Source organism: Chromobacterium sp. FG89, assembly GCF_057808735.1.
Map to the genome: position 1 here is coordinate 224752 of NZ_JBMDIQ010000005.1, position 47409 is coordinate 272160.

Sequence of the window (47409 nt, forward strand, 5' to 3'; positions counted from 1 at the left end):
GGCGCTGCCACAAGGCGCTCGGCCGCCAGTCCAGCTGCACGGACTCGATGTCCACGTCGCTGCCGGCGCTGCGCACGCGTACTTCGCTCAGTTTGAAGCCGTCCCACAGCGTGCCTTCGGCTTGCTTGACGCTGACGGCGTTGCCGCTGAGGCCGCCCAGCGACTGCATCAGCCAGGCGAAGCCGGCGCGGCTGCCGGTCAGCCAGGCGCTGGCGACCAGCAAGAACGCGATCAGCAGCAAAGGCAGCCACAGCAGCCAGCGCCAGCGGCGGCGCTTGGGCTTGGCCGGCGGCGGCGGCGCGGTGTCGGGAGTTTGGGGAGTGTCGGTTTCGCTCATGAATGCATTCGGGTCAGAAAGCCAGGCCCAGGCTGAGGTTCCAGCGGATCTTGCCGTCGCGCTCCGCCTTGGCGAAGTCGAAGGCCAGCGGAGCCACCGGGCTCATCCAGCGCACGCCGACGCCGTTGGCGCGCTCCACTTGGAAGCCTTTCCAGCTCTGGCTGGCGTTGCCGGCGTCGGTGAACAGCGCCAGATACCAGTCCGGTTTGATCGGGATTTGGTACTCCAGGCTGCCGGTGGCCACCACGCGGCCGCCCAGCACCGAGCCGTTGGGGCCCGGCAGGCCCAGGCTCTGGTAATCGTAGCCACGCACGCTGTTGGCGCCGCCGGCGCGGAACAGGATGGAGGACGGCACCGCGTCCTTGTCGTTGGCCCACACCTGGCCCAGTTCCAGCCGGCCGACGAAGGTGCCGTACTTGGGAAACGGCGACCAGTATCCGACGGTGCGGGCGTAGCCGCGCACATAGGAGGTGGAGGACAGGGCGCTGCCGACGGTGCCGGAGAGCTGGAAGTCCAGCAAAACGCCGGAGCGCGGCCGCATCAAATCGTCCACCGCGCGCTGGGTCCAACCGTAGACCAGCTGCAAGGCGCGGGTGTCCTTATTGGACACGCCGCCGGCCTCTTCGCTTTCCAGCAGGTATTGCAGGCCGAGACGGGCCTCGATATTGCCGCGGGTGCGGGTGCGCCAGCCGCCCACGTCGCTGCTGCGGGTTTTCAGGCCCTGCACGTCGTCGGTCTTGAAAGCGCTGGTGATGGAATGGGAATAGCCGTCGGACTGGCGCGGAAAGCCCAGGCCCAGCGACAGCGATTGCTGGTTTTTCTTCCAGTTGGTCACCAAGGAGCCGGTGTAGCCGCGGCGGAAAATATTGTAATGGTCGTAGCCGACGCGCAGGCCGGGGCCGTCGCCGGAGTCGTAGATCAAACCCAGCTCCAGCTTCTGGCGCGGCATCTCGGTGACGTCCACCTCCACCGGCACCCGATGGGTGTCCGGGTCGATATGGGCCATGTCGGGGCTGACCACCACATTGGAGAAATGCGGCGCCTGCTCCAGCGCCGACTGGTAATCGAAGATCTTCTGCAGCCGGTAGGCGGTGCCGGGGGAGAAGTCGGCCAGACCGGTGGCGATCTTCTCCGGATAACGCTTCATGCCTTTGACGGTGATCTCGCCGAACAGGATCACCGGCCCGCTGTCGATGTCCACCAGCAATTGCGCACGACGGGTGGCCGGATCGATTTCCGCCGCGCTCTTGCTGATCTGCGCCTTGGGAAAGCGATCGGCGGTGATGAGCCGCATCACCGCGCGCTTGCTGCCGTCCCAATCGGACTGCCGGTAAGGCGCGCCCATGGGCAGCGACCAGGCTTCCAGCACCGCGGCGAAGCGTTGCTGGAAGTCGCCTTCGTCGCGTATCGGCCCGTTAAGGCGGATGACCACGTCGTCTATCAGCGTGGGCTCGCCGGGCTTGACCTCGATCACGTACTGCCGGGCGCTTTCTTCGCGCACATTGACGCGCGCGTCGAAATAACCCTCGGTCTCCAGCAGCTTGCGCGCGTCCTCCGGGGTGCTGCGCACCAACTCGGTCAACAGCGTCTCGTCCATTTCTTCTTCCAGACGGCTGGTGACCAATTCCAGATTGTCTTGCAGCAAGCCGGCCAGGCCGGAAGGCGCGTCGACGCGCACGCTGTAATCGAGCTTGGCCCAGACGGGCGTCGCCGACAGCAATAAGATCAATGAAATAAGCAGGCGGGAGCTTGGCATGGTCCGATTCGTTTGGTGTCGAGGCCATGGTAACGAAACTTGCGGCGGCTGGCGAGAAGCGGCGGGGCGGCTTCAAAATCGCGGGAACAGACCGGCGTTTTCTTAAACCAAAAGCTTAATTTATATTCAACCGTAATTCAGATTCACACGCGACAGCCATACGTTTTCCTCATGGCGGCCGCTCACGCGCGCCGATTACGGGCGCAGGGCGGTGTGACAGGCGAAATCGGCAATAGTTTTGCCGCCCCGTCATTTAAGACGATGCGCATAAAAAAGGGCGGACCCGAAAGTCCGCCCCTCATCCTTACCGCGCCGCGCTTACTTCTTGCGCTGCGGCGGCAAATCGGTGCAAGTGCCGTGCGCCACTTCCGCCGCCATGCCGATGGACTCGCCCATGGTCGGGTGCGGGTGAATGGTCTTGCCGATGTCGGTGGCGTCGCAGCCCATTTCGATGGCCAGGCAGACTTCGCCTATCATGTCGCCCGCGTGCGGGCCGACAATGCCGCCGCCGATGATCTGGTGGCTTTCGGCGTCGAAGATCAGCTTGGTGAAGCCTTCGTCGCGGCCGTTGGCGATGGCGCGGCCGGAGGCGGCCCACGGGAACACGCCCTTCTCGATCTTCAGACCCTGCTTCTTGGCCTCGTCCTCGGTGACGCCGACCCAAGCCACTTCCGGATCGGTGTAAGCCACGCCCGGAATCACGCGCGCGTCGAAGTAGGACTTCTGGCCGGCGCAGTTTTCCGCCGCCACATGGCCTTCATGCACGCCCTTGTGCGCCAGCATCGGCTGGCCGACGATGTCGCCGATGGCGAAGATGTGCGGCACATTGGTGCGCTGCTGCTTGTCCACCGGGATGAAGCCGCGGTCGGTCACCGCGATGCCGGCGTTCTCGGCACCCAGCAGCTTGCCGTTGGGCGCGCGGCCGGTGGCGTACAGCACCAGGTCGTAGCGCTGCGGCTCTTTCGGCGCTTGATCGCCCTCGAAAGTCACCCACACGCCGTCGTCCTTGGGCTCCACGGCCACGGTCTTGGTGTTGAGCATGATGTTGTCGAAACGGTGGGCGTTCCACTTCTGCCACACTTTGACCAGGTCGCGGTCCGCGCCCTGCATCAGGCCGTCCATCATTTCCACCACGTCCAGGCGCGCGCCCAGCGTGGAGTAAACGGTGCCCATTTCCAGGCCGATGATGCCGCCGCCGATGATCAGCATGCGGTTGGCCACGCCCTTCAGCTCCAGCGCGCCGGTGGAATCCACCACGCGCGGATCGTCCGGGATGAAGGGCAGCTTCACCACGCGGGAACCGGCGGCGATGATGGCGTTCTTGAATTTGACGATCTTCTTCTCGCCGCTCTCTTCGCGTCCCTTGCCGGTAGTGGCGGACACTTCGATATGATGCGGATCGATGAAATGGCCGTTGCCGCGCACGACTTCCACCTTGCGCGCCTTGGCCATGCCGGCGAGGCCGCCGGTCAGCTTGGCGATTACTTTTTCCTTGTAACCGCGCAGCATGTCGATGTCCACTTCCGGCTTGCCGAACTTGATGCCGTTGGCGGCCAGATGGCTGACTTCGTCGATCACCGCCGCATTGTGCAGCAGCGCCTTGGACGGGATGCAGCCCACGTTCAGGCAGACGCCGCCCAGGGTGGCGTAGCGCTCGACGATGACTACTTTCAGGCCCAGGTCGGCCGCGCGGAAGGCGGCGGAATAACCGCCGGGACCGCCGCCCAACACCATCACGTCGCACTCGATGTCGGCGCCGCCGCTATGGCTGGCGGCCACCGGAGCGGCTTGCGGCGCGAAACCGGCCTGGGTGGTGGCGGAAGCGACGCCGGTGGTTTCCACCGGCTTGGGCGCGGCCGGAGCCGCGGCGGCGCCGGCGGCTTCAACGATCACGATCACATCGCCTTCGGACACTTTGCCGCCGACGGCGATCTTGACTTCTTTTACCACGCCGGCGGTTTCCGCCGGCACTTCCATCGTGGCCTTGTCGGTTTCCAGCGTGATAAGGCTGGCTTCTTTCTCGATCACGTCGCCCGGCTTGACGAAGACTTCGATCACGTCCACGTTGTTGTGGCCGCCGATGTCCGGGACTTTCAGTTCAATCAGATTGCTCATGGTTTTCCATCCGCAACGTAAGGCGGAAGCCCGGGGGCCCCCGCCGCTATTCAGCAGAGTCGTTCGCTTGGGCGGCGCGCTCCGGCCAGGCCGGGGCGTCCGCCCGGCTGGCGATTACAGAATCAGGCGGCGCACATCGGACAGCAGTTTGCCCAGATGCACGGTGAAGCGCGCGGCGGCGGCGCCGTCGATCACGCGGTGATCGAAGGACAGCGACAGCGGGCACATCAGGCGCGGCGCGAATTCCTTGCCGTTCCACACCGGCTTGATCTGCGATTTGCAGACGCCGAGGATGGCCACTTCCGGCGCGTTGACGATGGGCGTGAAGCTGGTGCCGCCAATGCCGCCCAGGCTGGAGATGGTGAAGGTGGCGCCCTGCATGTCGGTGGGCTTGAGCTTGCCTTCGCGCGCCAGCTTGGACAGATCGGTCAGTTCCTGGGCGATCTGGCGCAGGCCCTTCTTGTCCGCGTCCTTGATCACCGGCACCACCAGGCCGTTAGGCGTGTCGGCGGCGAAGCCGATGTGGTAGTACTGCTTCAGCACCAGATTGTCGCCGTCCAGCGAGCTGTTGAAGTTCGGGAAAGCTTTCAGCGCCTCGGCGGCGGCCTTGATGATGAAGGCCAGCGGGCTGATCTTCAGGCCGGACTTTTCCCATTCCTTGCCCACGGTCTTGCGGAAGTCTTCCAGCTCGGTGATGTCGCACTCGTCGTTGAAGGTTACGTGCGGGATCATCACCCAGTTGCGCGACAGATTGGCACCGGAAATCTTCTGGATGCGGGACAGCGGCTTGGTTTCGATCGGGCCGAACTTGGCGAAATCGACTTTCGGCCACGGCAGCAGATCCAGACCGCCGCCGGAGGAGGCCGCGGCGGCCGGGGCCAGCGCCGCCGGGTTCTGCATCACGCCCTTGACGAAGGCTTTGACGTCTTCTTCGGTAATGCGGCCCTTGCGGCCGTTGCCCTTGACCTTGCCCAGGTCCACGCCCAGTTCGCGCGCCAGACGGCGCACGGACGGACCGGCGTGGGCCTTGGAGAAGGAGGCTTCGTCGATGGCGGCGGCGGCCTTGGCAGGAGCGGCGGCGGGCGCGGCGGCCACCGGGGCAGGGGCAGCCGAGGCGGCGGCAGGAGCCGGGGCCGCAACGGCAGCAACCGGAGCGGCGGCGGCGGCAACGGCGCCTTCGACCACCACGATCAGATCGCCTTCGCTGACCTTGTCGCCCACTTTCACTTTGACTTCCACCACGCGGCCGGCGGCGGAGGCCGGCACTTCCATGGTGGCCTTGTCGGTTTCCAGCGTGATCAGGCTGTCGTCGACGGCGATCTCATCGCCGACCTTGACGGTCACTTCGATCACGTCGACGCCGTTGTGGCCGCCGATGTCCGGCACGCGGATTTCGCTGCGGCCGGAAGCCGCCGGCGCGGCAGCGGGAGCGGCTGCAACCGGAGCCGGAGCCGCGGCCGGGGCGGCGGCGGCCGGGGCCAGGGCCGGCGCGGACGCTGCGGCGCCCACTTCCAGGATGGCGATCACGTCGCCTTCGGAGATCTTGCCGCCGACGACGGCTTTGACTTCCTTGATCACGCCCGCCGTTTCCGCCGGCACTTCCATGGTGGCCTTGTCGGTTTCCAGCGTGATCAGGGAATCGTCCACGGACACGGTCTGGCCCGGGACGATGAATACTTCGATGATGTCTACATTGCTGTGACCGCCGATGTCGGGCACTTTCAATTCGATCAGATTGCTCATGAGCTTTCCATTCGTAAGGCGGAAGCCCCTGTCGGGGCTTGCCACCGGATATCCGCTACAGATTCGCTTGCCATGCAAAGGCGGAAGACCCCGGCCTGAACCGGGGCTTCCGCTCTGCGATTACACCTTCCAGCTAGGCAGCTTGTCGGTCTTGATGCCGTACTTGGCGATCGCCTCGGCCACCTTGGACGCTTCGATCTTGCCGTCGCGCGCCAGTGCGGACAAGGCCGCCAGCGCCACGTGGTAGCGATCCACCTCGAAGAAGGAACGCAGGTTGGCGCGGCTGTCGGAACGGCCGAAGCCGTCGGTGCCCAGCACCACGTAACGGCCCGGAACGTATTCGCGGATCTGGTCGGCGTAGTTGCGGATGTAGTCGGTCGCGGCCACCACCGGACCCTGACGGCCGGACAACTGCTGGGCCACGTAGGAGGCCCGCGCTTCGGCGGTCGGGTTCAGCAGGTTGTGACGCTCGGCTTCCATGCCGTCGCGGCGCAGCTGGTTGAAGGAGGTCACGCTCCAGATGTCGGCGCCGATGCCGAAGTCGGCCTTCAGCAGATCGGCCGCGGCCATCACTTCGCGCAGAATGGTGCCGGAGCCCATCAGCTGCACTTTCACCTGGGCGTCGCCGCCGTCCTGCAGCAGATACATGCCTTTCAGGATGCCCTCTTCCGCGCCCGCCGGCATCGCCGGGTGAACGTAGTTTTCGTTCATCAGGGTCAGGTAGTAGAAGACGTCTTCCTGCTCCGCGTACATGCGGCGCAGACCGTCCTGCACGATCACCGCCAGTTCGTAAGCGAAGGTCGGGTCGTAGCTGATGCAGTTCGGGATCAGGCCGGCCTGGATGTGGCTGTGGCCGTCTTCGTGCTGCAGGCCTTCGCCGTTCAGCGTGGTGCGGCCGGCGGTGCCGCCCAGCAGGAAGCCGCGGGCGCGCATGTCGCCGGCGGCCCAGGCCAGGTCGCCGATGCGCTGGAAGCCGAACATCGAGTAGTAGATGTAGAACGGAATCATCTGCTGGCTGCTGTTGGCGTAGCTGGTCGCCGCGGCGATCCAGTCAGCCATCGCGCCCGGCTCGTTGATGCCTTCCTGCAGGATCTGGCCGTCCTTGGATTCCTTGTAGAACATCAGCTGGTCATGATCCTGCGGCACGTAGTTCTGACCCTGGGTGGACCAGATGCCGTACTGGCGGAACATGCCTTCCATGCCGAAGGTGCGGGACTCGTCCGGCACGATGGGCACTACGCGCTGACCGATGTTCTTGTCCTTCATGATGGTGCCCAGCATGCGGACGAAGGCCATGGTGGTGGAGAACTCGCGGTCGCCGGACGCTTGCAGCTGCGCGTCGAACACGGACAGTTCCGGCGTTTGCAGCGCGGTGGTCACCGGCTTGCGGGCCGGCAGGTAGCCGCCCAGCGCGGCGCGGCGTTCGCGCATGTACTTCATTTCCGGGCTGTCTTCGGCCGGCAGGTAGTACGGCACGTTCGCCAGGTCCTCGTCGGACACCGGAATGCCGAAGCGGTCGCGGAATTTGCGCAGCGAATCCAGATCCATTTTCTTGGCCTGGTGCGCGATGTTCTTGGCTTCGCCGGACGCGCCCATGCCGTAACCCTTGATGGTCTTGGCCAGGATCACGGTCGGACGGCCGTTGGCGCTGTTGGACGCCTCGTGGTAGGCGGCGTACACCTTGTGCGGGTCATGGCCGCCGCGGTTCAGCGCCCAGATCTCGTCGTCGGACATATTGGCGACCATTTCGCGCAGCTCCGGGTACTTGCCGAAGAAGTGTTCGCGAACGTAAGCGCCGTCCTTGGATTTGAAGGTCTGGTAGTCGCCGTCCACGCACTCGTCCATGCGCTTCTTCAGCAGGCCCTTGCTGTCCATCGCCAGCAGCGGGTCCCAACGCGAGCCCCAGATCACTTTCAGCACGTTCCAGCCGGAACCGCGGAAGTCGCCTTCCAGCTCCTGAATGATCTTGCCGTTGCCGCGCACCGGGCCGTCCAGACGCTGCAGGTTGCAGTTGACCACGAAGATCAGGTTGTCCAGGCCTTCGCGGGCGGCCATGGAGATGGCGCCCAGGGACTCCGGCTCGTCCATCTCGCCATCGCCGCAGAAACACCAGACTTTGCGGCCGTGGGTCTTGGCCAGACCGCGGCTTTCCAGGTACTTGAGGAAGCGGGCTTGGTAGATGGCCATCAAGGGGCCCAGGCCCATCGACACGGTCGGGAACTGCCAGAAGTCCTTCATCAGCCACGGGTGCGGGTAGGAGGACAGGCCGTTGCCGTCCACTTCCTGGCGGAAGCTGTCCAGCTGCTCGGCGGACAGGCGGCCTTCCATGAAGGCGCGCGCGTACACGCCCGGGGAAATGTGGCCTTGGAAGTAGATCAGATCGCCGTCTTGCTCATCGTTCTGGGCGCGCCAGAAATGGTTGAAGCCCACGTCGTACAGGGTGGCGGAGGATTGGAAGGAGGCGATGTGGCCGCCCAGCTCCAGATCCTTCTTGCCGGCGCGCAGCACCAAAGCGGCGGCGTTCCAGCGGTTGATCGAGCGGATGCGATGCTCCATCTCGTGGTTGCCCGGCGACTTGACTTCTTTGCCGAGCGGAATGCTGTTCTGGTATGCGGTGGTGGCGTCAAACGGCAGATGGGCGCCGCGGCGGCGGGTGCGCTCGACCAGTTTCTCCAACAGGTAATGCGCGCGTTCCGGGCCTTCGGCATCCAGCACCGACTCCAGCGCTTCAGTCCATTCCTGGGTTTCCAACGGATCGATATCGTCAGGGAAAGTTGCAGCCATCTCTGGTCCTCACAGCAAGGTGGATCGGGGGCCGTATGTAGCACTGCGCGGCCCCGCGTTATTGCAATCGGCTCGAATTCGAACCTATTTATTAGCTTCAGATTATAAACGAACGCAATCGCAAATAAAAATGTTCATTTGCGAAAAGAGCGCCGTATCTTGAGCAAGTGTACGTCTTCCGGCTTTCACAAAGGAATAGGTCAAGCGTACTAACGCTTGTTTCGGGGCGGAAAACAGCGGTTATTGCGCCGCACCATGTTGTTTTTTTGCGATTTACTGTCGCAAATTGAAACATTCGTTTCAGTTGCGCGCTTACTTCTTTCTCTCGTCCCGGACGAGCCGGTCCAGTTCGCGGATGCGCGCTTCGATTGAGGAGCGCAGGTAGAAATCGTCGCCCTTGGCCTTGCCGGCCAGTTGGAACTGCTCCATCGCCGGCTGATAGCGCTGTTCATGATAGAAGGCGTTGCCCAAGGCCGCGTGGTAACGCAGCGGGTCGCGGTCGGCGTACAAGCTGGCCTGACGCCGATACAGCCCCGGATTGTCCGGATGGCGGTTCAGCTGGGTCTTGATCAGGGCCAGCGCGCCCTGGCTGTCGCCGCTGGCGATGGCGACGTCGATGTCCAGCAACTGCAGCGACAGGCTCTGCGGAAAACGGGCCAGCCCGGCGCGCGCCGCGTTGCGGGCGGCCGGCCAGTCCTTGCGTTCGCGCTCTATCGCCACGTCCAGGCCCCGCAGCATCGGGTGGTCCGGCAGCTTGGTCCGCGCCTTGGCCAGCGCCTGGCGCGCGCCGGCGATATCGCGCTGACGCAGCTTGACCTGGGCCAGACCATACCACTGCGCGCCCTCGTTCAGGTACAGGCCGCGGTCCAGCGCCGCCTCGTAATAGCGCTCCCCTTCGTCCGGCGTCAGCGTCGCGGCGCGCAGTTTCTCGCGCACCAGCAGGTAATCGACGCTGTCGGCGCGCATCTTCACCGGGTAGTCCAGCGCTCGGTTTTCCGCTTCGCTGATGCGCTCCAGCGTCACCGGGTGGGTGCGCAGGAAGGCCAGCGCCGCGTTGTCGCTGTAACGCTCGTTCAGCTGCAGCCGCTGAAAGAAAGCCGGCATGCTGCGCACGTCGAAGCCGGCCTGGCTCATGTATTGCATGCCGACGCGGTCGGCTTCGCGTTCGAAATCGCGCGAAAACGCCAGTTGGTTGGAAATCGACAGCCCCATGCCGGCGGACACCACGCCCATCGCGCCTTGGCCGCTGCCGGCCTTGGCCGCCAGCGCGGCGGCGATGATGGTGCCCAACAACAGCAAGGGGCTGGTGGCGCTGCTGGCCGCCTTCATCCGCGCGATGTGGCGCTGGGCGACGTGGGCGGTTTCATGCCCCAGCACCGAGGCGAGCTCGCCTTCGCTCTGGGTCGCCAGCAGCAGTCCGATATTGATGCCGATATAGCCGCCGGGCATGGCGAAGGCGTTGATGCCGCTGTCGTTGACGCAGAAATAGGTGAAACCGACGCCGGGCAGCTTGACGCCGCTGGACAGCCGGCCGCCGATATCGTTGAGGTAATCGTTGACCTCCTGATCGTCGACGATGTCTCCCGCCTCCAGCATGGCGCGCCAGGCCTGGCGGCCGATGCGGTTTTCATCCGCCAGCGTCAGCGAGGCGTCCGACACCTCGCCCAGATCGGGCAAATCGGCATAGCTGACGGACGGGTGCAACAAGCTCAGCGCCAGCACGCCGGCCAGCAGGGTCTGTTTGGTCATCCGGCTATGATAGCCAGGTTCGCCCACAAGTTGCATGAGGCGGCGCAACATCAACTGTCAAAGAGTATGAGCTTCCCCGCCATCCCGCCGCGGCGCGGTCAGCGCCTCCCACGCCGCTTGCGCGCTCAAGTGCACGCGGCCGTTGAAACCGGCCAGCAGGCCGCCGCCCTCCATCCGCTGCGCCACCGGCCCCTTGATCTCGGCCAGGTGCAGCGTCACGCCGCGCGCCGCCAGCTCCGCGTCCAGCCGCGCCAGCATCAGCAAGGCGCTGGTATCCACGCGATTGACCGCGCTCATGATCAGCACCAATCGCGTGCTTCCGGCCTGAGCGGCCAGCCGGCGCAGCGTCTCGCCGCGCACTTGGCGGGCGTTGCCGAAGAACAGGCTTTCGTCCACGCGCAGAAACAGCGCGCCGGGCAGGCGCTCCACCGCGAAACGCAGCCGATTGCGGAAATGATGACTGCCCGGCAGCCGGCCCAGTTCGGCGATATGCGGCCGGCTGCTGCGCCACAACATGGCCGCCAGCGACATCAGCACGCCGGCGACGATGCCGGAGTCCACCCCCAGCCACAGCACCAGAACAAAGGTCAGCGCGAACGCCGCCGCATCGGCGCGATCGACGCGCCAGGCCAGACGCAGGCTGTCGAAACGTATCATGGCGCTGACCGAGGCGATGATCATCGCCGCCAATACCGATAGCGGCAGCAAGGCCAGCGCCGCGGCGGCGAAGCCGGCCAGCAGCATGAGGCCCAGGGCGGCGATCACCGAGGCCAGTTGAGTCTGGGCCCCGGCCTCGGCGTTGACCATGGAGCGGGTCAGCCCGCCGGTGACCGGGAAGCCGCCGGACAGGCCGGCGCCGATATTGCACAGGCCCAGCGCCAACAGCTCCCGGTCCGGATCCACCTCGTCGCCGCGGCGCTGCGCCAGCGCCTGAGCCACCGCCAGGCTCTGCACGTAATTGATCAGCGCGATGAAAAAGGCCGGCAAGGCCAGCTGCGACCACTGCTCCAGGCTCAGCCCCGGCCAGGTCGGCGCCGGCAGGCCCGGCGGGATCTCGCCCACCACCGGCAAGGCGGAGCGCAAATCCAGACCGGCCACCAGCCCCATGCCCAGCAGCACCGCCAATAGCGGCGCCAGCCGCAGCCATAATTGCCGCGCCGGCGCGCTCAGGCCGCAGCGGCGCAGCAGCGGTTCGCCCAGCCAACGCGCCAGCAGCAGCAAGGCCAAGGCCGGAGCGCCGAGCAAGAGCGCGGCGGAATTGAACCCTTCGGCCGCTCGCCACAGCCCGGCCAGCAGCTGCGGCAAGGACGCGCCGCCGGCCTGCACGCCCAGCAAGGGCGCCAGCTGCGACAACACGATCAGCAAGGCCGACGCCGAAGTGAAGGCCGCCAGCACCGGCTCGGACAAGAGATCGGCGACGAAGCCCAGCCTCAGCAGGCCCAGCGCCGCCAGCATCGCGCCGGACAACAGCGCCAGGCCAATGGCCAGCGCCAGATAATCTCCCGAACCCGGCTCGGCCAGCCGCGACAGCGTAGCCGCCACCAATAAGGAAGTCATCGCCATCGGCCCCACCGACTGCGCGTGGCTGCGGCCGGCCAGCGCGTAAATCAGCAAGGGCGCAATGCTAGCGTACAAACCCGCCTGCGCCGGCAAGCCGGCCACCAGCGCGTAAGCCAGCCCTTGCGGCGCCAGCAACAGGGTCACCACCAGGCCCGCGCCCAGATCGCCCGGCAAGTAAGCGCGCCGGTAGCCGCGCAGCCAGGCAGGCAACCAAAGCCTCATCCGCGCCGCTCCCATCGTCCGGCCAGCCACAGGCCGGCCGCCATCGCCGGCAAAAACCAAGCGCTCTGCGGCGACAACATGCCGCCCAGCAACAAGGCCGGCCCCGGACAGATGCCGGCCAGGCCCCAGCCAATGCCGAACAAGAGGCTGCCGCCTATCAGCCGGCGCGTCAGCGGCGTCTTGGCCGGCCAAGACGCCGGCTCGCCCAAGAACGCGCGCGGGCGGCGCTCGGCCAGACGGAAAGCCGGCCAGGCCGCGACGACGGCGCCGGCCATCACCAACGCCAGGCTGGGGTCCCAAGCGCCGCCCAGATCCAGAAAGGCCAGCACCTTGGCCGGATTGGCCATGCCGGACAGCAACAGCCCCAGGCCGAACAACAGGCCCGCGCCCGCCATCGACAATAAGCGCTTCCACTCCGCCGCCATCTTCACGCCCCCCAATGTCTGAACACGGCCACCACCACGAAGCCGGCGAACATAAAGGCCGCCGTCGCCGCCAAGGAGCGCGGCGACATGCGCGCCAGCCCGCAAACGCCGTGGCCGCTGGTGCAGCCGGAACCCAGGCCCGCGCCGAGGCCCACCAGCAAGCCGGCGGCCAGCAAGCGCAAGCCACCGGCCTCGATCTTGACGACGGGCAATTCGCCCGCCGCCAGCCACCACAGCGCCGGCGCGGCCGTCAGGCCCAGAAGAAAGGCCAAGCGCGCGCGCCAGTCCGCCCGCCGTCCCAGCAGGCCGGCCACCATGCCGCTGATGCCGGCGACGCGGCCGTGCGACAGAGCCAACCAGCCCGCCGCCGCGCCTATCAACGCCCCGCCCGACAGGGCGGACCACGGCGTGAACACCGCCCAATCCACGACCATCACGCCGCCCCTGCCGGCTGGTCGGCGCAGAACAGCGCGTGCAAGGCGTTCAGCAAGGCCAGGGCGTCGGCGCTGGCCACGCTGTAATACACCCATTTGCCTTCGCGCCGCGTCGCCACCAGGCCCTCATTGCGCAATACGCCCAACTGCTGCGACAAAGAGGGCTGACGGATGCCGGTCAGACGCTCCAGCTCCGACACCGATTTCTCGCCGTCCACCAGCTGGCACAGCAGCAGCAGCCTGTCCTCGTTGGCCAGGCCCTTCAACAATAAGGCGGCGCGGCCGGCATTGGCGCGCAGCATGTTCAAATCCATATTTCGTTCTCCCGCCGCCGCGATCCGGCGTCGCAAACATTATGTTTTATAATATAATGTAAATCAACTAACTGTTACCGCCGCGCCACACTGTCCGCCCGTCGCCACATGGCCTATCAGTCACCATCGCACCGGGAAAAACTGTTGTAGACTCAAGGCCATGAACCTATTTCCAGCCGCGGCGCCGGCCCGGCCCAGCACCGCCATGGCCTCCACCCTCCTCCCGCCCGCCCCCAGGCAACTGGTGCACGAGCGCGGCATTCCCGCCTTCGGCGTGTACCAGGGCATCATCGAGCGGCTGGACTGGCGCGCGCTGAAAACCACGCCTTACCAAAGGCTGACGCGCCGGCTGCATCACAAGCGCTGGCAATACGCGGCCATCGCCCACCCGGCCTTTTTCATCGGCGTCGCCATCGTCGACGTCGGCTGGACCGGCACCGCCTTCGCCTATCTGTTCGACCGCAAGAGCGGCGAAGTCATCGCCGCCGCCAGCGCCAACGGCCTGCCCGGCCTGTCCACGCGAATCGAAGACCGCGCCTTTGGCGACGCCGCCTTCCAGGCCGGCCGCTGCCGGCTGAGCTTCCACCGCGACGGCGAGCGGCTGGAACTGGCGGTGGACTCGCCACAGTTGAAGCTGGCCGCGCACATTCAATTGACGGACATGCCGCCGGTGCTGGCGGTGATCGCGCCGGCCAACTGGCTGGCCCACTCCACCCATAAAAGCGGCGGCCTCAGGATCAGCGGCTTCGCCGACTGCCAGGACCGGCGCTACTCGCTGGACGGCGCGGTGGCGGCGCTCGACTATTCCAACGGCCTGCTGGCGCGGGAAACCCGCTGGCGCTGGGCCAGCGCGCATTCGCTGGAACTGGGCTTCAATCTGCAGCAAGGCTATATGGGCGACACCGAGAACGCCGCCTGGCTGCGCGGCAAACTGATCCGGCTGGGGCCGGTGCGCTTCGACTATCAGCCGGAGGATCCGCTGCTGGGCTGGCGCATGCAGAGCGACAACGGCTTGCTGGACCTGAGCTTCGCCCCTGAGGGGGCGCGCCGCGAAGACAAGAATCTGCTGATCGCCGCCAGCCGCTATGTGCAGCCTATCGGCCGCTTCAACGGCCAGATCCGCGACCCGGACGACGGCGCCGTCCATGTGGTCGACGACTTGCTCGGCGTGACCGAAGACCATCTGTCGCGTTGGTGAGCGTAGCCCGCTCGATGCGGCGCGCCAGCGCCCATTCGCCGCCATTGTCTGGAGTTCATCGAAATTCCCTGCTGTAGTCAGGGAAATCCCTGGTTTGCGAAAACACAAGACCGGCCGGAACAACAGTGGTAGGATGCGCCCGCAACCGAGTATTTTCTCTAAACGACCCAATGCAGCGTCAGAGCCTGTCCATGATCCTTTTGCGTCTCCGCGCCAGAACGCTCATGAACAGACTCTCAGTAGGAGATTGCCATCATGGATAGATTAAGCGCTCTGCTCGAACACAACCGCCACTTCGTGGAAAACCGCGAATACGAGCAGTTCAAGACCGACAAATTCCCCGGCAAAGGCCTGGCCGTCCTGGCCTGTATGGACGCCCGGCTGGTGGAACTGCTGCCCAAGGCCATGGGCCTGAAGAACGGCGACGCCAAGCTGATCAAGAACGCCGGCGCGCTGATCACCCACCCGTGGGGTTCGGTGATGCGCAGCCTGATCATGGCCGTGTACGAACTGCGCGCCGACGAGATCTGCGTGGTCGCTCACCGCGACTGCGGCATGCGCGCGGTCGATCCGCAGCGCGTGCTGGACCATGCGATGGAACGCGGCGTGTCGGAAGACACCATCGCCACGCTGCGCGCGGCCGGCATCGACCTGGACGGCTGGCTGAAGGGCTTCGACAACGTGTCCGACAGCGTGCGCCACACCGTGCACACCATCCGTAACCATCCGCTGATGCCCAAGGACGTTCCGGTGCACGGCATGGTGATCCATCCGTCCACCGGCCGGCTGGAAGTCATCGTCGACGGCTACCAGAACGACGACGCGCCGGAGTAAGCCGGTGCGTCTGGGCCTGTTCGGCGGCACCTTCGACCCCATCCACAACGCCCACCTGCGCATGGCCGACGCCTTCGCCGCGGAGCTGGCGCTGGACGAGGTCAGGCTGATTCCAGCCGGCCGGCCCTATCATCGCAGCCACGGCCCGTACGCCGCGCCGGCCCAGCGCCTCGCCATGGCGGAGCTGGCGGCGGCGGATCATCCGCGGCTGACGGTGGACGAGCGCGAAGTGCGCCGCCCCGGCGCGGCCTACACCATAGACACCCTGGAAGAACTGCGCGCCGAGCTGGGCCCCGCCGCCGAATTGTGGTTTTTGATCGGCGGCGACTCGTTGGCCGCGCTGCACACCTGGAAGCGCTGGGACGAACTGTTGCGTTTCGCCAACCTGGCCGTAGCCTTGCGCCCCGGCTTCGATCCCGCCTCGCTGCCCGCGCCGGTGCGGCCCTTGTGGCGCGCCCGGCAAGTCTCTGATTTTTCAAATCGAACCGCATCCGGTACAATCCGCCCCTTGGCCTTGCCGCCGGTGGACATCGCGGCCACCGACATCCGCCAGCGCCTGGCGCGCGGCGACGCGGTGGACGATGTGCTGCCGCCCGCGGTGCTGGCCTATATCCGCCAACACCGGCTATACCAGACAGTGTAGCCGCCGTGTCCGGCCACTTTCCGCCAGGCCGTCAGCAGACGGCCGGCAGCGATTCACTTTAAAAGCAATACGGCGGGTCTGCCGGCCGCTTGCGCGCGCCGGCCCGCCCGCCATTTTGCGGCCGCTTTGCGCCGGCTCTGGCCGACGCGGACCCCGCATAGGAAAAGGACATTATGGAAGTGCAAGACATTGCCAAGCTGGCGATCGAAGCCCTGGAAGACGTCAAGGGCAAGGACATCATCGAACTGGACACCAGCAAGCTGACCTCGCTGTTCCAGTGCATGATCGTGGCCACCGGCGACTCCAACCGCCAGGTCAAGGCGCTGGCCAACAGCGTGCACGTGAAGCTGAAGGAAGCCGGCGTGGACATCGTCGGCAGCGAAGGCCACGAAAGCGGCGAATGGGTGCTGGTGGACGCCGGCGACGTGGTGGTACACGTGATGCTGCCCGCGGTGCGCGACTACTACGACATCGAAGCGCTGTGGGGCGGTCAGAAGCCCAGCTTCCTGCCGGCCGGCGGCCGTCCGTGGTCGGCGACCTGATCCGGCTGCGCTAAGCCGCCATCAAGAACGGGGACGCAAGTCCCCGTTTGCGTTTTACTCCCTGGCTCACACACGATGAAAATCACTATTCTCGCCGTCGGCACCAAGATGCCGCGCTGGGTCGACGAGGCCTACGGCGATTACGCCAAGCGCTTTGGCCGCGACATCACGCTGGAACTGAAGGAAATCAAGCCGGAGAAACGCGGCGGCGGCGTCACCGCCGAAAAAGGCATCGCCGCCGAACACGAGCGGCTGCTCGCCGCCCTTCCGCCGCGCGCGCGGCTGGTGGTGATGGACGAGCGCGGCAAGAACTGGACCTCGGTGCGGCTGGCCGAAGGCCTGAAGGAATGGATGGCCGGCGGCGACGATGTGGCCTTCATCATCGGCGGCGCCGACGGCCTGGCCGCGGAATTGAAACAACGCGCCGACGTGCTGCTGCAACTGTCCGCGATGACGCTGCCGCACGGCATGGTCCGGGTGATGCTGGCCGAGCAGATCTACCGCGCCTATTCCATTCTCAACAACCACCCCTACCATCGCGAATAGACGGACGCTGGCGGATCAAGCCGGCGGCGAGGCCTGGGCCGCCAAGGGCGGAGGCAAGGGCGGCGGCGCCAATCCGGCCCATTCCACCGTGACGGAATCCTCGCGCAGCGGCAGCGCCGAGCCCTCGGCGCGCGCCAGGCTGTCCAACCAATTTTCATTGCCTGAAAAAATCATGGCAGCTTCCTCCAGCCCTCATATTGCAAACGCCGCTCCACCGCGGTGGCGGATCGGCGGCAGGCCACCACCGGAATGCCCAGCGCGTGGGCGCTGTCCCGGTAATTGCGCATCACATTGTGTCCCAGGAAATCGGTGAGCAGGATCAACAGATCCGGCTTGCCCGGCAGCGGCGCCTTGCGCTGATGCGCGACGTTGCGCCCGCAGATGTGGCGGGAAATCCGGATATCGTAGCTTTGCAGAACCGCCGGAATATTCCCCAAGCTGTCCGCGCCTATCAGCAGAGCGTTCATCAGCCACCTCCTTCTCGCGCGGCGCGGCACGCCGCCTTGACATGCCCTCACTCTAAGCCGATGTAATGGCGCAGTAAAGATATATAAAATTAGTTTTTTATTTCCAATAAATATATAAATGCCGCAGCGGTCCCATCGCGTCGCCCTCAGCGACGATGAATCGGCAAACCTTTGAAATCTCTAGGTAAAACAAGACGCCGCCCCCGCCGCCGCGGCTGGCCTCATCGCGCGCCCCTCCCCCCGTCCTTGCCAGCAAAACTATCGACAGAAAAACCGAAACCCGCTACGCTGCGCGCCCTCGGCCTATCCGCCCAACCTATTGATCTGTATATACAAATGAACGCAGTTCTTCTGGCCGTCATCGTCATGCTCGGGCTGGCGCTCTTGCGCACCCACGTCGTCATCAGCCTGCTGCTCGGCGCCTTGATCGGCGGCCTTAGCGGCGGCCTGTCCCTGTCCTGCACGCTGGAAGCCTTCAACAACGGCATCACCGGCGGCGCCGCGGTGGCCCTGTCCTACGCCCTGCTGGGCGCCTTCGCACTGGCCATCGCCAAATCCGGCCTGCCGCACGCGATGGCGGATCTGGCGATCAAGCGGCTGGAACGAGGCGGCGCGCAAGGCAAACTGAAATGGGCCTTGATCCTGTTGCTGGCCCTGGTCAGCGTCGCCAGTCAGAACCTGGTTCCCATCCACATCGCCTTCATCCCGCTGCTGGTGCCGCCGCTGCTCTATGTGATGGCGCGGCTGCATCTGGACCGCCGCCTGGTCGCCTGCGTGATCACCTTCGGCCTGGTCACGCCCTATATGGTGTTCCCGGTGGGCTTCGGCGATATCTTTCTGAAGCAGATCCTGCTCGGCAACATCGCCAAATCCGGCATGGACGTGCGCGGCGTCAATGTGATGCACGCGATGGCGATACCGGCGCTGGGCATGCTGGCCGGCCTGCTGTGGGCGGTGCTGGTCAGCTACCGCAAACCGCGCCAGTACGCGCTGGGCAAGATAGAAAACGCCGAGCGCACCCGCGCCAAGGTCAGCCGCAAATCGCTGGCCACCGCGCTGCTGGCGATCACGCTGGCCTTCGCGGTGCAGCTGTATACCGATTCGATGATCATGGGCGCGCTGGCGGGCTTTCTGCTCTTCCTCGCCACCGGCGTGGTGAAATGGAAGGACGCGGACGGTTTGTTCAACGAAGGCATGAAGATGATGGCGATGATAGGCTTCACCATGATCACTGCCCAGGGCTTCGCGGAAGTGCTGAAAGCCACCGGCCAGGTGGGCGCGCTGGTGACCGCCAGCGCCGGCCTGTTCGCCGGCAATCAGGGCGTGGCCGCCTTCGCCATGCTGCTAGTGGGCCTGGTGGTGACCCTGGGCATAGGCTCGTCCTTCTCCACCGTGCCCATTCTCACCGCCATCTACGTGCCCCTGTGCATGCACCTGGGCTTCTCGCCGCTGGCCACCGTGGCCATCATCGGCACCGCCGGCGCGCTGGGCGACGCCGGCTCGCCGGCTTCGGACTCCACGCTGGGCCCGACTTCGGGCCTGAACGTGGACGGCCAACACGACCATATCCGCGACACCGTGCTGCCCACCTTCCTGCACTACAACCTGCCTGTGCTGGCGGCCGGCTGGATCGCGGCCATGGTGTTGTAGAATGGCCGGCATGGATGATCAAATCGATGCCCGCCTGGCCGAAATGGAAGTGAAGCTCGCCTTCCAGGACGAACTATTGGACGCGCTGAACGCCACCGTGGCGCGCCAGCAAAAAGACATGGAGTTGCTGCAACAGCAGATGCGTCTGCTCTACCAGCAATTCCGTCAGGCCCAGCCGGACGACGCCGCGTCCGGCCTCAGCCTGCGCGACGAGGTTCCGCCGCATTATTGAGCCGGCGGCGGCTTAGAAGCGGTTCAACGTCTCGCGAGCTAAGGCGAGACCAGGCGAAAACCGCTGAGAAAGCGGAATGCACTCGTGGCGCATGAGCATTTCGAAGCGGTTTCAACACCCTGTATCTCATTATCCCGCCGATGCGCAGCAGGCTTGGAACAGGCGCTAGCGGTGGCCCTTGCGACGCGACACCGTCGCCTCGATATTCTTGCGGCCGATCAGCGGCGCCGGTTCCGGCATGTCCGGCGCGGCGTCGCCCAACCATTTGTACATCACCAGACAGTCCACCAGACCCAGCCGCGCGTGACGATAGGCGCGCGGCAAACGCCCCACCTGCTCGTAGCCCAGCTTGCGCCACAAGGCCACCGCCACCTCATTGCTGGCCACCACGGAATTGAACTGCATCGCCAGGAAGCCGCTGTCGCGCGCCAATTGCTGCGAATGCTCGCACATCAGCCGCGCCACGCCCTTGCCGCGCGCCGCCTCGGCCACCACATAGCCGCAGTTGCAGACATGGCCGCCCGGTCCGGCGGCGTTGGGCTTGAGAAAATACGAGCCCAGCAGCACGCCGCCCTCCTCCGCCACCAGCGTGTGCAAAGGCAGCCGCAACCACAGCTCGCGCGCCTGCTCCCGCGTCATCTCCGGATCGAAGGCGTAGGTTTCCCTGGCCGCCACCACCGCGTGGAACACCGGCCAGAAACGCTCGAAATCGTCGTCGTTCATCGGTCTGATCGTAATCATGCTGCCTCCTGTTTCAATTGCGCCGTCCCCGGCTTCCTGGTCATGCGTCCGGACAACAGGCTGGCGCTGGCGATCAAGGCGCCGCCCGCCCATTCGCGCGGCGTCATCGCCTCGCCGGCCAGCAAATAGGCCGACGCCGCCGCGAACAACAACTCCATCAGCATCAACGTCATCGTCTGCGTCGCCGGCAGAATGGAAACCCCGTGCTGCGATATCACGCTGGTGCACAGCAAGGTGACGCCCAGGATGCCCAGCACCAGCCAGCTTTGCGGCGGTATCTCCAGGATGCCGCCCAACTGCCCGGCCAGCGCCAGCTTGATCGCGCCGATGGACGCCACGCCGAACCAGATCGACGCCGATTTGACCGGCACCGGAATGGACTGGGCGCCGCGGCTGATCACATTGCCCAGCGCGAAGGCCATGCCGCCGGACAAGGCCAGCCATTCGTAGCGATGGCTGAGCGGCAGCTCCCCGGCGAACAGGCCGGGACGATAGATGAAAATGAAGCAGCCAAGCAGCGACAAGGCCACCACCAGCCAGCCGCTGCGGGTCAGGCGCTCCTTCAGGATCAGCCGCGACAGAAACACCGTCCACAGCGGCGACAGGTAGAACAGCAGCAAGACCCGCATCACTTGTCCCTCGGACACGGCCCAGGTATAGCTGTAGTTGCACCAGCCGAACACCGCGGTCAGCACCAGCAACACCGGCTGCAGCCGGAATTGGCGGCGGTAGACGTCGAAAAAGGTGATCACGCCCAGGGTGATGGCCACCAGATAGACCACCAGCGAGGTCATCGCCACGCTGACTCCGCTTTGATTGAGGCTGCGGAAGGGATACCACATCAGCCCCCACACCAGCGCGGTGGTCAGAATGCCGGTGGTGGCCAGAAACTTTTGTTTTACAGGTGTCATTGCTGTTCTTAAGATGTTCGCTGTTCGTTTGCTTGCGCCCGCTTTCCTGGAGATACCCGTGAACCCTCGCCTGGCCCAATTGCAGCCCTATCCGTTTCAACGCCTGCGCGCCCTGCTCGCCGGCGCGACGCCGCCCGCGGACAAGGCGCACATCAACCTGTCGATAGGCGAACCCAAGCACCCGACGCCGGCGCTGGTGGAACAGGCGCTGATAGCCAATCTGGGCGGCTTGTCGCAATACCCGGCCACGCTGGGCAGCGAAGCGCTGCGCCAGGCCTGCGCCGCCTGGATGCGGCGGCGTTATGATCTGAACCTGGATGCGCAAAGCGAGATACTGCCGGTCAACGGCAGCCGTGAAGCCTTGTTTGCTTTTGTGCAGACGGTGATCGACGCAAGCGCGGAGCCGGCGCCGGTAGTGATATCCCCGAATCCTTTTTACCAGATTTACGAAGGCGCGGCACTGTTGGCCGGCGCCGAGCCCCACTATGTCAACTGCCTGGCCGAACAGCGCTTCCAGCCGGACTGGAGCCAGGTGCCGGAATCGGTGTGGGCACGCACCCAGCTGGTGATCGTGTGCAGCCCCGGCAACCCCACCGGCGCGGTGATGTCGCTGGCCGATTGGGAAACCCTGTTTCAGCTGTCCGACCGCTACGGCTTCGTCATCGCCAGCGACGAGTGCTATTCCGAAATCCACTTCGGCCGGCCGCCGCTGGGCGGGCTGGAGGCGGCGAGCAAGCTGGGACGCGGCTTTGAGCGGCTGCTGATGTTCACCAGCCTGTCCAAGCGCTCCAATGTGCCGGGCATGCGCTCGGGCTTCGTCGCCGGCGACGCGGCGCTCCTGGCGAAATTCCTGCTCTACCGCACCTACCACGGCAGCGCGATGAGCCTGACGATACAGGCGGCCAGCGTGGCGGCCTGGAACGACGAGGATCACGTCGAGTCCAACCGGGCGCAATACATCGCCAAGTTCGACGCGGTCACCCCGCGGCTGGCGATGGGGCTGGAAGTGCGCCGCCCGGACGCCGGTTTCTACCTGTGGGCCAAGGTGCCGGACGGGAATGATGTAGACTTCGCCAAGGCGCTGTTCGCCGAAGAACACGTCACCGTGCTGCCCGGCAGCTACCTGGCGCGCGAGGCCCACGGCGTCAATCCCGGCGCCGGCTATGTCCGCGTCGCGCTGGTGGCCACGCTGGAGGAATGCGTGGCCGGCGTCGAGCGCATCGTCGCCTTCGCCGAGCGCCGGCAGCGCCAGACCCCCTGAATCCACGCGGCCCGCCTCCGGCGCGGCCGCTTGAAAGCGAATTGAATGACGACTTCCATCCACATTGCCAAAGGACTGAACACCATGCATCCGATCCAGACCCTGATCGAAGAAGCGTTTGAGAAGCGCGCCGAGATCACGCCCGCCACCGTCTCCGCCGAACTGAAGGCCGCCATCGGCCAGGTGATCGCCGAGCTGGACGCCGGCCGCCTGCGCGTGGCGGAAAAACAGGGCGCCGACTGGGTGGTGAACCAGTGGGTGAAGAAGGCGGTGCTGCTGTCTTTCCGCATCCGCGACAATGAAATCTCCGACGACGGCGTCAACCGCTACTTCGACAAGGTCGACACCAAGTTCGCCGACTGGAAGCCGGCCCGCTTCCAGGAAGCCGGTTTCCGCGTGGTGCCGGGCGCGGTGGCGCGCAAGGGCAGCTTCATCGCCAAGAACACCGTGCTGATGCCGTCCTACGTCAATATCGGCGCCTACGTCGACGAAGGCGCGATGGTGGACACCTGGGCCACCGTCGGCTCCTGCGCCCAGATCGGCAAGAACGTTCACCTGTCCGGCGGCGTCGGCATCGGCGGCGTGCTGGAACCGCTGCAGGCCAACCCCACCATCATCGAAGACAACTGCTTCATCGGCGCGCGTTCGGAAATCGTCGAAGGCGTGATCGTAGGCGAAGGCTCGGTGATCTCCATGGGCGTCTACATCGGCCAATCCACCAAGATCTACGACCGCGAAACCGGCGAAGTCAGCTACGGCCGCGTGCCGCCGGGCTCGGTGGTGGTGTCCGGCAACCTGCCCAGCAAGGACGGCAGCCACAGCCTTTACTGCGCGGTGATCGTCAAGAAAGTGGACGCTCAGACTCGCAGCAAGACCAGCATCAACGAGCTGCTGCGCGGCGTGTAAGGCCCCGCCGTCCGCCGGCTCGGGCGGACGGTCGGCTCGCCCGCCGTTCGCCTTTTCTCCCCTCCGTCGTCGCCTCTCGGCGTCTCCGGCCGCATTGCAATGCAGCATATTTGCATCGCGAATGCTGTTGAAATTTGGCTAGTCCACGACAAGTCTATAAAATCTCCAGTTCGAAAAGAATCGGCAAAAAAGCGGCCGCTCTCCAAGCACCACTCAGCCCAGGCCGCGAAGCGCCGCCAGCCAAGGCGCAGCGCAACGCCAAAGCTTGGGCGACGGGCTTCAAGAGCCGCTTTGCCTGAACGGCCCGCCATCGCACCGCTCCGGGTCCGCCGTTTCAACCGAAGCCGTCCGCGGCTTCACGCATGCTATCTGGAAAACTTGTGTCTTCTGACAATTTCATCGAGTTCAGAAACGTCAGCTTCGCCTATGGCGAACGGCCCATTCTGAAAAACCTCAACCTCGCGATTCCGCGCGGCAAGCTGGTGGCCGTCATGGGCGGCAGCGGCAGCGGCAAGACCACGCTGCTGCGGCTGATCTCGGGCCAGAACCGGCCGCAAAGCGGCGAGGTGCTGGTGGACGGCAAGAGCGTCGCCAAAATGAGCGCCGCCGAACTTTATCAACACCGCCGCCGCATGGGCATGTTGTTCCAGTTCGGCGCGCTGTTCACCGATCTGTCGGTGTTCGACAACGTCGCCTTTCCCATTCGCGAGCACACCAAGCTGCCGGACAGCATGATCCGCGACCTGGTGACCATGAAGCTGGAAGCGGTTGGTCTGCGCGGCACCCAGCAGCTGATGCCGGCCGAACTGTCCGGCGGCATGGCGCGTCGGGTGGCGTTGGCGCGCGCCATCGCGCTGGACCCGCAGCTGATGCTGTACGACGAACCCTTCACCGGCCTGGACCCGATCTCGCTGGGCGTGATCGCCCACCTGATCAAGAAGCTCAACCACGCGCTGGGCACCACCGCGGTGATGGTCACCCACGACGTGCACAAATCGCTGGAGATCGTGGACCACGTGCTCTTCGTCGCAGGCGGCGAAATCGTCGCCCAGGGCACGCCGGACCAGGTGCGCAATTCGGATTCGCCATGGGTGCACCAATTCATCTGGGGCGAGGCCGACGGCCCGGTGCGTTACGCCTATCCGGCGGAGCGCTCGCTCGCCGACGACCTGGGACTCAACGGAGGCCGCCATGCTTGACCTGATCGCCGCGCCCTTGCGCAGACTAGGCCATCTCGCCATCAACGCCGTCTGGCGGCTGGGCTTCGCCTGCCGCTTTCTGGTGGCCATCCTGCGGGGCAGCGGCCAAAGCCTGCTGCGGCCGCAGCTGACCATACGCGAGGTCTACTTCGCCGGCGTGATGTCCTTGATCATCATCCTGGTGTCCGGCCTCTTCGTCGGCATGGTGCTGGGCCTGCAGGGCTACAGCACCCTCGCCAAATTCGGCTCCTCCGACGCGCTGGGCGCGGTGGTGGCGCTGGCCCTGCTGCGCGAATTGGGCCCGGTGCTGGCCGCGCTCTTGTTCGCCAGCCGCGCCGGCAGTGCGATGACGGCCGAAATCGGCCTGATGAAAACCACGGAGCAACTGGACGCGATGAGCGTGATGGCGGTCGATCCGATCGCCCGCGTCGTGGCGCCGCGCTTCTGGGCCGGCGTGATCTCCATGCCCATCCTGGCCGCGCTGTTCAACGTGGTCGGCATCTTCGGCGGCTACCTGGTGGGCGTGGTGATGATAGGCCTGGACGTCGGCACCTTCTGGTCGCAGATGCAGGCCAACGTCGATCTGCATTTCGATGTGGTCAACGGACTGATCAAGAGCCTGTGCTTCGGCGTCGCCGTCACCCTGATCGCCGTGTTCGAAGGCTATGACGCCACTCCGACGGCCAGCGGCGTGTCCGCCGCCACCACCCGGACCGTGGTCACCTCCGCATTGGTCATCCTGGCGCTGGATTTCATCCTGACCGCCTTCATGTTCTAGGAAAAACCCGAATGAAACGCTCTACTATTGACTTGTGGGTAGGCATTTTCGTGGCGCTGGGCATTGCCGCCGTCACCTTTCTGTCGCTGAAAGTGGCCAATCTGGTCCCGCAAAGCGCCAACCAGACCTATGTGCTCTACGCCGACTTCGACAACGTCGGCGGACTGAAGGTCAAAGCGCCGGTCAAGGAAGCCGGCGTGGTGATCGGACGCGTGGCCGACATCCGGCTCAACCCGAAAACTTATCGCGCCCGCGTGACTCTGAATATTGACAAGACCTATCAGATCAGCGACGACGCCAGCGCGTCCATCCTGACCGCCGGCCTGCTGGGCGAACAATATATCGGCATGCTGCAAGGCGGCTCGGAAACCAATCTGGCCCCGGGCGGCACCATCACCATCACCTCCTCGGCCATGGTGCTGGAACAATTGATCGGCAAGTTCATAACGGGCTTTACCGATAGCAACAAGAGCGCTGACAAATAGCGCGGCACAAAGACGGGGCACCCCGCAACACACTGCCGGCCGGCGCGCTGCCCGCGCCGCCGGCTCATTCGCAATCGATTGGAAAAAAGATGAAAAAACTGCTCGCATTCTGCTGTCTGCTGTTCGGCCTGTCCGCCGCGGCCCAAGCCGCCGGCGACACCCCCACCGACGTGATCAAGGACGCTTCCCGCCAGGTGCTGGAAGTGCTGAAACAGGACAACGGCAAGAACACCAAGCAAATCCGCCTGCAGGCGGAAGCGGTGGCGGTGCCGATGTTCGACTTCCCGCGCATGACCGCGCTGGCCGTGGGCCTGGGCTGGCGTCAGGCCAGCGCCGAACAGCGCGCGCAACTGACCCAGCAATTCCAGACCCTGCTGGTGCGCACCTATTCCGCAACCATGACCCGCTTCAAGACCGCCCAGGTCGACGTCAAGCCCAACCCGCTGATGAGCAACGGCGACCGCGACGCCACCGTGAAAACCACGGTGACCCTGCCGGGCAACGCCAACCCGGTGGCGGTGGATTATTCGCTGAACAAGGGCGCGCAAGGCTGGAAGATCTATAACGTTAGCGTGGAAGGCGCCAGCCTGGTCACCGTCTATCGCAACTCCTTCAACGAAGAAGTGCGTAAAAGCGGCGTGGACGGCCTGATCAAGCTGCTGCAGAACAAGAACGCGGCGCCGGCCGCCGCCGCGCCCGCCAAGGGCAACGCCTGATGCTGGAACGCACCGCCCCCGGCCAGGCCCGGCTCAGCGGCCAACTGAACATGGATAGCTGCGGCCCCTTCGCCGCGCCGCTGGCCAAGCTCGCCGGCGAAGCGCCCTTGCGCCTGGATCTGTCCGGCGTGACCGGCGCCGACTCGGCCGCGCTGGCCCTGCTGCTCGGCGCGCGCCGCGCCGCCGACGCCGCCGGCCACGCCCTGTCGCTGGAAAACTGGCCGAGCGGGCTCAGCGCCTTGCTGGACCTTTACTCGCTGGCGGAGCTGCTGTCCGCCCCGGCGGCGGATTGATATGCGGAGAGGATTTATGTCGTCCCTGAAACCCGCGCTGACCGGCTTGGCGCTCTCGCTGCTGCTGGCCGGCTGCGCCAGCAACCCGACGGTGCCTTACGACCGCTTCGAGCCCTATAACCGCGCCATGTACCAGGTCAACGACACCGCCGACCGCTACGTGATCAAGCCGGTGGCCGAGGGCTACAAGGCCGTCACGCCGTCGCCGGTGCGCACCGGCGTCAGCAATTTCTTCGACAATCTCAAAGACGTCTACAGCGCGCTGTCCAACGCCTTGCGCGCCGAACCGGAAAAAGCGCTGAACGACGTGATGCGAGTGGCGATGAACACCGGCTTCGGCCTGTTCGGCCTGATCGACATCGCCAGCCAGGCCGGCCTGAAGAACAACAAGACCACGCTGGGCGACACCTTCGCCGCCTGGGGCTGGCACGACAGCAACTATCTGGTGCTGCCCTTCTTCGGCCCCTCCACCGTGCGCGACGGCGCCGGCCTGACCGCCTCGCTGGCCGGCCCGGGCCCGGAAAAAATGTTCTACGACACCACCTGGCAGGCGGTGGGCTTCTACGGCCTGTACGGCGTGAACACCCGCGCCCGCTACCTGGGCGTGGAAGCCATGCTCAGCACCGCGGCGCTGGATCCGTACAGCTACACCCGCGACGCCTATATGCAGTTGCGCGCGCAGCAGCTGGGCCTGCCCAACCCCACCCAGCCGGCGGACACCTTCAGCCTGGACGAACTGGTCGACTCGCCCGCCGCGACGGCGCCCGGCGACAAGACAGCGGCCTCCGCCGCGCAGTAAACCCACCTCTCCGCCGCCGGCCACTGGCCGGCGGCCTTCCTTTTTACTTATCAACAGGAAACGCCATGAGCAATCTGCCAGCCTGTCCGCAATGCAAATCCGAATACACCTATCAGGATGGCGCGATGTATGTCTGCCCGGAGTGCGCGCACGAATGGAACGAGCAGGCCGCGCCGTCCGAAGAGGCCCGCGTGATCAAGGACGCCAACGGCAATGTGCTGCAGGACGGCGACAGCGTCACCGTGATCAAGGATCTGAAAGTCAAAGGCTCCTCCCTGGTGGTGAAAGTGGGCACCAAGGTGAAGAACATCCGCCTGGTCGACGGCGACCACGACATCGATTGCAAGATCGACGGCATCGGCGCGATGAGCCTGAAGTCCGAATTCGTCAAGAAAGCGTAAATCCCGCGCACCAAAACAAAACGCCACGGCCTGAGCCGTGGCGTTTTTCATTGCAAAAGCAAGCTTATCGCTTAGAGCCTGTTTACGATCTCGCGAGCTAGAGCGAGACAAGGCGAAAGCGGCTGAGAAAGCGGAATGTACATTCGGTACATGAGCATTTCGAAGACGGTTTCAACGCCGTATCGCCGACGCGCAGCAGATCGTAAACAGACTCTTAGCTGATCCGTTCGATCAGCGCGCCTACCGCGCCCAGCTTCTTCTCGATATGCTCGTAGCCGCGGTCCAGGTGGTAGATGCGATCGACGATGGTCTCGCCCTCGGCCACCAGGCCGGCGATCACCAGGCTGGCCGACGCGCGCAGATCGGTGGCCATCACCGTGGCGCCGGACAGCTTCTCCACGCCCTTGATGATGGCGGTGTTGCCTTCCACTTCGATATTGGCGCCCATGCGGTTCAGCTCGGGCACGTGCATGAAGCGGTTTTCGAAAATGGTTTCAGTCACCACGCCGGCGCCCTCGGCCACGCAGTTCAGCGTCATCAGCTGGGCCTGCATGTCGGTGGGGAAAGCCGGGTAAGGCAAGGTGCGGAAGTTCACCGCCTGCGGACGGCGCTTCATGTCCAGCGAGATCCAGTCGTCGCCGCACTCCACCACCGCGCCGGTTTCGGCCAGCTTGTCCAGCACCGCTTCCATGCTCTTGGGCGCGGCGTTGCGCAGCACAATGTGGCCGCGCGTCATCGCGCCGGCCACCAGGAAGGTGCCCGCCTCGATGCGGTCCGGCATCACCGCGTAATCCGCGCCGTGCAGACGCTCCACGCCCTCGATCACCAGCCGGTCCGTGCCGATGCCGCTGATCTTGGCGCCCATGGCCACCAGACAGTTGGCCAGATCGGTCACTTCCGGTTCGCGCGCGGCGTTTTCCAGTACGGTGGTGCCCTCGGCCAGCGTCGCCGCCATCAACAGGTTCTCGGTGCCGCCCACGGTCACCATGTCCATGATGATGCGCGCGCCGCGCAGGCGGCGGGCCTTGGCCTTGACGTAGCCGTGCTCGATGCTGACCTCGGCGCCCATCGCCACCAGGCCCTTGATGTGCTGATCCACCGGCCGGCTGCCGATGGCGCAGCCGCCCGGCAGGGACACCGTGGCCTCGCCGAAGCGCGCCAGCGTCGGGCCCAGCACCAGGATGGACGCGCGCATGGTCTTCACCAGATCGTACGGCGCCACCAGGCTGTCCAGATGGCCGGCGGTGATTTCCATCTCGTGCACATTGTCCGTCATCACCCGCACCCCCATGCCTTGCAGCAGCTTCTGGGTGGTGGCGATGTCGCGCAACATCGGCACATTGGTGAAGCGCATGGTGTCGCCGGTCAACAGACTGGCGCACAGAATGGGCAGGGCGGCGTTCTTGGCGCCGGAAACGCGGATCTCGCCGTTGATCGGACCGTTGCCGATGATTTTCAATTTATCCATGACGGATCAGCCTTGCAGTTTTTGCCATTCGTCCGGCGTAGCGGCCTTGACGATGGACAGAGCGTGAATTTCATTGCTGGCCAAGCGGGTGGCGATCACCTCCTTGACCAGGCGGTGGCGGTCGATCAGGCGCTTGCCCTCGAAAGCCGCCGACACGATGGTGGCGTAGAAGTGGTGGCCGTCGCCTTCCACTTCCAGATGGGTACAGGCCAGGCCGGCCTCGATGTACTGTTTGACTTGTTGCGGAGTAATCATGAGAAATCCCGTGGATGCGCTCAATGGCGCAGTTTATAGCCAGATTTGATCAGCCAGAGCGTCAGGCCCGACAAGACGGCGAAGCTGCCGCCCACCACCCCGGCCGACAGCCAGGGGCTGACGTCGGCCTGGCCGAAGAAGCCGTAGCGGAAGCCGTCTATCATGTAGAACACCGGGTTGAGATGAGACGCGGCGTACCAGAACGGCGGCAGGCTGTTGATCGAATAGAACACGCCTGACAGGAAAGTCAGCGGCATGATCAGAAAGTTCTGGAAGGCGGCCAGTTGATCGAACTTTTCCGCCCAGATGCCGGCCAGGATGCCCAGCGCGCCCAGCACGCCGCAGCCCAGCACGGCAAAGGTCAACGCCCACAGCGGCTGAGCCGGCAGCGGCAGGCCGAACCAGCCGGTGATCAGCAAGACCCCGGCGCCGACGGCCAGGCCGCGCACGACGGAGGCCAGCAGATAGGCGCCGAAGAATTCCAGCGCGGTCAGCGGCGGCAGCAGCAGGAACACGATGTTGCCGGTGATCTTGGACTGGATCAGGCTGCTGGAGCTGTTGGCGAAGGCGTTCTGCGCCATCGACATCATCGCCAGGCCCGGAATCAGGAAGGCGGTGTAGCTGATGCCCGGATAGGCCTCGACATGGCGCGACAACACATGGGCGAAGATCAGTTGATACATCAACGCGGTCAACACCGGCGCGGCCACGGTCTGGAACGCCACCTTCCAGAAGCGCACCAGCTCTTTCTTGAACAGGGTCATGAAGCCGGTCATGGCTGCGGCCCTCCATTCATCATCTTGACGAACACGCTTTCCAGATCCGTCTCCACCACGTTCAGTTCACGCACTTCCACCGCCGCTTCGCGCAGCGCGGTCAGCACTGCTTCCAACTGGCCCAGGTGCTCCAGCTGCAACACCACGCGGCGGTCCTCGTCGCGCAGCTTCAAAGGCAGCAAGGCCGCCGGCAAATCGCCGGACAGCAGCAAGGCCACTTCGCGGCGCGCGCTGTGCGCCAGCAGCTTGTCCTTGTTCTCCAGCGCCACCAGCCGGCCCTTCTTCAGCATGGCGATGCGCGAGCACAAGGCCTCGGCCTCCTCCAGATAATGAGTGGTCAGCACAATGGTGTGGCCGGCGCGGTTCAGTTCCTGCACGAACACCCACAGGCTCTGGCGCAGCTCCACGTCCACGCCGGCGGTGGGCTCGTCCAACACGATGACCGGCGGGCGGTGCACCAGCGCCTGGGCCACCATCACCCGGCGCTTCATGCCGCCGGACAGGGCGCGCATATTGCTGTGCGCCTTGTCCGCCAAACCCAGCTTGAACAGCAACTCGTCGATCCAGTCGTCGTTGCGGCCCAGGCCGAAGTAGCCGGACTGGAAGCGCAGCGTTTCGCGCACCGACAGAAAGGGATCGAACACCAGTTCCTGCGGCACCACGCCCAGCGCCTTGCGCGCGGCGCGGAAATCGCCGACCACGTCGTGGCCCATGATGCGGATGCTGCCGCTGTCCGGCCGCGACAAACCTGCCATCGCGGAAATCAGCGTGGTCTTGCCGGCCCCGTTGGGGCCGAGCAGGGCGAAGAATTCGCCCGGTGCGACGGTAAAGCCGACCTGGTCCAGCGCCTGCAGCTGGCCATAGCGCTTGCTCACCGCCTGAATTTCAATAGCCTGGGGCATGAGAGAGGTAACACCGACAACGCCGCGCGGCTGAAGCCGCCGACGGCGCTAATGTTTTGACAAAAAAGGTCAATTATAGCGCTGGGCTACGCTTGAGGGGGAGAGTTCTTCCATCACTTCCGGCAGGAATATTCCACGGTAGACATATTGCAACAGTTGCGTGGCATTCTCGCCCAGATTGGTCTGGCTGCCGTCCGCCAGCCAGCGGTTGATCAGGCCGTGATGCATGGACTGCAACACCTCGGCCACCGTCTCCGGTGTCACATAGGGCAAGGTCTGGCCGGCATCCACCGCCATCTGCACCACCAGGGTCAATTGCTCGCGGGTTTCTTGCATATGCGCAACACACTCGTCGTGAATGGGAGCCAGTTCGCCGACATGCTCGCTACGCATAAACAGAATGAGTAATATACGACGAACCTGTTGGTTCTCCCCAATCATGGTCAGCAGCCGGTGGCTATGGTTCCACAAGGCCAGAGCCGGACTCGAGTGTGCCGTTCTCAACAATTGCTCGCAGATGTCATCAAACTGCCCGCCCATCCTGTCCAGCATCGCCCGGTACAAGTCCAGCTTGTTCTGGAAATGCCAATACACCGCGCCGCGCGTCAATCCCGCCGCGCTGGCGATGTCTGCCAGTGTCGTTTTAGAGACACCCTTCTCGCTAAAAAGCTGCTCCGCCGTATCCAGCAGCAGATGCCGCGTTTGTTCGGCTTCTTCCCGGGTTTTGCGTGCCATGTTGAACGTATCGCTGATCAAAGGGGTCTGTCGGAAGCCCGCACCATAACACAATGCGTCGCTGGAAGCATTTTACATACGTACACGCATGTATGTAAAATGTCGCGACTCAAGATCGATCAATTCCCACTATCAAAGAAAAATTGCAGTACCTTTTACTTATAACACTCATACCCCCACATTCCTGAGGACATCCCATGAAGATGCAAGGAAACACCTTCGCCCAGAAAGGCGGGCACTGGCTGTTGCTCACCGCTCTGGCCGCCAGCCTGATGGCCTGCGGTCAAAAAAACGACCAGCACGCCGGCGCCATGCCGCCGGTGCCGGTAGGCGTGATTGAAATCACCCCTAGCGATGTGCCGGTCTCCTTCGAATTCGTCGGCCAGGCGGCAGGCTCGCGAGAAGTGGAAGTACGCGCCCGTGTGGGCGGCATTCTGCTCAAGCGCGCCTATACCGAAGGCAAGCCGGTCAAACAGGGCGACTTGTTGTTCCAGATCGATCCGGAGCCGTTGAAGGCGACGCTGGACCAGGCCCAGGGCAATCTGCAAGTGCAACAGGCTCAGCTGGTGCGCACCAAGCAGGACTTCGACCGCATCAGCCCGCTGTTCAAAGAGAACGCGGTCAGCCAGAAAGACCGCGACGACGCGGTCAGCGCTTATGAAGCCGCCAAGGCTTCCGTCGCCGCCGCCCAGGCCCAGGTGCAGCAGGCCAAGATCAATCTTGGCTACGCCCGCGTCACCGCGCCGATTTCCGGCATGACCAGCCAGGAAACCCGTTCCGAAGGCAGCCTGGTGTCCACCAGCGCCGACGGCAGCCTGCTGACCAAGGTATCCCAGCTGGACCCGGTCTACGTCAATTTCAGCATGTCCGACAGCGACATGATGAATCTGCGCAAGATGCAGGACTCCGGCCAATTGAAGCTGGCCTCCAACGGCCACTTCAACGTGCAGCTGAAGCTGACCGACGGCTCCACCTACGGCAAGAGCGGCCGGCTGAACTTCACCGACAGCCTGGTGGACGCCAGCACCGGCACCATCCGTTCGCGGGCCACCTTCGCCAACCCGGACGGCAGCATTCTGCCCGGCCAGTTCGTGCGCGTGATCCTGCAAGGCGCCCAACGCAGCAACGCCATCGCCGTGCCGCAGCGCGCGGTGCTGACCTCGCAGCAGGGCAAGATGGTCTGGGTCGTCGGCGCCGACAACAAGGTGCAGCCGCGTCCCATCACCGTGTCCCAGGACGTGGGTCTGAACGTATTGGTGGAAAGCGGCCTGAAAGCCGGCGACAAAGTGGTGGTGGACAACATCATCAAGCTGCGCCCGGGCGCCGATGTGAAGCCGCATCCGTTCAAGGCCGACGCCAGCGCGCCCGCCGCCGCGCCCAAACAATAAGGCAAAGGGGTAACCATCCATGTTTTCCGCCTTTTTCATCAGGCGGCCCATCTTCGCCAGCGTGATCTCCATCGTGATCACGCTGGCCGGCTTGGCCGCCCTCAAGGCATTGCCCATTGAGCAGTACCCGGAAATCGTGCCGCCGATGATCTCGGTGAGCGCGAGCTACCCGGGAGCCTCCGCCGAGGTGATCGCCAACACCGTCGCTTCGCCGCTGGAACAGGCGATCAACGGCGTGGACGACATGCTCTATGTGCAGTCCACCAGCTCCTCCAGCGGCAAGCTGTCGTTGAGCGTGACCTTCAAGATCGGCACCGACGCCGACCAGGCCACCATCAACGTCAACAACCGCGTGCAGTCGGTGTTGTCGCAGCTGCCGGAAGAAGTGCGTCGGCAGGGCGTCAACGTGACCAAGAAATCCTCGGCCTTCCTGCAGGTGATTTCGCTGTTCTCGCCGGACAAGACCTACGACACCCTGTTCATCAGCAACTACGCGCTGTTGAACGTGGTGGACGAGCTCAAGCGGGTGCCGGGCGTGGGCGACGTGATCAACTTCGCCGGCCAGGACTACTCGATGCGCGTCTGGCTGAAGCCCGATCGCCTGGCCCAGCTCAAGCTGACGCCCAGCGACGTGGCCGCCGCCATCCGCGAGCAGAACGCTCAGTTCGCCGCCGGCAAGGTGGGCGCGGAGCCGGTCAAAGGCAAGCAGGACTTCACCTACACCGTGACCACCCAGGGCCGCCTGTCCGAACCGGAAGAGTTCGAGAACATCATCGTGCGCTCCAACCCGGACGGCTCCGCCGTGCGGCTGAAAGACGTGGCGCGCGTGGAACTGGGCGCCTTGTCCTATGACTTCACCGGCACGCACAACGGCCGGCCCACCATCCCGATCGGCATCTTCCTGGCGCCCGGCGCCAACCAGCTGGCCACCGCGCAAGCCGTGGAACAGACGATGCAGAAACTGGCGGTGAGCTTCCCCAAAGGCCTGAGCTACGCCATCCCTTACGACACCACCAAGTTCGTGGAAGTGTCGATCAAAGAGGTGTACTCCACGCTGGCCGAAGCCATGGTGCTGGTATTCCTGGTGGTGTTCCTGTTCCTGCAGAACTGGCGCGCAACCCTGATTCCCTGCCTGGCGGTGCCCGTCTCCATCATCGGCACCTTCGCCGGCATGTACGCCTTCGGCTTCACCATCAACACCCTGACGCTGTTCGGCCTGGTGCTGGCCATCGGCATCGTGGTGGACGACGCCATCGTGGTGCTGGAAAACGTCGAACGCCTGATGACCCAGGAAAAGCTGTCGCCGCTGCAAGCCAGCTTCAAGGCGATGGATGAAGTGTCCGGCGCGCTGGTGGCCATCGTGCTGGTGCTGTGCTCGGTGTTCATCCCGGTGGCCTTCCTCGGCGGCATCGCCGGCCAGATGTACAAGCAGTTCGCCATCACCATCGCGGTGTCGGTGTCGATTTCCGGCCTGGTGGCCCTGACCCTGACCCCGGCGCTGTGCGCGCTGCTGTTGAAGGAAGGCCATCAGCATCCGGCCCGCTTCTTCGTCTGGTTCAACAACTGGTTCGATCGCCTGACCCAGGGTTATTCCCGCGGCGTGGTGTTCCTGATCAAGCGCAGCGCGGTGGGCATCCTGCTGTTCGCCGGCCTGATCGCCATCTGCGTTGGCCTGTTCCGCATCATCCCGTCCAGCCTGGCCCCGGACGAGGACCAGGGCTACATCATCGCCGCCGCCTTCCTGCCGGACGGCGCGTCGATGCAGCGTACCTCGGCCACCATGACCAAACTGGACGCGATGACCAGCAAGAACCCGGCGGTCCAGGACGTGATGAGCTTCGCCGGCTTCGACATCCTGACCGGCGGCAACAAGACCAACGCCGGCGTGTCCTTCATCACCCTGAAACCGTGGGATGAGCGCAAAACGCCCAACCTGTCGTCTCAGGCCGTGGTGGGCGACACCTTCGCCAAGGGCATGATGGGCATCACCGACGGCATCGTGCTGGCCTTCAACCCGCCGCCGATCTCCGGCATGTCCAACACCGGCGGTTTCGAGGCCTATGTGCAAAGCCGCGGCGGCGCCAGCTCCGTGGAACTGGGCGAAGTCACCAAGAAACTGGTAGCCGCGGCCGCCAAACGCCCGGAACTGAAAGGGGTGCAAACCACCTTCTCCGCCAGCGTGCCGCAGATCTACGTCAAGCTGGATCGGGCCAAGGCCAAGTCCCTGGGCGTGCCGGTCAACACCGTGTTCGACACCATGCAGAGCACCTTCGGCGCGCTGTACGTCAACGACTTCAACAAGTTCGGCCGCACCTTCCGCGTGCAGCTGCAATCGGAGGCGGATTTCCGCACCCGGGTTGAAGACCTGCGCAACATCTATGTGCGTTCGCAGGACGGCAATATGATCCCGCTGACGGCGCTGGTGACCATCAAGCACACCACCGGTCCGGAAAGCCTGGAGCGTTTCAACATCTTCCCGGCGGCCAAGCTGGTGGGCGGTCCCGCGCCCGGCTTCAGCTCCGGCGAGGCGTTGAACGTGCTGGAAGCCGTGGCCAAGGACACCTTGCCCGACGGCTACACCCTGGCGTGGACCGGTTCCGCCTTCCAGGAAAAATCCACCAGCGGTTCTTCCGCCGTGGTGTTCGGATTCGGCATGATCATGGTGTTCCTGATCCTGGCGGCGCAGTACGAACGCTGGAGCCTGCCGATCAGCGTGCTGATGGCGGTGCCTTTCGCCATGTTCGGCGCGCTGATGGCCAACTGGATGCGCGGCCTCGCCAACGACGTCTACTTCCAGGTGGCCTTGGTGACGCTGATCGGCCTATCGGCCAAGAACGCGATCCTGATCGTGGAGTTCGCCGTCCAACAAATGGAAGAAGAAGGCCTAAGCGTGGTCGAAGCCGCCATCGAGGCCGCCAAACTGCGCTTCCGCCCCATCGTGATGACTTCGCTGGCCTTCGTGCTGGGTTGCATGCCCTTGGCCATCTCCAGCGGCGCCGGCTCCGCCAGCCGCCACTCGATCGGCACCGGCGTGGTGGGCGGCATGTTGGCCGCCACCTTCATCGCCACCTTCTTCATCCCGATGTTCTTCATGCTCATCATGAAGTTCAGCAAACCGAAACAGCCTCAGCCCGCAGCCGAGGCAGGAGACAAGGCCGATGCTTAAACGCGCCCTGATTCCCTCATTGGTGGCACTGGCGCTGACCGCTTGCGCGGTCGGCCCCGACTACAGCCGCCCCAAACTGGAGCTGCCGGACAGCGCCCAGGCCCAGAACCCGGCCATCGCCCTGGACTGGTGGAAGCAGTTCAACGATCCGGTGCTGGATCAGTTGATCGTCCAAGCCCTGGAACACAACCAGGACCTGGCCGCCGCCTCCGCCCGCGTCGACGAAGCCGCGGCCCAGGCCGGCATCGCCCGCGCCCAGCTGCTGCCGGCGCTGAACGCCAACGCCGGTTATCAGCGCGGCCGCGCTTCCAGCACGACAAGCACGCCGGGCGCGCCGCTGGTCAGCGACGTGCGCAACGCCAACCTCACCGCGTCTTGGGAACTGGACCTGTGGGGCAAGCTGCGCCGCGGCAATGAAGCGGCCCGCGCCGACTTCGCCGCCAGCCGTTTCGCCCGCGACAGCTCGAAGCTGGCGATCGCCGCGCAAACCGCGCAGACCTATTTCCAGCTGCGCGCCTACGACGCCCAGCTGGACATCGCCAAGCGCACGCTGCAAAGCCGCGAGGAATCGCTGAAGCTGCAGACCAAGCGCTTCAAGGGCGGCTTGATCTCGGAGCTGGACCAGCAGCAGGCCGAGGCCGAGGCGGCCTCCGCCCGCGCCAAGGTGCCGCAGATCGCCAGCGCGCTGGAGCAGACCGAAAGCGCGCTGGGCGTGCTGCTCGGCCACTCGCCCAAGCAGCTGGTGGCCGGCGGCATCCAGCGCGGCCAAAGCCTGGACGCGCTGTCCGCCCCGCCGGAAGTGCCGGCCGGGCTGTCCTCCAGCCTGCTGGAGCGTCGGCCGGACATCGCCGCCAGCGAGCAGCAGCTGATTGCGGCCAACGCCCGCATCGGCGTGGCGCGCGCGGCCTACTTCCCCAGCATCAGCCTGAGCGGGGCGCTGGGTTCGCAAAGCCTGTCACTGGACACCCTGTTCACCGGCCCGACGCGGACCTGGAGCTTTGTCGGCAATCTGGCGGCGCCGGTGTTCAACTTCGGCCAGACCGGCTACGCGGTGGACGCGGCCAGCGCGCGGCAGAAGCAGGCGCTGGCGCAGTATCAGAAGACGGTGCAAAGCGCGTTCAAGGACGCGCTGGACGCGCTGTCCGGCTACGGCGCGGCGCGGGAGATCCAGGCGGCGCAGACCACGCAGTTCCAGGCCTTGAACAAATCGCTGCGCCTGGCCAATCTGCGTTACGACAACGGCTACGCCAGCTATCTGGACGTGCTGGATGCGCAACGCAACAGCTTCCAGGCGGAGCTGGGCCTGGTGAGCGCCAAGCTGGACCAACTGAATGCCGTGGTGGGCCTGTACAAGGCGCTGGGCGGCGGCTGGGAAGCCCCGGCCAAGTCCTGATCCGCTACGTGCAAAGACAAACCCCGCCTTGGCGGGGTTTTTTATTGGCTAACCGCGGCATCAGGCCGGGAGAGCCGGCCACACTACATGGTCAAGGTCCGGCACGGACTCGGGCATATCCCGCAGTTGCTTGCGGTAGGCCTGCCAGGCGGTTCGCTGCTCGGCGCTGTACGGCGCGTCCGGCAACTGGGTTTTGTCGGACGCGGCTAGCAGGCGGTCACGCTCAATACGCAGCAGCTCCAACTTGGCTGCGCGAATCAGCTGGCTCGCAGTGGCCGCGTCGACGTCTAGTTCGGCCAGTTGGTCGGCGGGCACATTGATCATGCCGTTAGGCAGTTTGGCAATCATCAGCATCGGAATCTCCTGGAGTTAAGCGGTCGGCGCGTCGACAAAGGCGTTCAGGGTTTGCGGCGGCGCAACGCGGCTGGCCAATGCAATAGGGCTGGCCACCCAGCGGGTGTTGACATGCTCATAACGCGCCAACTCCCTCTCCTCCCCTTTCCCATCATGAAAACCAAAATTCAAGGGCAAATTAGAAATGACTCGATAATTCAAACCGCCGCCACGCAGATAAGCTCCACTCAACACCATATTGCACTCAGCCAACGTTCCCTCCGGAAGGCTGTTGTACGCCGGCTTATTCACATCTATCCGATTTTGCTTGCAATACATCGCATGGGCGACATGCGACACCGTTGGATTATAGGTTTCGCTGAAGCGCTTGATTTCGAGAAACTTGGCGTCCCCGCCCCAAGCCACGTCACTGCCCTCCATTTCCAGCAACAAGCCCGCCTGATGCACACTGCTGGCATTCAACGGCCGCTCCGTCTCGGCGCCATTCCACGCATAATGACGAACAATGGATACCTGATGGACTCCGACATCTCCCGCGGACTGGAAACGCCACCACACCGGATAGAAGAAGTCCTTGCTGCCACCGATAGTAAAATCGATGACGATGCGGCGTTCCGGCGTATTCTCCTTGCGCCAATCCTCCATTTGCTGAATCTTGACATCCACGCGTCGATCGATATCGGCAATCTTGCCGTTTACCGTGCCGGTCAGCGCGTTCGACGCCTGTACCAGTTCCGCGATATTGCTTTCCAAGCTCATCATGCTCTCCAATAGTTCATCACAGAGTTCGGCCGGAACCCAGAGTCCGACCATGCTTTTCGTCCACAGCAAGAAAGGTATGAACGAACTCGAGACTGACAAGGAAGCATTCTGGCACTGGCAAAATGCGCTGTATCTTAAAACATTTTAAAAAAGCAAAGGAAGCCACCTCCCCAAGTGGCTTCTTATTCATCCCTTCCAATCAGGGTTGAATTTTCTCAAGCTCGTCGAAGTCTGGGTTGGCACCACCTCTCCAAGCCAGAACCGCATCGATGAATGTACCCATTGCTTCGACCTCCTCCTTTTTTCCTCTACGCACGATGTTCAACTGTTGTTGGATGCTATAGGCGCTAAGGATTTTCCCCTCCGCCGCTGCCCGCAGATAATGATCAGCATCCACCTCCGGCACCTCGGTGCCTTCTGTATAATCAAACCAGCCGCCATCCAAATTCAGGCCGGCCGCTCCTTCATCAAATTCATTAATATTTTCAATATAGTCCATGATGTTTCTCCTTAACTAAAAACGATGGTCGCGTTGGCATTACCTGCCACACCGCTACTCGCCGGGGAGTACTTGACTTTGTTTTCTATTGATTTGGCAGAGCTACCTGTCGCATTGATGAATCCTCCGTTGGTTGCCTCATAAGCGATGACCGAACAATGACTGGCTGAGCTACCAACCACACTAGCCAGACCCGCCAGATCAACATAGAAACCCTTCTCAACATTTTGAATAGCCAGATCACTACCAAATACAGCGCCTTGATACCGTGCGCCAACACCTACCTTACAATCCTTGATTGCAGAAGGCTCCCCATCATTTGGGTGAACCTCCACTTTAGAACCGGAACTGCTGTAAATACCATAATTGGCACAATCTCGGATTTGTACTCCATAGGCAAAAACAACACTATTCTTGCCGGCAAGGCACCCCGTATCACTGCACTGGCTAATCACAGCACGATGCGCTGTTACAAAAGATTGATAGTCAGCCTTGATTCCAATGGTTATGACTTTGACACCATCAGGCCTGACACTTACAAACTGCTTCCCCCTTCCTTTTAACTTCACGTCATCAACAGTCGCTCGAGAAAAATCATGCACCAATATTCCATGACCGCCAAAATCTGTTACCTTTAAACCAGGGCAAAAATAAAGACTGCCATAAATCAATTCAACACCATTATGCACACCTTCTATTTGTATAGAGTTAGGGTCGGACACCACATAAGCTCCTCTTTGCAAATTCACGCCACGCCAAGTGAAATTTTTATCGGCATCGTTCTCTCCGACAATTTTAAACCCACTAAAATTGACCCCCCGCACCCCATTAAAAATCACCCCATGAGAAAGCTTGGCGTTATCCGGCACAAACTTAAGCACACATGCCTCCGGGTTTTTGATATTGCCTTCAATCCTGATCCGATGCGCATAGGGCTGCCCTCTCAAATGAATTGAAGTACTGGTGTGCACCCCGTCACTCACTTTAATTTTCACATCATGTCGCAATACCTTGCCACTCAAGGATGTCCACGCCTCATAAATCGTCTTGAAGGGCTTGCCCGGTCCCACTTCCAGAATCTGGCTGGCCGTGGTTCCCCAATTGGCCATCGTGCTGTCCATTTTAGCGACTTGAACATCCACCCTTTTATCAATAGCGCCGATCTTGCCATTGACAACTCCAGTCAATGCATTTGCTGACTTGACCAGATCTGCAACATTGCTTTCCAAGCTCATCTCTTTCTCCTTAAAGTCAAACAACAACACACAGCCATTTCGGCTGACATCAAAACCGCCTTTACCAACACTCTTTCATGACAAGTCCAGCAATTAATGAACATTTAAATTAATAAATTCAATAAATGCCGAACTAAACAGCGGATCAGCGTATTCATGAGATAGGCGGGGAAGCCCTGCGACAAGTGCTGGATGCTGTCTCTTTACCGCATGCGATGTGCCAGCAACATCAGCACAGCTCGCCTAGACGGCTCAAAATAGTTTCATCCTCAACGCTTGGCTGCCCGCCTCCCCCCACGATCCGTTGGCTCAAATGCCCAGATGTTGTTTCACGAACAAATGCTGGAGACTGACGATGGCCGCCGCGTTGGCAGTGGCCAGTTCCAGGCCAGCGCGTTTATCGGCGGCATGCTCCTGCTCCAATGCTCGGCTTTGGCTTTGCAGGGCGGCCACCTGCGGTTCCAGCGCCTGCTGCTTGTCCGCCTGCGCGCGGATGCGATAGTCGCGCTCCAGACCGCGGGTGGCCTCGCTGATCTGGGCGGCGGCCAAAGCCGCCAACTCGCTGGCCAGGCTCAAATTGAGGCCGGCGCCGCTGGACTGGATGGTGACACTGTCCGGCGGCAGCGCGTTCAAGGCCAGGTCATAGGCCAGCAGCAATTGCACATCGGCGGCCTTATAGGCCAGCGCCGCCTTCGGGTCCGACCAGACCGCCAGCAAAGTGCCGTCCGCCAGAATGAAGCCGATCTCGCGCACCCAGAACGCCTTGTCGTCGTCGGCGATGGCGGTCAGATGGATCTGGGTATTGCCCAGCCGTTCGCCGCCGGCGATAGGGTAGCGCGCCTGCTCGCCGCGCAATTTGGTCTGGCTCTGCGCAGGCGCGTAAGCGCCGTCGCCCAAGGCGATGTGAGTGATCTGCGCGGACACGCCATCATTGCTGGCGCGCCAGATCGCGGCCAGGCCGGCGGCGGTGATAAGAGGTGCTAAAGGGGTGCTCACAACGATGCCTCCATGGTGACGTGGACCACGCCATAGATCTGCGTGGCGGATGAAAGGGCCAGCGGCTGCTGCGGCGCCAGCCGCATCGGCGCCGTCTCGGCGCTGCGGCGGATCAACGCGCGCGCCTGAGCGGCCGAAGCCAGGCCCAAGCGGCCGTTGAAGCGCGCGCCCAGCTTGAAGCGATAAGTGCTGCGCGCCGGCTTGGCGAGCTCCACCATGCGCCGCAGCCGGCGGTAAAGCTCGGGATTCAACAAGGCCTGGCCGGGCAACAGATTGTCGTTGGCCCAGGCGGTCAATTCGAAGGTATAGGGCGCGGCCGGCGGCTGGCGCTGCCACCACTCCTCCAGTTCCACCGTCACGCCGAGGATGCGGAACACTTCGCGCAGCGCCCAGGGCGTGCCCTTGTGTCGATGCAGTTCTATGCTCTGCTTGATCAGATCTCGGCGCTGCCGCTCGCTCTGGGTCAGCAGCCAGCCTTCATCGCCGTCGATATGGAATTGCTCGGCCAACAGGGGCAACAACTCCGGCTTGGCCGCGTCCACTAGATAAACCAACAAGCCGCCTGGATCGATGTCGCCCAAGCGTTCGCTAAGCCGGGCCAGCGGGCCGAAGCGCGCGTCGCGCGCCAGCAGATTGGGGGTCACATCAGCCATCCTGGCCTCCGGTCATTTCCAGCTGAATGCCGGTGCAGTGCGACCAGCCTTGCGGCGGCACCACCTGGGTGGCGGCCGGCTCCAGCAAAGTCACCTGGTAAACGCCGGACACCGACAGCGTGGCGATCAGCTGCGACGGCACGATGTCACGGCCCAAGCGCTCCGCCTGCGCCTGCACGAAAGCGCCGACGGCGGCCTGCGCCTGCTGCTGCACGGTTTTGGGATCGACGTCGCGATACGGCGTCAGCCGCGCGCGCACCCGGTAGCCGTAATCCTCCGGCGGCAAGACCTCCACCAGATCGGTCAGCGGCCGCACCCGGTCGGCGCTGCAGGCGGCGGCCACCACGCTGAGCAGGCTGTCCGGCGGCATGCCGGTCTTGGTCAGCGGGTATAGCCGCACCACGCCGGGCGGCACCTGATTGGCGCTTTGCAATTCGCCGTTCTGCTGTTGCAAGCTGGCGCTGATCACCGCCACGTCGGCGATGTCCTGATGCGCGCGCAGCGCGTGGTGACGATAGGAGGCGGCGCTGCCGGCCACGCTGAACGACTCCGGCGCCAGCCTAATCCGCGCGCGCAAACGCTCGTCATCCTCGGCGTCGGCGCCGCCGGCGCTGGTATCGATATTGACCACGCTGGCGTCCACGTCCAGTTCATCCACCAGAGCGTTGATCTGGCCCGGCACAAAGCCGTTGCCGGCGGCGCCGGCCTCCACCGCGCTGACCGGCACGTCGACGCTGCTGCTGCCGGCGGGCGCAATCTGGCTGGCCAGCGTTTGGAACTGCACGCCGCCGCCGGCCACCAGGGTCTGCGCCGGAATCAGCTGCGCCAGCGCCAGCGGCTGGGAGAAGGCGATGCGCACCGTGCAGCGCGCGTGCTGGGCCGGCAGCCGGCTGACGCCGACCAGTTCGCCCAAGTAGTCCAGCATCGGCGCGCGAGCGAAGGCCACCAGGTTTTGACGGCCGGCGTCGTTGAAGGCGGCGCGCACCACGCTTTCGCGGTAGGCGATCAAATCGATCAGCAAACGCTCCACCTGGCCGGGATAGAGCGTCTTGCCGCTCATCTTCTGGTAGGCGTCGATCAGCTCGGCGGTGACGAGATGCGGATCGTCATCAATGAACTTGGGCAAGTCTGGGGTCATGGAAGAACGTCCTTGAATGGGGAGCGACGGCGGCCAGGCGCGGCCGCCGCGGGGCGCCGGAGAGGAAGCGGATGGCGAAATGATCCGCCATCATGCCCCCGGCCGGCTTTTAAAGCCGTTTGGAAAAGAACTTGAACAGACTGCCGGCGCGACCGGCTTCGGCTTCCGGCAAGGCGGCGGCGAAATCGCCGGCGGCCAGCTGCTGCAGCCGGGACACGGCCTCGTCGGTCGCCGCGCGCGCCGCCGTCTCGTCCGCGGCCTGACGCACCGCCTCCTTGCCCTTCAGCCGCGCGTCGCGGATCGCGTACAGCGCCTGTTCGCAGGCGGCCGCCTTGACCAGGATGCTGTCCGCCGCCTGCTGGCCGTCCCAACTCTTGGCTTCGGCCCAGGAGCGCACCGCCGGCGGCGCCTCGCCCTTGTAAGCGGCGTCCTTGAACGCCTGCGCCTCGGCGGCGGCGCGCTGGTATTCGGCCAGACGCGGCGGCGAAATCGCATGCCAGTTGGCAATCGCGTCCGCCTCGGCGTCCAGGCGCGCGCACTGCGCCAATTTATGCTGCTCCAGCCGCTCGGCTTGCAAGGCGGCGTCAAATCGCCATTCCGCACCGGTCCACACATGATTGTCGGAAGGCTGGGCCGGACGCAGCTCGCCATCGTAAGACAGCAGGTTTTCCACCATTCTCATCGCACCACCTCCCAAGTCAGCAAGGCATTGACGCAGTTGCTGTAACTGATGGCCAAGCCGTTGTCGTAATCGGCGGGCAACAGGTTCTTGGTGCCCTCCCCCATCAAATGCTCATCGCCGTTTGCGCCCGTGGCGTCGCCGATTTGATGCTCCATCTGCAAGACCTGCCACATCGACTTGCCGGCGATGTGCTCGAACATGCCGGTGCAGGTGGACACCACCATATCGCCCACCACGTTATTGGACGTGATGAGCACGGCGGCGGGGCCCGTCCAGTTCGAGTAACTGGACATGTTCGCCGTACCGCCGCCGGTGCCGGTAGGGCAGCCCAACCAATAGGCGGCGCCCGTCCAGCCCCCGCTGCCATGGCTAATTTGCGAAATTTGCGTCGGATGCGGCGTGATCGTCGACGCGGTGATCCGCCCGGTTTTGATGAAGGGATCGAACGGCAGATAGACGGTGCCGGAGCCATTCATCGTCGCGGACCAGCTGCTTGCGCCGCGATTGATCACTTTTTGCACAACGGGCGCGCTGCCGGCCGCGCCGGTGATCACCCTGGCCAAACAGATATCCAAGGCCGTGGAGAAAAAACCGCCTCCCGCCGCGCCATTGGCGGCCCCCTTCAAGGACGCCGGCGCCGCGTCCGTCAACGCCCCTTTCTGCACATAGCAAGTCAAGACGCCGGACACGATTTGGGCGCGCAGGAAGTACTCGCTGCCGGGCGCCAATACCGGGCTGGTCCAGGCGCTGGTGATGAAGGTTCCCGCTTTGCCGGCGCCGGATTGAGTGTCCTGCCCCAGGCTGATGGCGATGCCGGCCGGCACCGACACCGTGCCGCCCTGGCCCGCCACCGCTGCCGCGGTCACCGCCATCCGGTTGTCCGCCGTCGCCACGCAGGGCAGCGGCAAAGCGGTCAGGGGCAAGTCCCGCTTCGCCAACTCCTCGGCGATGCGCTGCTCCACCGCGGAACGCGTGGCCAGCACCACGCTGGGGTCCACCAGCAGGGTGACCGCCGCGGTGTTGGACACTTCCAGAATCATCCGCACATAGAGCTGCTTGTTGGAGCCGGCCGCCAGCAGCGGCTTGTAACTCTCGGGAAATTTGCCGACGGCGATCAGATCGCCGCGACTGTCGAACAGGCCCACCTCGCGGATGTAAAAACCGCCCACCGTATCCGGCAGCACCGCCTCCGCCACCACCCAGTTGGGGTTGTTCGGGTCCACCGCCAGGTGGTTGAGCGCGCCGCGCCAGGTTTCGTGCTTGAGCGCGGTCTGGCTCTCGCTGGGCGTGTAATACCCGCCGTTGTCGCCATCGCCCACCGCCATCTGGCTGATCTGCAGCGGCGCGCCGTTGGCTTGCGCCGCCGCCAGCTTGGCCTTGCCGCTGGCGGTGAGAAGCGTGAAAAACTCATTGGCCATCGATTGCTCCTGGAAAAGATTCAAGGGGTCTCATGCTGCGGGATAAAGCGTGACCGTCTCGACGCTGGCGTGCGCCAGGCCCAGCGTCACCGGCGCCTGCTGCCGCAGCGCCGTCGTCTGAAACGGATAGACAGTAGCGGTCTCCACGCTGTCTAACGCCAGCGCGGCGTTCAAGCTGGCGCGCTGCTCCAGCGACACCGGCTGGAACGGCAGCACGGTGGCCAGTTCGCCGGCCTGGGTGGCCAAGGCCAGCACCGGAACGGCGCTGCGGTTGCTCAACACCAGCGCCAGCCGCTCCAGCACCGAGCGGGCGTTCTTGTACTCGTTGATCATCGCCTCCAGCGCCGCCAGCGTGGCGGCGTCTATGCCGCGGGCGGCCAGGTCGATTTGGATTTTGAAGTGATAAGGCTTGCCGCCGTATTCGAACCATTCGCTGATCTGGCCGGACAAGGCCAGCGTGGCCAGCACCTGTTGCAAGGACCAGCGCGTGCCCTTGCTGCGGTGCAGGTGGATGGACTGTTTGATCAGCTCGCGCCGCTGGCGCTCGCCCTGGCTCAGCCGCCAGCCCTCGTCGCCGGCGACATGGAATTGCTCGGCCAGCGCCGGCAGCCAGCCGGCGTCCACCTGATCCACCAGATAGACCAGCAAGGTGCTCAGATCGGCGTCGCCCAAGCGGGTGGTGAGCTGCGCCAGTTGGCCGAAGCGTTCGTCCTTGGCCAACATATTGGGTACGGTTCCGCTGCCCGTAGCCGCCGCGCTCATAGCCGCAACTCGGTTTCGCGGATCACGCCGTCGGCCAGCCGCCATTGCACGCTGAGCCGCGCGTCGCCGTTGCCGCCCACGCTGTAGAACACTCGCGCCACGGCGACGCGCGGTTCGCCGTACAAGGGGTGGCTGATCGCCTCAACCGCCTCGCGCACCACATGCGGCCGGGCCCGATCCACCGGGTAGTCCAGGTAACGGAACAAATCGCTGCCAAACTCCGGCCGCAGCGGATCGCTGCCCTTGGGCGTGCCCAAGATGATGCGCAAGGCCTGATGGATGTCGTCGAGGTTTTCGACGATGTCAGCGGGGGATGCCTGATCGCGGGCCTGCAAGGCCGGCTGCCAGTGCAAGGAGGAGATGTCGGATATGCGGGTCATGGGCCTATGATGCCGCAAGGCCCGCCGCGGGGCTTTTAAAGCCGGTTAGGGAAACAATTGAATTACAAGGACAATTTCGCGGAGGCCACCGCATCCGGCGCAAGCCTTGCCTCCATGCCTTGACCCTCCGCACCCGGTCGGCAACAATCCCCCCGTTGCCGCCCACATGCGGCACACGGGATTGGCGTCCCGTTAAACGATAAAAAAAGCGGCGGTGATCCTACCGCCGCGCACACCATAGCAGTGCCCTAAAGGGCAGGCTCGTGGTGGGAGAGTGCTATGCACTCGCCGGTTTTATCGTTTCCGGTACGCCAATCCTGCTTCGCGCCTGCCCAATACTTCAGTCTTCCCCGGCAGGTGGTTTATCTTGTGTCACAGCAGGAGAAACACCATGCAACAGCCTCAA

Annotated in this window: 49 protein-coding genes (1 of these 49 only partly in view); 19 read left to right on the plus strand and 30 right to left on the minus strand. The window is 64.1% G+C overall.

Features of this window, described 5'->3' with window-relative positions; genetic code table 11:
* From ACODRW_RS07290 to ACODRW_RS07335, 10 genes are all read right to left on the minus strand, one after another.
* Positions 1-337, minus strand: the start of a protein-coding gene (locus tag ACODRW_RS07290) for a translocation/assembly module TamB domain-containing protein (RefSeq protein ID WP_488905438.1). Its footprint begins 3476 nt before the window's first position; only the first 337 of its 3813 coding nucleotides appear in the window; the start codon lies at positions 335-337; its stop codon lies off the left edge, out of view.
* A 13-nt stretch (positions 338-350) separates the two neighbouring features.
* Entirely contained in the window at positions 351-2093 is a 1743-nt protein-coding gene (locus ACODRW_RS07295) for an autotransporter assembly complex protein TamA (protein ID WP_235085830.1), read from the minus strand.
* A 318-nt stretch (positions 2094-2411) separates the two neighbouring features.
* Complete coding sequence (gene lpdA, locus ACODRW_RS07300) at positions 2412-4208, minus strand: dihydrolipoyl dehydrogenase (protein ID WP_107801037.1); 1797 nt, start codon at positions 4206-4208, stop codon at positions 2412-2414.
* 114 nt (positions 4209-4322) lie between these two features.
* Entirely contained in the window at positions 4323-5951 is a 1629-nt protein-coding gene (gene aceF, locus ACODRW_RS07305; protein WP_488905439.1) for a dihydrolipoyllysine-residue acetyltransferase, read from the minus strand.
* A gap of 120 nt (positions 5952-6071) precedes the next feature.
* Positions 6072-8735: a pyruvate dehydrogenase (acetyl-transferring), homodimeric type gene (gene aceE, locus ACODRW_RS07310; protein WP_235085826.1), complete on the minus strand. Its 2664-nt coding sequence runs from the start codon at positions 8733-8735 to the stop codon at positions 6072-6074.
* Positions 8736-9047: 312 nt separating this feature from the next.
* Positions 9048-10484 (minus strand): M48 family metalloprotease, encoded by a 1437-nt coding sequence (locus ACODRW_RS07315; RefSeq protein ID WP_253313876.1) that lies wholly within the window; start codon positions 10482-10484, stop codon positions 9048-9050.
* Between the two features lie 57 nt (positions 10485-10541).
* Positions 10542-12266, minus strand: coding sequence for a SulP family inorganic anion transporter (locus ACODRW_RS07320; protein ID WP_488905440.1), 1725 nt, complete (start codon positions 12264-12266; stop codon positions 10542-10544).
* Positions 12263-12691: a DUF6691 family protein gene (locus ACODRW_RS07325; RefSeq protein WP_107801042.1), complete on the minus strand. Its 429-nt coding sequence runs from the start codon at positions 12689-12691 to the stop codon at positions 12263-12265. Before ACODRW_RS07325 ends, ACODRW_RS07320 begins: the two co-directional genes overlap by 4 nt.
* 2 nt (positions 12692-12693) lie before the next feature.
* Positions 12694-13125, minus strand: a complete 432-nt coding sequence (locus ACODRW_RS07330) for a YeeE/YedE family protein (protein WP_486636100.1) — start codon at positions 13123-13125, stop codon at positions 12694-12696.
* The gene (locus ACODRW_RS07335) at positions 13125-13439 is read right to left on the minus strand and encodes an ArsR/SmtB family transcription factor (RefSeq protein WP_043589439.1); all 315 of its coding nucleotides are present in this window, start codon (positions 13437-13439) and stop codon (positions 13125-13127) included. The genes ACODRW_RS07330 and ACODRW_RS07335 overlap by 1 nt, the downstream gene beginning before the upstream one ends.
* A gap of 160 nt (positions 13440-13599) precedes the next feature.
* On the opposite strand from ACODRW_RS07335, the gene ACODRW_RS07340 reads away from it, so the two are divergent.
* From ACODRW_RS07340 to rlmH, 5 genes are all read left to right on the plus strand, one after another.
* The gene (locus ACODRW_RS07340) at positions 13600-14637 is read left to right on the plus strand and encodes a DUF2804 domain-containing protein (protein WP_488905441.1); all 1038 of its coding nucleotides are present in this window, start codon (positions 13600-13602) and stop codon (positions 14635-14637) included.
* A gap of 255 nt (positions 14638-14892) precedes the next feature.
* Positions 14893-15471, plus strand: a complete 579-nt coding sequence (locus ACODRW_RS07345) for a beta-class carbonic anhydrase (RefSeq protein ID WP_107801045.1) — start codon at positions 14893-14895, stop codon at positions 15469-15471.
* A gap of 4 nt (positions 15472-15475) precedes the next feature.
* Positions 15476-16114, plus strand: coding sequence for a nicotinate-nucleotide adenylyltransferase (gene nadD / locus ACODRW_RS07350; protein ID WP_199225946.1), 639 nt, complete (start codon positions 15476-15478; stop codon positions 16112-16114).
* A gap of 173 nt (positions 16115-16287) precedes the next feature.
* Positions 16288-16656 (plus strand): ribosome silencing factor, encoded by a 369-nt coding sequence (rsfS, locus tag ACODRW_RS07355; protein ID WP_019101317.1) that lies wholly within the window; start codon positions 16288-16290, stop codon positions 16654-16656.
* 75 nt (positions 16657-16731) lie between these two features.
* On the plus strand, positions 16732-17202 hold the full coding sequence (gene rlmH, locus ACODRW_RS07360) for a 23S rRNA (pseudouridine(1915)-N(3))-methyltransferase RlmH (protein WP_227105648.1): 471 nt from the start codon (positions 16732-16734) through the stop codon (positions 17200-17202).
* Positions 17203-17217: 15 nt separating this feature from the next.
* On the opposite strand, the gene ACODRW_RS07365 is transcribed toward rlmH, so the two are convergent.
* Together ACODRW_RS07365 and ACODRW_RS07370 are read right to left on the minus strand one after the other, a co-directional pair.
* Positions 17218-17376 (minus strand): hypothetical protein, encoded by a 159-nt coding sequence (locus tag ACODRW_RS07365; protein ID WP_158274379.1) that lies wholly within the window; start codon positions 17374-17376, stop codon positions 17218-17220.
* Positions 17373-17669, minus strand: coding sequence for a DUF2325 domain-containing protein (locus ACODRW_RS07370; RefSeq protein ID WP_107801047.1), 297 nt, complete (start codon positions 17667-17669; stop codon positions 17373-17375). Before ACODRW_RS07370 ends, ACODRW_RS07365 begins: the two co-directional genes overlap by 4 nt.
* 336 nt (positions 17670-18005) lie before the next feature.
* Here ACODRW_RS07370 and ACODRW_RS07375 point away from each other — a divergent pair, with 336 nt between their 5' ends.
* Both ACODRW_RS07375 and ACODRW_RS07380 read left to right on the plus strand, forming a co-directional pair.
* The gene (locus ACODRW_RS07375) at positions 18006-19319 is read left to right on the plus strand and encodes a Na+/H+ antiporter family protein (RefSeq protein ID WP_488905442.1); all 1314 of its coding nucleotides are present in this window, start codon (positions 18006-18008) and stop codon (positions 19317-19319) included.
* A gap of 10 nt (positions 19320-19329) precedes the next feature.
* The gene (locus ACODRW_RS07380) at positions 19330-19551 is read left to right on the plus strand and encodes a SlyX family protein (protein WP_107802046.1); all 222 of its coding nucleotides are present in this window, start codon (positions 19330-19332) and stop codon (positions 19549-19551) included.
* 165 nt (positions 19552-19716) lie between these two features.
* Here the strand turns inward: ACODRW_RS07380 and ACODRW_RS07385 are convergent, their stop codons facing one another.
* Together ACODRW_RS07385 and ACODRW_RS07390 are read right to left on the minus strand one after the other, a co-directional pair.
* Positions 19717-20292: a GNAT family N-acetyltransferase gene (locus ACODRW_RS07385; protein ID WP_488905443.1), complete on the minus strand. Its 576-nt coding sequence runs from the start codon at positions 20290-20292 to the stop codon at positions 19717-19719.
* The gene (locus ACODRW_RS07390) at positions 20289-21203 is read right to left on the minus strand and encodes a DMT family transporter (protein ID WP_486636107.1); all 915 of its coding nucleotides are present in this window, start codon (positions 21201-21203) and stop codon (positions 20289-20291) included. The genes ACODRW_RS07385 and ACODRW_RS07390 overlap by 4 nt, the downstream gene beginning before the upstream one ends.
* Positions 21204-21261: 58 nt before the next feature.
* On the opposite strand from ACODRW_RS07390, the gene dapC reads away from it, so the two are divergent.
* The 9 genes from dapC to ACODRW_RS07435 all read left to right on the plus strand — a co-directional run bounded on the left by dapC (position 21262) and on the right by ACODRW_RS07435 (position 28041).
* On the plus strand, positions 21262-22464 hold the full coding sequence (gene dapC, locus ACODRW_RS07395; RefSeq protein ID WP_235085811.1) for a succinyldiaminopimelate transaminase: 1203 nt from the start codon (positions 21262-21264) through the stop codon (positions 22462-22464).
* 84 nt (positions 22465-22548) lie between these two features.
* Positions 22549-23370, plus strand: coding sequence for a 2,3,4,5-tetrahydropyridine-2,6-dicarboxylate N-succinyltransferase (dapD, locus tag ACODRW_RS07400; RefSeq protein ID WP_488905448.1), 822 nt, complete (start codon positions 22549-22551; stop codon positions 23368-23370).
* A 380-nt stretch (positions 23371-23750) separates the two neighbouring features.
* On the plus strand, positions 23751-24569 hold the full coding sequence (locus ACODRW_RS07405) for an ABC transporter ATP-binding protein (RefSeq protein WP_253313870.1): 819 nt from the start codon (positions 23751-23753) through the stop codon (positions 24567-24569).
* Positions 24562-25347 (plus strand): lipid asymmetry maintenance ABC transporter permease subunit MlaE, encoded by a 786-nt coding sequence (mlaE, locus tag ACODRW_RS07410; protein ID WP_107801053.1) that lies wholly within the window; start codon positions 24562-24564, stop codon positions 25345-25347. The genes ACODRW_RS07405 and mlaE overlap by 8 nt, the downstream gene beginning before the upstream one ends.
* A gap of 11 nt (positions 25348-25358) precedes the next feature.
* Positions 25359-25832, plus strand: coding sequence for an outer membrane lipid asymmetry maintenance protein MlaD (mlaD, locus tag ACODRW_RS07415; protein WP_107801054.1), 474 nt, complete (start codon positions 25359-25361; stop codon positions 25830-25832).
* A gap of 89 nt (positions 25833-25921) precedes the next feature.
* Positions 25922-26548, plus strand: coding sequence for an MlaC/ttg2D family ABC transporter substrate-binding protein (locus ACODRW_RS07420; protein ID WP_107801055.1), 627 nt, complete (start codon positions 25922-25924; stop codon positions 26546-26548).
* Positions 26548-26841 carry an STAS domain-containing protein gene (locus ACODRW_RS07425; RefSeq protein WP_107801056.1) on the plus strand — a complete coding sequence of 98 codons (294 nt, stop codon included), beginning with the start codon at positions 26548-26550 and terminating at the stop codon, positions 26839-26841. The genes ACODRW_RS07420 and ACODRW_RS07425 overlap by 1 nt, the downstream gene beginning before the upstream one ends.
* A gap of 16 nt (positions 26842-26857) precedes the next feature.
* Positions 26858-27640, plus strand: a complete 783-nt coding sequence (locus ACODRW_RS07430) for an MlaA family lipoprotein (protein WP_107801057.1) — start codon at positions 26858-26860, stop codon at positions 27638-27640.
* Positions 27641-27705: 65 nt separating this feature from the next.
* Positions 27706-28041, plus strand: coding sequence for a zinc ribbon domain-containing protein YjdM (locus ACODRW_RS07435; RefSeq protein ID WP_107801058.1), 336 nt, complete (start codon positions 27706-27708; stop codon positions 28039-28041).
* A gap of 214 nt (positions 28042-28255) precedes the next feature.
* Here ACODRW_RS07435 and murA read toward each other — a convergent pair whose 3' ends face one another.
* The 5 genes from murA to ACODRW_RS07460 form a co-directional block, all read right to left on the minus strand.
* The gene (gene murA / locus ACODRW_RS07440) at positions 28256-29509 is read right to left on the minus strand and encodes a UDP-N-acetylglucosamine 1-carboxyvinyltransferase (protein WP_107801059.1); all 1254 of its coding nucleotides are present in this window, start codon (positions 29507-29509) and stop codon (positions 28256-28258) included.
* Between the two features lie 6 nt (positions 29510-29515).
* Positions 29516-29764 carry a BolA family protein gene (locus tag ACODRW_RS07445; RefSeq protein ID WP_048407933.1) on the minus strand — a complete coding sequence of 83 codons (249 nt, stop codon included), beginning with the start codon at positions 29762-29764 and terminating at the stop codon, positions 29516-29518.
* 20 nt (positions 29765-29784) lie between these two features.
* Positions 29785-30540 (minus strand): ABC transporter permease, encoded by a 756-nt coding sequence (locus ACODRW_RS07450; protein ID WP_107801060.1) that lies wholly within the window; start codon positions 30538-30540, stop codon positions 29785-29787.
* Positions 30537-31442: an ABC transporter ATP-binding protein gene (locus ACODRW_RS07455; RefSeq protein ID WP_107801061.1), complete on the minus strand. Its 906-nt coding sequence runs from the start codon at positions 31440-31442 to the stop codon at positions 30537-30539. Before ACODRW_RS07455 ends, ACODRW_RS07450 begins: the two co-directional genes overlap by 4 nt.
* A gap of 69 nt (positions 31443-31511) precedes the next feature.
* A complete protein-coding gene (locus ACODRW_RS07460) occupies positions 31512-32177 on the minus strand; it encodes a TetR family transcriptional regulator (protein ID WP_107801062.1) in 666 nt (221 codons plus the stop codon).
* Between the two features lie 197 nt (positions 32178-32374).
* Between ACODRW_RS07460 and ACODRW_RS07465 the strand changes: the two genes are divergently transcribed.
* The 3 genes from ACODRW_RS07465 to ACODRW_RS07475 are packed head-to-tail and all read left to right on the plus strand — an operon-like array spanning position 32375 to position 38124.
* Positions 32375-33565: an efflux RND transporter periplasmic adaptor subunit gene (locus ACODRW_RS07465; protein WP_227105658.1), complete on the plus strand. Its 1191-nt coding sequence runs from the start codon at positions 32375-32377 to the stop codon at positions 33563-33565.
* Positions 33566-33584: 19 nt separating this feature from the next.
* Positions 33585-36731 carry an efflux RND transporter permease subunit gene (locus tag ACODRW_RS07470; RefSeq protein ID WP_488905444.1) on the plus strand — a complete coding sequence of 1049 codons (3147 nt, stop codon included), beginning with the start codon at positions 33585-33587 and terminating at the stop codon, positions 36729-36731.
* Positions 36724-38124: an efflux transporter outer membrane subunit gene (locus ACODRW_RS07475; protein WP_488905445.1), complete on the plus strand. Its 1401-nt coding sequence runs from the start codon at positions 36724-36726 to the stop codon at positions 38122-38124. Before ACODRW_RS07470 ends, ACODRW_RS07475 begins: the two co-directional genes overlap by 8 nt.
* Before the next feature lie 60 nt (positions 38125-38184).
* Here the strand turns inward: ACODRW_RS07475 and ACODRW_RS07480 are convergent, their stop codons facing one another.
* From ACODRW_RS07480 to ACODRW_RS07530, 11 genes are all read right to left on the minus strand, one after another.
* Positions 38185-38478 carry a tail fiber assembly protein gene (locus ACODRW_RS07480; RefSeq protein ID WP_227105664.1) on the minus strand — a complete coding sequence of 98 codons (294 nt, stop codon included), beginning with the start codon at positions 38476-38478 and terminating at the stop codon, positions 38185-38187.
* A gap of 15 nt (positions 38479-38493) precedes the next feature.
* On the minus strand, positions 38494-39237 hold the full coding sequence (locus ACODRW_RS07485) for a hypothetical protein (RefSeq protein WP_235085802.1): 744 nt from the start codon (positions 39235-39237) through the stop codon (positions 38494-38496).
* A 202-nt stretch (positions 39238-39439) separates the two neighbouring features.
* On the minus strand, positions 39440-39739 hold the full coding sequence (locus ACODRW_RS07490) for a hypothetical protein (RefSeq protein WP_107801555.1): 300 nt from the start codon (positions 39737-39739) through the stop codon (positions 39440-39442).
* A gap of 11 nt (positions 39740-39750) precedes the next feature.
* Positions 39751-40974, minus strand: a complete 1224-nt coding sequence (locus tag ACODRW_RS07495) for a hypothetical protein (RefSeq protein WP_146176777.1) — start codon at positions 40972-40974, stop codon at positions 39751-39753.
* A gap of 309 nt (positions 40975-41283) precedes the next feature.
* On the minus strand, positions 41284-41970 hold the full coding sequence (locus ACODRW_RS07500) for a phage tail-collar fiber domain-containing protein (protein ID WP_486636115.1): 687 nt from the start codon (positions 41968-41970) through the stop codon (positions 41284-41286).
* A complete protein-coding gene (locus ACODRW_RS07505) occupies positions 41967-42623 on the minus strand; it encodes a phage tail protein I (protein WP_488905446.1) in 657 nt (218 codons plus the stop codon). The genes ACODRW_RS07500 and ACODRW_RS07505 overlap by 4 nt, the downstream gene beginning before the upstream one ends.
* A complete protein-coding gene (locus ACODRW_RS07510) occupies positions 42616-43761 on the minus strand; it encodes a baseplate assembly protein (RefSeq protein WP_107801561.1) in 1146 nt (381 codons plus the stop codon). The genes ACODRW_RS07505 and ACODRW_RS07510 overlap by 8 nt, the downstream gene beginning before the upstream one ends.
* Positions 43762-43870: 109 nt before the next feature.
* Positions 43871-44443, minus strand: coding sequence for a hypothetical protein (locus tag ACODRW_RS07515; RefSeq protein ID WP_146176778.1), 573 nt, complete (start codon positions 44441-44443; stop codon positions 43871-43873).
* Positions 44440-45861: a phage tail protein gene (locus tag ACODRW_RS07520; RefSeq protein ID WP_488876684.1), complete on the minus strand. Its 1422-nt coding sequence runs from the start codon at positions 45859-45861 to the stop codon at positions 44440-44442. The genes ACODRW_RS07515 and ACODRW_RS07520 overlap by 4 nt, the downstream gene beginning before the upstream one ends.
* A 30-nt stretch (positions 45862-45891) precedes the next feature.
* Positions 45892-46623 (minus strand): phage tail protein I, encoded by a 732-nt coding sequence (locus ACODRW_RS07525; protein WP_199225979.1) that lies wholly within the window; start codon positions 46621-46623, stop codon positions 45892-45894.
* Entirely contained in the window at positions 46620-47003 is a 384-nt protein-coding gene (locus tag ACODRW_RS07530; RefSeq protein WP_107801567.1) for a GPW/gp25 family protein, read from the minus strand. The genes ACODRW_RS07525 and ACODRW_RS07530 overlap by 4 nt, the downstream gene beginning before the upstream one ends.
* Between the last annotated feature and the right edge of the window lie 406 nt (positions 47004-47409).

Bases quoted from the DNA above. Each gene is read 5' to 3' on its own strand.
- ACODRW_RS07470 (WP_488905444.1), top strand. From the start codon at position 33,585: ATGTTTTCCGCCTTTTTCATCAGGCGGCCCATCTTCGCCAGCGTGATC.
- ACODRW_RS07515 (WP_146176778.1), bottom strand. From the start codon at position 44,443: ATGAGAATGGTGGAAAACCTGCTGTCTTACGATGGCGAGCTGCGTCCG.
- ACODRW_RS07385 (WP_488905443.1), bottom strand. From the start codon at position 20,292: ATGATTACGATCAGACCGATGAACGACGACGATTTCGAGCGTTTCTGG.
- aceF (WP_488905439.1), bottom strand. From the start codon at position 5,951: ATGAGCAATCTGATCGAATTGAAAGTGCCCGACATCGGCGGTCACAGC.
- ACODRW_RS07375 (WP_488905442.1), top strand. From the start codon at position 18,006: ATGAACGCAGTTCTTCTGGCCGTCATCGTCATGCTCGGGCTGGCGCTC.
- ACODRW_RS07505 (WP_488905446.1), bottom strand. From the start codon at position 42,623: ATGGCTGATGTGACCCCCAATCTGCTGGCGCGCGACGCGCGCTTCGGC.
- ACODRW_RS07420 (WP_107801055.1), top strand. From the start codon at position 25,922: ATGAAAAAACTGCTCGCATTCTGCTGTCTGCTGTTCGGCCTGTCCGCC.
- ACODRW_RS07435 (WP_107801058.1), top strand. From the start codon at position 27,706: ATGAGCAATCTGCCAGCCTGTCCGCAATGCAAATCCGAATACACCTAT.
- ACODRW_RS07465 (WP_227105658.1), top strand. From the start codon at position 32,375: ATGAAGATGCAAGGAAACACCTTCGCCCAGAAAGGCGGGCACTGGCTG.
- ACODRW_RS07345 (WP_107801045.1), top strand. From the start codon at position 14,893: ATGGATAGATTAAGCGCTCTGCTCGAACACAACCGCCACTTCGTGGAA.
- rlmH (WP_227105648.1), top strand. From the start codon at position 16,732: ATGAAAATCACTATTCTCGCCGTCGGCACCAAGATGCCGCGCTGGGTC.
- ACODRW_RS07450 (WP_107801060.1), bottom strand. From the start codon at position 30,540: ATGACCGGCTTCATGACCCTGTTCAAGAAAGAGCTGGTGCGCTTCTGG.
- mlaE (WP_107801053.1), top strand. From the start codon at position 24,562: ATGCTTGACCTGATCGCCGCGCCCTTGCGCAGACTAGGCCATCTCGCC.
- ACODRW_RS07510 (WP_107801561.1), bottom strand. From the start codon at position 43,761: ATGACCCCAGACTTGCCCAAGTTCATTGATGACGATCCGCATCTCGTC.
- ACODRW_RS07380 (WP_107802046.1), top strand. From the start codon at position 19,330: ATGGATGATCAAATCGATGCCCGCCTGGCCGAAATGGAAGTGAAGCTC.
- murA (WP_107801059.1), bottom strand. From the start codon at position 29,509: ATGGATAAATTGAAAATCATCGGCAACGGTCCGATCAACGGCGAGATC.
- ACODRW_RS07370 (WP_107801047.1), bottom strand. From the start codon at position 17,669: ATGAACGCTCTGCTGATAGGCGCGGACAGCTTGGGGAATATTCCGGCG.
- aceE (WP_235085826.1), bottom strand. From the start codon at position 8,735: ATGGCTGCAACTTTCCCTGACGATATCGATCCGTTGGAAACCCAGGAA.
- ACODRW_RS07335 (WP_043589439.1), bottom strand. From the start codon at position 13,439: ATGGATTTGAACATGCTGCGCGCCAATGCCGGCCGCGCCGCCTTATTG.
- ACODRW_RS07330 (WP_486636100.1), bottom strand. From the start codon at position 13,125: ATGGTCGTGGATTGGGCGGTGTTCACGCCGTGGTCCGCCCTGTCGGGC.
- ACODRW_RS07455 (WP_107801061.1), bottom strand. From the start codon at position 31,442: ATGCCCCAGGCTATTGAAATTCAGGCGGTGAGCAAGCGCTATGGCCAG.
- ACODRW_RS07340 (WP_488905441.1), top strand. From the start codon at position 13,600: ATGAACCTATTTCCAGCCGCGGCGCCGGCCCGGCCCAGCACCGCCATG.
- ACODRW_RS07530 (WP_107801567.1), bottom strand. From the start codon at position 47,003: ATGACCCGCATATCCGACATCTCCTCCTTGCACTGGCAGCCGGCCTTG.
- mlaD (WP_107801054.1), top strand. From the start codon at position 25,359: ATGAAACGCTCTACTATTGACTTGTGGGTAGGCATTTTCGTGGCGCTG.
- ACODRW_RS07325 (WP_107801042.1), bottom strand. From the start codon at position 12,691: ATGGCGGCGGAGTGGAAGCGCTTATTGTCGATGGCGGGCGCGGGCCTG.
- ACODRW_RS07485 (WP_235085802.1), bottom strand. From the start codon at position 39,237: ATGAGCTTGGAAAGCAATATCGCGGAACTGGTACAGGCGTCGAACGCG.
- ACODRW_RS07320 (WP_488905440.1), bottom strand. From the start codon at position 12,266: ATGAGGCTTTGGTTGCCTGCCTGGCTGCGCGGCTACCGGCGCGCTTAC.
- ACODRW_RS07430 (WP_107801057.1), top strand. From the start codon at position 26,858: ATGTCGTCCCTGAAACCCGCGCTGACCGGCTTGGCGCTCTCGCTGCTG.
- ACODRW_RS07365 (WP_158274379.1), bottom strand. From the start codon at position 17,376: ATGATTTTTTCAGGCAATGAAAATTGGTTGGACAGCCTGGCGCGCGCC.
- ACODRW_RS07490 (WP_107801555.1), bottom strand. From the start codon at position 39,739: ATGGACTATATTGAAAATATTAATGAATTTGATGAAGGAGCGGCCGGC.
- dapD (WP_488905448.1), top strand. From the start codon at position 22,549: ATGCATCCGATCCAGACCCTGATCGAAGAAGCGTTTGAGAAGCGCGCC.
- rsfS (WP_019101317.1), top strand. From the start codon at position 16,288: ATGGAAGTGCAAGACATTGCCAAGCTGGCGATCGAAGCCCTGGAAGAC.
- ACODRW_RS07520 (WP_488876684.1), bottom strand. From the start codon at position 45,861: ATGGCCAATGAGTTTTTCACGCTTCTCACCGCCAGCGGCAAGGCCAAG.
- ACODRW_RS07525 (WP_199225979.1), bottom strand. From the start codon at position 46,623: ATGAGCGCGGCGGCTACGGGCAGCGGAACCGTACCCAATATGTTGGCC.
- ACODRW_RS07480 (WP_227105664.1), bottom strand. From the start codon at position 38,478: ATGCTGATGATTGCCAAACTGCCTAACGGCATGATCAATGTGCCCGCC.
- ACODRW_RS07315 (WP_253313876.1), bottom strand. From the start codon at position 10,484: ATGACCAAACAGACCCTGCTGGCCGGCGTGCTGGCGCTGAGCTTGTTG.
- ACODRW_RS07425 (WP_107801056.1), top strand. From the start codon at position 26,548: ATGCTGGAACGCACCGCCCCCGGCCAGGCCCGGCTCAGCGGCCAACTG.
- ACODRW_RS07390 (WP_486636107.1), bottom strand. From the start codon at position 21,203: ATGACACCTGTAAAACAAAAGTTTCTGGCCACCACCGGCATTCTGACC.
- ACODRW_RS07295 (WP_235085830.1), bottom strand. From the start codon at position 2,093: ATGCCAAGCTCCCGCCTGCTTATTTCATTGATCTTATTGCTGTCGGCG.
- ACODRW_RS07495 (WP_146176777.1), bottom strand. From the start codon at position 40,974: ATGAGCTTGGAAAGCAATGTTGCAGATCTGGTCAAGTCAGCAAATGCA.
- ACODRW_RS07475 (WP_488905445.1), top strand. From the start codon at position 36,724: ATGCTTAAACGCGCCCTGATTCCCTCATTGGTGGCACTGGCGCTGACC.
- ACODRW_RS07445 (WP_048407933.1), bottom strand. From the start codon at position 29,764: ATGATTACTCCGCAACAAGTCAAACAGTACATCGAGGCCGGCCTGGCC.
- lpdA (WP_107801037.1), bottom strand. From the start codon at position 4,208: ATGAGCAATCTGATTGAACTGAAAGTCCCGGACATCGGCGGCCACAAC.
- ACODRW_RS07460 (WP_107801062.1), bottom strand. From the start codon at position 32,177: ATGGCACGCAAAACCCGGGAAGAAGCCGAACAAACGCGGCATCTGCTG.